Genomic DNA, 56,009 nt, shown 5'->3' with positions numbered 1-56,009 from the left:
GGGGGCCCAACGCGGGGGTGCTTGTTCACCCCCGCCCCAAATCCTTGGGCCACGACTACAACCACCCACCCCCCGGGGGGGGGGGGGCGGGGGTGGGGGGGGGGGGGCGGGGGGGCCCCCCGGCCCCCCGCCACCCTTCGCGTACACGCTGTCAGGGAGCACAGGTCAAGCCTGCCAAGCCGGAGGGCCGGCCTCGGGAGTGACCTGCGGACCGGGCGCGGCGCCCTGGATGGACCGCCCCAGCGCCGGGCCCCTGTGCGGCCAAGACCTATGGCTCCATGGACACCGTCAACTCCGCCTTCTGCGAAGGCGTGTTCGCCCAGACGCCGCCGCCCGTTTTCCGGGAAGCGGGTCATGCCCGGCGGTCCCGGACGTCATCATGATGGCTGTGATGCCTGATCCGCGCAGCGCACCGCCGCCTGTCTCGGCCGAGGACGTACCCCTCGCGGTCCGAGAAGCTTCGTCAACGGTCTTGGAACTGTACAAGCTGGCCGTCGAGATGGCCGATCGGGTCTCCGCGCGACGGGGTCTGGCCAATGCCTTCTTCCTCTCCATCCAGACGGCCTTCGTCGGTGCCATCGGTATCAGCCTGGTCAATCTCCGGGAGCAACCCCTGTGGACCGCACCGGTCATCGCCCTGGCGGGCGTGATGCTCTCGATGACCTGGTGGCTCCAACTGCGCAGCTACCGAGACCTCAACCGGGCGAAGTTCGAGGTCATCAACGCCATCGAGGCGCAACTTCCGGTCAAGGTCTTCACCGATGAGTGGGAGCATCTGACACGGAGGCCCGTGACGTCTTGGCGCACCCGCTACGCAGAACTCGGATTCAGTGAGCGGATGATCCCATGGGTCTTCGCTTTCTTGCACGGACTGTTGTGCCTGGGCAGGCTGCTCGCATGAGTTACCTGCGCGATGACGCCCGACTGATCCAGTCCCACCTGCCCCCGCAGGCCCAGCCACCGGAGGACGCCGACGCGCTGTTCCTCATCTACGCCGTCCTTATGCGAGCAAAGGGTGTGCAGGTCACGGAGGTTGATGTGCATGACGCCTGGGCGGCCTGGATGGAGGCCCGGAACCCGGAGCATCCGGCCCTGGTCCCGTTCGAGTCACTGGACGAAGCCACGCAGCGCGCGGATCTGCCGTATGTCCAGGCCATTCACGCCGCAGCGCGTGATCGTGCTTGCGCCGACCGGTCAGACTGAGGGCCGGGTCCCCTGGCTGATGTGCGTCATCACCGGGCGCAGCCGTTCCGCGAAGTACTTGTCGATTCTCCTGCGGTGGGTGCCCTTCACAGCGGATCTGTCGAAGTGGGCCAGGTGGGGCTCCCAGCCCTCCGTGAAATAGATCATCGCCTTGAAGTAGAAGGCCCTGGCCGCCTTCGGGTTCACCGGGTCCGGCAGGTCCGGCAGGATCGGGGGCTGCCAGAAGTCGCCGTACTTCCGCTTGAGTTCGAACAGCACGCCTTCGGCCTCGGCGATGGTCGAGGTCTTGAAACGCTGGTACTCCTCCCGGTCGGTGACCAGCACCACAAGCCGGGACGGGTCCCTGCGGCGCATGATCTCCACGTACTCCCACACCGTGCCGGGACCCGGCCCGGCGCCCAGGATGACGACACGGGCGTTGTCGATCAACTCCCCGACGGTGTCCTTCCAGTCGTTGAGGGGGAGATAGGTCCGCCGGGCACCGGATCCGCCGGGCAAGGGCTCCCCCGGCCGCCCGATCGCGATCAATGGGCCGAACTTGCGGAACATCCGGCCGAGCCGTTCCTCGTAAGTACGGCCGGATCGCGTGATCGTCCGGACCGGGTTGGAGAAGGCGTTGTCGTTCTCCGGGGCCGGGGCGATACCCGAGGCCGCCAGGTCCTGGGTGAAAGGGCGCAGATAGAGCACATAGGAACCCGGTATGAGACCCGCCACGGAGGTGATGACGTGTGCCGTGTGCACGCGAGCGCGTCTGCCCACGATCAGGCTGGTCACCAGGGCTGCGATGCCCACGGCCATGATGCCGGCCAGGGTGAGCATTTCGACGTACCAGGGCGGCCCGTGGTAGCCGGGCATGTTGGTGCGGGACCCCGCCGTCCGCAGTCGTTGCACGCTGACCAGGACGGTCAGACCGCCCGCCAGGCGCAGGATCCAGCCCGTGACGCGCAGGCTCCAGCCAAGTGCTTTGCGCTGCACCGGGAAAGAGGCTTTCTCCATTCGGCGGCCACCACCCCTGGTTCTTCACCGCACTCCGCCGACAGATACGGGAGTGGGTCGGCTGACCTCTGCCTTTCACTGTGGCAGACCGAATGAGGTGGTGTCAGAGCATTTGACAACTCGTTGGGTCCGCCACCACGTCTACGCTGACGCGCATGGTCGAGGCCGTGGTATTCGATGTCGGGGAAACGCTGATCCGGGACGACCGGGGCTGGCAGGCTTGGGCCGACTGGCTGGACGTGCCCCGCCACACGCTGTCAGCCCTGGTCGGTGCCGTGGTCGCCCAGGGGCGCGACAACGCGGACGCGCTCCGATTGGTGCGGCCCGATATAGACATCGCCGCCGAATACCGGGCCCGTGAGGCGGCCGGTCGCGGTGAACTCCTCGAAGAGGACGACCTGTACGCCGACGTACGCCCGGCCCTGGCTGCTCTGCGCCAGGCAGGACTGCGCGTGGTCATCGCGGGCAACCAGACCCGGCGGGCGGGCGAGTTGTTGCGAGCCCTGGATCTCCCCGTGGACGCCATCGCCACCTCGGGCGAGTGGGGAGTTGCCAAACCCGATCCGGACTTCTTTGCGAAGGTGGTCGAACTGGCCGGTTCCGCACCCGGCCGATTGGTCTACGTCGGCGACCACCCACAGAACGACATCACTCCGGCCGCGGCCGCCGGGCTGCGCACCGCGCACCTCAAGCGCGGGCCGTACGGCCACCTTTGGGGCGACAGCCCGGCTGCCCGGGCGGCCGACTGGCGCGTCGATTCGCTCCACGCGCTTGGACCGGCGCTGGTGCCATGAACCCTGCGGATGGCTGCCGTCATGTCGATCCCGGCCGTCACAGTCCCAACGAGTCCATCAGGTGGTCGTCGAGATCGGCGAAGAACGCCTCCTGACGCCAGGGCCTGAGTTCCCTGCGCACTTGGCGGAGGCGGATCGCCGGTACCCGGGCGCCGGTGGCGCCGGCGGCGCCGATGCACTCGTGCAGGAGTCCGGCGGCGCCTTGCGGATCCCCGAGCCGTACCCGGGCCAGAGCATGGTCGGCGGTGACGATCGCGCGCTGAACGGAGTCGCGGGGGTGGGACAGAGCCGAGGCCGAGCGGGCGAAGTAGTCATGGGCGGCTTCTGCGTCGCCTACATGGAGTTCGCACAGGCCCTCGAAGCCACGCAAGTGCTCCGCGCTGAAAGCACCGGGTGAAGGATCGTCGTCCGGGCGTGCGTGCTCCATGTCGTACCAGGCGAGCCGCATGGCCGACTCGGCCTGGCGCCGGTGGCCCGCCCGCCCCTCGATCTCAGCCTGAAGCGCATGGGCACGGGCCCGGGTGAGGCGGCTCTCTCCGGAGCGCGCGTCGCGCACCGCCGCGTCGACCAGCCGCCGGGCCTGCTCGCGGTCCGGGGCGGAGTACAGGGTGACCAGGGCGTGGCTCATATGGACGGTGGCGCGCCGCCATCCTTGGTTCCATAGTCCGGCAGTGCGCGTGGCCTCGGCGTACAGGGCCCTCGACGCGGTGTCGTCACGGGTCTCGAACGCCAGACGGCCCGCGAGTGTGTAGGCGGACAGCGCGGCAAGCCGCAGCGTCGGCGCCGCGTGATCCGGTACCGGACCGGACAGGAGGCGGCGGCAGGCTTCCACAGTGGGGGCGAGTAGAAGCCGTAGGCGGACGAACGACAGCGAACCCACTTGTGCGTTGACGTTGTTCACGACTTCGGTCAGGCCGTGTGCGAGTTCCTCGTCGGTTCGGGCCGGGTCCGCGAGAGCCGAAGCCAAGGCCGCGCCCATGGTGGGGGAAAGGAGGGCCAGCACGCCCGTTCCATCGTCGGTGGCGGCACGGACCACCGCGTTGCGCAGCTGGCCGAGCTGTGCCGAACCCTCACCCAAGTGCGCCAAGGCGTCAAGGAGTTCGGCGAAGTCGGAACCCGGACCGATCGTGAGGTCTCCGCTCGGGGTGCGAGCGTAGAGGTGGGCCAGTAGCAGTTGGTAGCGCTCGCTGGGCAGGACGGCCGTCTTGCCACTCTCCCAGCGGGCGATGGACCGTTGAACGCCTGACACGTCGGGAAACGCGGTGCGGGGCAAGCCGGTCCGGGGAACCTGGGCGAGCAGCGAGCGCGCCATGTGCGCGAGCGACAGCCCCCTGCGGTGCCGGAGAAGCTTGAGCGTGGCCGCTCCGGTGGCTTTGCTGCGGACCTCCATGACGGCATGGTGCCGCAACGGCGCGTCACACGGGCACGATCAGGCGCGGTTTCCCCTGCTGGGCGCAGTAGTTCAGGGTCTGCCAGGTGCCGGTGGTCTCGCCGCCGAGCGCAAGCGGAAATCCGATGGCCAGGCGGCTCCGGTCCACCATCCATCGGTTCCGCGCGTGGTACGAGCCGCTGTTCAGTTCACCGGCGCCCAGCTCCACGACCTCGTCGACCCTGTTCCGGGAGCGGGCGATGGCCTGCAGTGCTTGCGGTGGCTGACGATCGAGAACGTCGGGAACCACCACGGTGATCCCGGCCTCCGTCCGTTCCGCCAGCCACTGGAGCGCCAGGGAGTCGATGCCCACGGCGCCGCCCAGGTAGAAGCGGGCGTCCCGGCCGGCGAACGGAGCCAGGTAGGCGGCGAACAGCGCGGTGTAGTCGCCGGGGGTACGGTGCTCCGTTGCCCGGGTACCGGTGACGGTGATCGTGCGCTCCATGATCAACTCCGTGTCCTGGCTTGTCATATCCCGCTGGTGGCCCCAGGACACTGAGATCGTCTCCGTGGATACCTACACCCCAGCAGATGACGCGATGAAGCTGGTAGCCGGACAGCACTGGGACATCGTCCAAGTCGACTTCGCCCTGGCTCGCCTCGCCCTGGAGAGGCTCCGGGACAGCGGGCGCCCCAACGGCCCCTGCATCATCAACCGGGCCGCCCAATCCACTTGGTGGCTGCTGCCGATCGGCACCGGATGCCGGTTCGCCGGAACGCCCGGTGTCCGACTCCAGGAAGCCGGACGGGAGTTGACCGTGCCCCCGCCCGGCACCTACCACCCCGACTGGCTCTGGAGTTCACCGCCCGGCGGCCCCTCACAGCCCATCCGCCCCGAAGACCTCCACTGCGCGCTCACCGCCGCGCACCGGATGCGCCGTACGGACCCGTACACCACACCCGAGTGCCGCATCGGGCACCACGCACACTGTGCGGGCAACACGGACATCCGGCGCATCGGGGCACCGGCTCACGAACCTCCGGTGCAGCGGCTGCGCTGCGACTGCGGCTGCGGCCACTCGCGCTGAGGGGCCCGGAGGCGGCCCAATACAAGATCTCTCACCCCGTGACGTACGCGCCCCGATCGGGCATACTCCAAGCGCCACAGCCGCAGGTCACGGCAGTCCGAGACCCGGCACGGGACCATTGGACTGGGCAGTTATCCGAGGACGGCACCAACACCCCGGGCGGCCGTCTTCGCAGCGCCCGAACAGGGAGGAGACCGCCGACATGACCGAGCATGGCCCACAGCCGGTGGAGCGTCAGCTGCCCACCGAGGAGGCCCGCGATCTGATCACGCTGGTGCGGGAGATGGCCGCGCGGGAGATCGAGCCCAAGGCCGCCGAGGAGGAGGCCGCCGGGCACTTTCCCCGGGAACTGTTCCGTCTGCTGTCGTCCTCGGGACTGCTGGGGCTGCCGTACGGCGAGGAGTTCGGCGGCGGCGACCAGCCCTATGAGGTCTACCTCCAGGTACTGGAGGAACTGGCCGCCGCGCGGCTGACCGTGGGGCTGGGAGTGAGCGTGCACACCCTCGCCTGCCATGCGCTGGCCGGCTATGGGACCAAGGAGCAGCAGGCCGGGCACCTGCCCGCCATGCTGGGCGGCGGACTGCTGGGCGCGTACTGCCTGTCGGAGCCCTCCGCCGGGTCGGACGCGGCCGCGCTGCGCACCCGGGCGACCCGGGACGGCGACGAGTGGGTCATCGAGGGCACCAAGGCATGGATCACCCATGGCGGGATCGCGGACTTCTACACCGTGCTGGCCCGTACCGGCGGTGAGGGCGCGCATGGGATCACCGCGTTCCTGGTGCCCGGGGACGCCCCGGGGCTGACCGCCGCGCCGCCGGAGCACAAGATGGGCATGAAGGGCTCGCCCACCGCCCAGCTGCACTTCGACGGGGTGCGGGTGCCGGACGCGCGCCGGATCGGCGAGGAGGGGCAGGGCTTCTCCATCGCGCTCTCCGCGCTGGACTCCGGGCGGCTGGGGATCGCCGCCTGCGCGGTCGGCGTGGCCCAGGCGGCGCTGGACACGGCGCTGGCCTTTGTCGAGGAGCGGCGGCAGTTCGGCCGTCCGCTGGCCGACTTCCAGGGCCTGCGCTTTATGCTCGCCGATATGGCCACCCAGATCGAGGCGGGGCGTGCCCTGTACCTGGCCGCGGCCCGGCTGCGGGATCAGGGGCGGGCCTTCTCCCGGCAGGCCGCCATGGCCAAGCTGTTCTGCACGGACGCGGTGATGCAGGTGACCACCGACGCCGTGCAGCTGATGGGCGGATACGGCTACACCGCCGACTTCCCCGCCGAGCGCTATATGCGGGAGGCCAAGATGCTGCAGATCGTGGAGGGCACCAACCAGATCCAGCGGATGGTGATCGCGCGGCATCTGGCCGGGCCCGAGTCGCGCTGAGGGGTCCGCGCCAGGGCGCTCCTCCGTCCCGCGGCCTAGATCGGCCGCCGGATGCGACCGAGCGCCTTCGGGCCATAGCCTCACGGCATGACGGCAGTTGACCATGAAACCGGCAAACCTCGCAGCCCACGGCAGCGCAAGCGCGAGGCGCTGGAGAGGTTCGCCCGGGACAACGATGTATGGGTCGCCACGGCCGATGCCACCGGCGAGCCATGCCTCGTCCCGCTGGCCTTCTGGTGGGACGGCGAAGCGGTGTGGCTGGCCACCCGGGACACCAATCCCACCGGGCGCAACCTCTGTGCCTCGGGCCGGGTCCGGCTCAGCTTCGGCCACACCCGGGACGTGGTCCTGATGCACGGCACCGCGCGCATGCTGACCCGGGAGGAGCTTCCGGTCGAGGTGGGGGACGCCTTCGCGGCCAAGGACGGCTGGGACCCGCGCAAAGACCACCCCTCGTATGTCTTCTTCCGGGTCACCCCGCGGGTGGTGCAGGCGTGGGGGACGGTCCCGGAGATGGCCGGACGGACCCTGATGCGCGAGGGGGAATGGCTGGTTTAGGCCCAGGACGCCCCGCAGTTGAGATACGACCGGGGCCGGCCGCCTCCTGGAAGCGGTCAGCGGAGCGTCAGCCCGGCCAGCTCGGGGACCCGCTCCACCGCCTCGCCCGGCGCGGGGAGAGCGGCGGTGTCCTTGACGCCGGTGGCGGTGCCCACGGCGATCACCAGACCCCCGTGCTCCCGGACCCAGCGGCGGGCGGCGCTCACCGCCACCGCCGAGGAGGTCTCCAGGAACAGGCCCTGAGCGGCCAGGGTTTGACGTTCGGCCAGATACTCCTCGGCGGGCAGGGCGAGCGCGGTGCCGTCCGACCCCCATAGCGCGTTCAGCGCCTGCCAGGTGGGGGTCCGCTCGCCCAGGGAGAAGGCGGGGGAGCGGCGGTAGGGGACACTGGTGCGCTCCTGCCGGGCCCGGTCGGGGTGGGAGAGCGCGGCGGCCAGCGGAGCGGCCGCGTCCGGTTCGGCGGTGACCAGGCGGGGTACCGCCGGCAGCAGACCCGCGGCGCACAACTCGGCGAAGCCGCGGGCGACTCCGGAGAGCAGGTCGCCCCGGCTGGTGGGCACCACCACGGTGGAGATCCGGTCGCCGAAGTCCCGGGCGAGCTCATAGGCCAGGGACTTATAGCCCTCATTGGCATAGGAGTTGCCGCCCGGCGAGGGTGCGGTGTACGAGGTCAGCGGGTACCAGCCGAACCGCTCCACCGACTCCCGCAGCGCCGCCTGCCGGGTGTCGTGGTCACCGCACACCACCCGCACCCCGCCCAGCGCGTCGATCTGGGCCCGCAGCGGCCCGGGCACCGCCGGTGTGGTGAAGACCACACAGCGCAGCCCGGCCCGGCCGGCGTAAGCGGCCGCCGAGGCCGCCGCGTTCCCGGACGAGGAGACCGCCACCGTGTCCGCTCCCGAGGCCACCGCCGCCGCCATGCCCACCGCCATGGCGCGGTCCTTGTGCGAGCCGGTCGGGTTGGCGCCCTCGTACTTCACCACCAGCTCACCCTGGGACGAATCGCCCAGCGGCAGGCGGATGTTGGGAGTGGATCCCTCGCCCAGGGTCACCGGCGGGCCGGCGACCGGGAGGGCGGTGGGCCAGCCCCAGGGGCCGCCCGGGAAGGAAGCGAGCGACAGACCGGACAGATCGGCCGGCGGCGGTACGGGGTTGGCGCCGATGCCCTCCGTGCGGCAGGCGGCACAGCCGGCGAAGTCCCGGGCCGGGGTGCCACAGCGCGGGCAGTACAGCGGCGGCAGGGCCTGCGACAAGGGCTGTGGCAAGGGCTGTGGCATGTCAACTCCTCGGAGCGGCACGGCGGATGCCCCGACGGTAACAGCTGATCTACGGAAAGGCCCCCTACTGGAGGGGGCCGGTGGTCAGGACGGGCGGCGCATCGCGGGCACCCGCAGCGGGCGCGAGCCCGGGCCGCCCAGATGGGAGAACGGCTGGGTGCGCCAGTCCAGGCTCTCGGGCAGGGTGAGGAGCAGGGCGGTGTCCAACTCCTGGGCCGAGAAGGGCTCGTCGACCGGCTTGGCCTCATCCACGGAGCACCCGGAGCCCGGGCAGACGGTCAGCCCGAAGGGGTTCCAGGACGAGGGGCACAGCGCGTGCTCCGGGAGCACCTCCTCGTCGGCGAGGAGAGCGATCGGACGGGCGCAGTCCGGGCAGCTGACCCGGAACATGGCGGTGAGGTCGGCCGATTCGTCCGCCCCGTACAGACTGTCGCCATCGTGGTCGAGGCGTTCCAGGCTGGGCTGCATGTGTCTTCCCCCTTGGCTGGACTGGCCAGGCATGCGTCTCGGCTCCGGCCACAGCAAGCACTTCCCTCGCGCGCGGCCGGGTAATCGCCCGGCCCGGGGGGACGCGGGGGCACGGGTGTGGCGTTCATCACGCGACCAGTGCGCCTGTGGTGGCGCCGACTGTGCCGGGAATGCGCCGACGCAGTAGGTTGACCCTTCGTGGAGGAGTTGGACAGAGAGATCGTGGAACTGCTCGTCAAGGACGGGCGGATGAGCTACACCGACCTGGGCAAGGCCACTGGCCTGTCCACCTCGGCGGTGCATCAGCGGGTGCGCAGGCTCGAACAGCGCGGTGTCATCCGGGGCTATGCGGCCGTGGTCGACCCCGAGGCGGTGGGCCTGCCGCTGACCGCGTTTATCTCGGTCAAGCCCTTTGACCCCAGCGCCCCTGATGACATCGCCGACCGGCTGGCCGAGATCCCGGAGATCGAGGCATGCCACAGCGTGGCCGGCGACGAGAACTACATCCTCAAGGTGCGGGTGGCCACCCCGCTGGAGCTTGAGCACCTGCTGGCCCGGATCCGGTCGCTGGCCGGCGTGTCCACCCGGACCACCATCGTGCTGTCCACCCCCTATGAGGCACGGCCGCCCCGGGTGGGGTGAACCCCCTCGCACCGCCCGGGGGCCGGCATTGGCAGACTGGCCCCATGAGCGAGCCCCAGGACGACCAGCCCCGCACCGTACTGCTGCGCAATGGCGAGGTGCACAGCCCGGCGGACCCCTTCGCCACCGCCATGGTGGTCGAGCGGGGCGGCATCGCCTGGGTCGGCTCCGAGGGCGCGGCGGACTCCTTCGCGGACGGGGTGGACGAGGTCGTCGACCTGGAAGGCGCGCTGGTCACCCCGGCGTTCACCGACGCCCATGTGCACACCACGGCCACCGGGCTGGCGCTCACCGGCCTTGACCTCACTGGCGCCCGCACCCTGACCGAGGCGCTGGGCCGGGTGCGTGAGTACGCCCGCTCGCGCCCCGGCGACCGGGTGCTGATCGGGCACGGCTGGGACGCCAGCGCCTGGCCCGAGCGGCGGCCGCCGTCCCGGGCCGAGCTGGACGAGGCGGCCGGCGGGCGCCCGCTCTACCTCACCCGGGCCGATGTCCACTCGGCCGTGGTCAGCACGGCGCTGCTCGACCTGGTGCCCGGCCTGACCGGTCTGCCCGGATACGCGGCGGACGCGCCGCTGACCGGCGACGCCCACCATGCCGCGCGCGCCAGGGCGTACGACGGCGTCAGCGCCGCCCAGCGCACCGAGGCACAGCGCGCCGCCCTGGACCGCGCGGCGGCGCTGGGCATCGGGTCGGTCCATGAGTGCGCCGGACCGCAGATCTCCGGTGCCGAGGACCTCACCGGCCTGCTGCGGCTGGCCGCCGAGCGCCCCGGCCCCCGGGTCGTCGGCTACTGGGCCGAGGCGATCGAATCTCCCGGGCAGGCGGCCAAGGTGCGCGAACTGGGCGCGATCGGCGCGGCCGGCGACCTCTTTGTGGACGGCTCGCTGGGCTCGCACACCGCCTGTCTGCATCAGCCCTACGCCGATGCCCCGCACAGCACCGGCACCGCACACCTGGACGCGGCCACCGTGGCCGCCCATGTCACCGCCTGCACCGAGGCCGGCATCCAGGCCGGTTTCCACGCCATCGGCGACGCGGCCGTCAGCACCGTGATCGAAGGGGTGCGGGCGGCGGCGGAGAAGCTGGGCCTGGCCCGGGTGCGCGCGGCCCGGCACCGGGTCGAGCACGCCGAGCTGCTCACCCCCGAACACATCGCCGCCTTCGCCGAGTTGGCGCTGACCGCCTCCGTTCAGCCCGCCTTCGACGCGGCCTGGGGCGGCGAGGACGGCATGTACGCCCGGCGCCTGGGGCCCGAGCGGGCCCGCGCCCTCAACCCGTACGCGGCCATGCTGCGCGCCGGAGTGCCGCTGGCGCTGGGCTCCGACAGCCCGGTCACCCCGCTGGACCCCTGGGGCACCGTGCGGGCCGCCGCCTTCCACCGCACCCCCGCCCACCGGATCTCGGTGCGCGCCGCCTTCACCGCGCACACCAGGGGCGGCTGGCGGGCCATCGGCCGGGACGACGCGGGTGTGCTGGTGCCCGGCGCCCCGGCGGACTACGCGGTGTGGCGGGCCGGCGACCTGGTGGTGCAGGTGCCGGACACCCGGGTCGCCAACTGGTCGACCGATCCCCGCTCGGGCACTCCCGGCCTGCCCGACCTCACGCCCGGCGCCCAACTCCCGGTCTGTGTCCGCACGGTGGTGGCCGGACGCACCGTCCACCGGGCCGACTGAGTGACGGCTTTGGCGGCCGTACCGCCGAACGGCGTGCCCTCGGCCTGTCGCCCCGGGCCGCCCCCTCCGTACTGACCTGCTGATTTGAGGTAGCCACGCAGGTCACACAACTGTTGACAGGGTGTGGGCGGCGGCCGGTAGGTTCTGCCGAGTCCACCACAGGACGTCCGACCGGTAAATCTCCACGCAGTCGTCGCACGCCGCTGGGCCATGGGGCGGTACCCCGCCACTGGGAGCCAGGTCCAGCGCACGGGGGCGGGGGAGGATTCCACCGGGTCGGCAGGTGTGACCCGGGTGGGGCCCGGAAGTTCAGTAGACAACGGCATCAGGGTGACCGCAGCCAGCGGTTCCCGGGTCGGCCCGAAGGACACCGCGCCCCACCCGCAGTCCCCGCCCCCACTCCCTTGACCAGGCGTTTGCCGGCCACCCCGGCAGCGCGGTCCGCCTCTGCCGGGGTACCGTCGGCTCACCACACGACCTGCAGGAAAGGTCCCGACCGTGCCCCCTGGTACCCCCAGCGCCGCCGACGTGTCCGGCGAACCGGCCGGCTGCCAGGCCGCCGCGCCACCGGCCGCCGTCGCGCCCGGGCCTGCCGCGTCCCGCCCCGGGCGGGCCGCGCGCTTCGCCGCGCTCGCCCGCCGGGAGGCGCGGCGCACCACGGCCGCCGTGGCCGGCGGAGTGGTGCTTGTCTTCGCTTTCCCGCCCTATGACCTGTGGCCGCTGTCACTGGTCTCGGTGGCCCTGCTGTCGCTGCTCACCCGGGGCCGCACCGCCCGCCAGGGCGCCTGGACCGGCTTCGCCTTCGCGCTGCCCTTCTTCTGCGCGCTGCTGCGCTGGCTCAATGTGGTCGGCTATGACGCGGTCTTCGGCCTGTCGGTGGTGGAGGCGCTGTATGTGGCCGCGATGGGCGCCGGGCTGGCGGTCACCTCGCGGCTGCGCTGGTGGCCGCTGTGGACGGCCGGGCTGTGGGTGGCCCAGGAACTGGTCCGGGACCGCTGGCCGCTGGGGGGCTTCCCCTGGGGCCGGCTGGCGTTCGCCAACACCGGCTCGCCGTTCACCCCGCTCGCCGCGCTGGGCGGCGCCGCGCTGGTCAGCTTCGCGGTGGCGCTGTCCGGGGCGCTGCTGGCCTGTGCGGTGCTGGGCGCGGTGCGGGCGGGGCTACGCCGGGGCGTACGCCCGCTGCTGCCGCCGGCCGGGGCGCTGGGCCTGGCCGCGGTCCTGGTCCTCGCCGGGTACGCGGTGCCCGTTCCGGTCAAGGGCGATGACTCGGTGAACATCGCCGTGGTGCAGGGCAATGTGCAAAAACCCGGTATGGATTTCCTCGGCCGGCCGATGATGATCCTCAACAACCATGTCAACGCCACCCTGGCGCTGGCCAAGGACGTCAAGGCGGGCCGCGCCCCCAGGCCGGACCTGGTCATCTGGCCGGAGAACGCCTCCGACCTGGACCCGTTCAAGTTCCCCGAGGCGTATGACCGCATCAACGAGGCGGTCCGGGCGATCGGGGTGCCGGTGCTGGTCGGCGCGCTGATCGACCACCCCAGCAAGCCGGGCTATGTCTTCAACGAGGGCATCGTCTGGGACCCCAGGAGCGGTCCCGGTGCCTCCTACACCAAGCAGCACCCGGTGCCGTTTGGTGAATATGTGCCGTTCCGCGAGGAGTTGAGCAAGGTCATCTCCCGGCTTAAGCGGGTGCCGCGCAACTTCTACCCCGGCGACCACAACGGTGTGATGAAGGTGGGACCGGCCGAACTGGGCGATGTCATCTGCTTTGAGGTCGCCTACGACGGGATAGTGCGGGATACGGTCAACGCCGGTGCCCGTGCCCTGGTTGTCCAGACCAACAACGCCACCTTCGGCCGCAGCGGTCAGCCGGAGCAGCAGCTGGCCATGTCCCGGCTGCGGGCGGTGGAACACGGCCGGGCCGTGGTCACCGCGGCCACCAGCGGCATCAGCGCGGTGGTCGGCCCGGACGGCCAAGTCCGTGAGCAGGCACCGCTGTTCACCCGGCAGGTGATCAGCACCAGCATTCCACTGCGGGACGGCACCACGGTGGCCGACCGGCTCGGTGAAGCTCCCGAATGGGCGCTCGCTATGGTGGGGCTTCTGTCCTGCGCGGCCGCGGTCTGGGTCGGCCGCCGGGGACGTACGGAGAAGAAGGGGCTTAAGTGAACGACGGTGGGCAGCGGAGATTCGGTCCGCTCGGCACGACCTTGGTGATCATTCCGACCTATAACGAGGCGGAGAACATCGGGCCCATCGTCGCCCGGGTGCGCGCGGCCGTGCCCGAGGCGCACGTCCTGATCGCCGACGACAACAGCCCCGACGGCACCGGCAAGCTCGCCGATGAGCTGGCGGAGGGCGACGAGCAGATCAAGGTGCTGCACCGCAAGGGCAAGGAGGGCCTGGGCGCGGCCTATCTGGCCGGCTTCCGCTGGGGCCTGGACAACGGCTACGGCGTGCTGGTGGAGATGGACGCCGACGGCTCCCACCAGCCCGAGGAACTGCCCCGGCTGCTCACCGCGCTGAAGAGCGCCGACCTGGTGCTGGGCTCCCGCTGGGTGGCCGGCGGCCGGGTGGTGAACTGGCCCAAGTACCGCGAGTTGCTCTCCCGCGGCGGCTCCACCTACTCCCGGCTGATGCTGGACCTGCCGCTGCGCGACATCACCGGCGGTTTCCGGGCCTTCCGCCGGGAGACGCTGGAGGGCCTGGGCATGGACGAGGTGGCCTCCCAGGGCTACTGCTTCCAGGTCGACCTCGCCTGGCGGGCGCTGAAGGCCGGCTTCCATGTGGTGGAGGTCCCCATCACCTTTGTCGAGCGGGCGCTGGGCGACAGCAAGATGAGCCGCGACATCGTGGCCGAGGCGCTGTGGCGGGTCACCACCTGGGGCGTGGGCACCCGGGCCGCGAAGGTGGGCAAGGCGCTGGGGCTGTAGGGGCGCGGGGCGGGTTACCTGATGCGGCTCCGCCGCGTGGGCGCGACCGGCCACGACGGCCCGCAGTCGCATGACCTCATCGCCGGCGGAGCGCCTGGGCCCGCCCGCTCGTTCCGCCGCAGGCCAGGCACACTTGAGGCATGACCTTCGGAACGCAGCAGCAGACCGTGCCCAGTCCGCCGTCCGGCCCCGGCCGGAAGCGCAGGATCCTTCCGCTCGCCGTGGCCGCCTGGGTGCTGCTGGAACTCTGGCTGCTGATCCTGGTGGCCGACGCGGCCGGGGGCCTGACGGTGTTCCTGCTGCTGGTCGGCGGGCTGCTGCTGGGCGCGGCGGTGATCAAGCGGGCCGGCCGGCGGGCCTGGCAGCGGCTGACCTCCTCGTTGCAGGGCGGCGCCGCCGCACCCGAGGGCGGCGGCAACGCGGTGACCATGCTGGGCGGGCTGCTGCTGATGGTGCCGGGCCTGCTCTCCGATGCCGTCGGGCTGCTGTGCCTGTTCCCGCCGACCCACGCCCTGGTGCACCGGGCCGGGGAGCGCTGGCTGAACCGGTCCGGCCCGCTCGGCGAGGCATTCCAGCAGGCCCGGATGGGCCAGGGCCGGGGCGATGTGATCCAGGGCGAGGTCATCCGGGACGACCAGCCGCCCGCCGGCCCCCGCCAGGACCCGCAACTGCCGCGCTGACCAACGGCGATGGGACATACACAAGGGCCCGGGCCACTGCCGTGAAGCAGTGGCCCGGGCCCTTGACTGGTTGCCGCGGTGGCCGTCAGGCCGACTTGCGGGTGTCCCGCGGATGCACGGCGATGTTCATGGCACCGGAGCGCAGGACCGCCAGCCGCTCGGCCAGCACCTCCTCCAGCTCCTCGCGGGTGCGCCGCTCCATGAGCATGTCCCAGTGCGTACGCGCGGGCTTGCCCTTCTTCTCCTCGGGACCATCGCCGTCCACCAGGAGTGCCACGGCACCACAGGCCTTGCACTCCCACTCCGGCGGAATCTCCGCCTCCACCGAGAACGGCATCTCAAATCGATGGCCGTTCGGGCATGCGTACTCCACCGCCTGGCGCGGGGCCAGGTCGATGCCGCGGTCGGTCTCGTAGCTGGTCACCACAAGTCGCGTGCCGCGAAGAGCTCGCTCACTCATGAATTCGTGCCTCCCGGGCTTGTCGCCCACAGGACAGGTGTCGCTGTCGTCGTCATCCGGTCAACGTCCGGTCGGCGGTGAAGATTCCCGTTGAGGGACATGCGTCGCCCGTCGTGCCGCCCCTTGTTGTACCCACCGGCGCCCGGTTTGTCACATCTGACAACAGATGTCACCCTGCGTTTGCATGGCTTTAGCGCGCAGTAACGGTTCATCCAGTGGGTCAAGGGCGTACACTACCCGCTCGCGCAATTCAGTGCTGAACCGGGTCGGCCACCGGCACCGGTGCCGGCTGCTCCGGCGCGTCCGCCGCGGCCGGACCGCCGCTCCGGCGCGGCTCGAAAAGCCGCAGGAAGAACTGGGACAGCGGGCCGATGGCCACCGCGTAGAAGACGGTCCCCGCGCCCACCGAGCCGCCCAGGGCGGAGCCGGAGACCAGCACGGTCAGCTCGATGCAGGTGCGCACCAGCCGCACCGAGCGTCCGGTCCTGCGGTGCAGCCCGGTCATCAGCCCGTCCCGCGGGCCGGGGCCGAAGGCGGCCGTGATGTAGAGCCCGGTGGCCGCCCCGCACAGCACCACGGCCAAGACCAGCAAGGGCACCCGCACCCACAGTGAGCCGGGCGCCGGCGTCAGGGACAGGGTGGCGTCCATCGCCAGGCCGATCACCACCACATTGGAAAGGGTGCCCAGTCCGGGCCGCTGGCGCAGCGGGATCCACAGCAGCAGCACCAGCGCGCCAACCACGATGCAGACGGTGCCGATCGACAGCCCGGTGTGCCGGGCGATGCCCTGGTGCAGCACGTCCCAGGGGTCCAGTCCAAGACCCGCCCGCAGCTGCAGGGCGGCGCTCACCCCGTACAGGCCCAGGCCCGCATAGAGCTGGACCAGGCGGCCGAGCAGTCGTGGCCCTCCTGTTGTAAGCCTCCCTGACGCGGACAAGGATCCTCCCCGGAATGGTGTGAGTGGCCTGTTGCGTGGCAGTCTGTGGAGTGGGACAGCGCATGATCCATGGCCAATTCCAAAGGGGTGGACTGAAAAGATGAGTCAGTGGACCGCTTCTGTGGGGGCGCAGCAGCTGGCGCGGCTGCTGGACGCGCAGTACGGGCGCGGCACCCGGTCCCCGGTGACGGCCCTCAACGGCCGCCGGGTGCCCGCCTACCGCTCGCTGGCCGACCGCATCCGGCTGCTGGTGCTGGAAGGACGGGTTCCGGTGGCCGCCCGGCTGCCCGCCGAGCGCGAGCTGGCGGCCGCGCTGACCGTCAGCCGCACCACCGTGGCCGCCGCCTATGAGGCGCTGCGCACCGAGGGCTTTCTGGAGTCCCGACGGGGCGCGGGCAGTTGGACCGCGGTGCCGGCCGGCAACCCGCTGCCCACCCGGGCGCTGGACCCGCTGCCGCCGGAGGCCAGCGGCTCGGTGATCGACCTCGGCTGTGCCGCGCTGACCGCCCCCGAGCCCTGGCTCACCCGCGCCTTCCAGGGCGCCCTGGAGGAGCTGCCGCCCTACGCCCACACCCATGGCGACTACCCGGCCGGCCTGCCCGCGCTGCGACAGGCGCTGGCCGACCGCTACACCGCGCGCGGCATCCCCACCATGCCCGAGCAGATCATGATCACCACTGGTGCGATGGGCGCGGTCGCCGCCATCTGCCGGCTGATGGCCGGGCGCGGCGAGCGGGTGGCGGTGGAGTCACCCTCGTACGCCAATGTCCTTCAGCTCATGCGCGAGGCCGGGGCGCGGCTGGTCCCGGTCGCCATGGCGGACCGGCTGGCCGGCTGGGACCTGCCCGCCTGGCGCCAGGTCCTGCGGGACGCCGCTCCGCGACTGGCCTACGTCATCGCCGACTTCCACAACCCCACCGGCGCCCTCGCCCCCGAGGATCAGCGCCGGGCCCTGGTCGAGGCCACCCGGGCCGCCGGCACCGTGCTGGTCGCCGACGAGACCATGTCCGACCTGCTGCTCGAACCAGACCTCGAACTGCCGCGCCCGGTCTGCGCCTTCGACCCGGCCGGCAGCACCGTGATCACCGTCGGCTCGGCCAGCAAGTCCTTCTGGGCCGGGCTGCGCATCGGCTGGGTACGCGCCGCTCCCGAGGTGATCCGCAGCCTGGTGGCCGCCCGGGCCTACGCCGACCTCGGCACCCCGGTGGTCGAACAGCTCGCCGTCAGCTGGCTGTTGGGCACCGAAGGCTGGGACGCCGCCCTGGACATACGGCGCGCCGAGGCCCGGGAGAGCCGCGACGCCGTGGTCGCCGCTCTCCAACGGCACCTCCCCGACTGGGAGTTCACCGTGCCGAGCGGCGGGCTCACCCTGTGGGTACGCACCGGAGGGCTCTCCGGCTCCCGGATCGCCCAGGTCGGTGAACGGCTGGGGGTACGCGTGCCGTCCGGTCCGCGATTCGGGGTCGACGGTGCCTTCGAAGGCTACGTCCGGCTGCCGTTCACCGTACGCGGCCCAGTCGCCGACCAGGCCGCCGCCCGGCTGGCCGAGGCCGCCCGGCTGGTGGCCTCCGGTGCTCCCGTCGCCGTCGAGGCTCCCCAGACCTACGTCGCCTGAGGCGCCCGGAGCGGGCCGCTCCGGGTCCGGCCAGGGCGGCAGCAGGGCCAGCACCGCCTGGCGCTGGGCCTCGCCGATGCCCTCCTCGTAGGGGTCGGGAGTGGCCGGCACCTGCACCCGCAGCACCGGCCCGGTGCCCAGCCGGGCATAGCCCCGGCCGGGCGGCACCTCGGCCGCCGGGGTGGTGTGCGGCGGGGCGCCCAGGGCCCGCAGGACCTGGGCGTGGTCCAGCGCGCCCAGCGCCACCCGGGCACGGGTGTGGGTGCGCACCGTCTCGGTCAGCAGCCCCTCGCCGTCCGCCTCCTCGCCCAGCGCCAGGGTGACATTGGCCGCCCGGCCGTGCCGCAGCGGAACCTGCAGCAGCTCCTGGGGGTCGGGCCGGCCCTCGCCCGCCGCCAGTTCGCTGAGCGCGGCCGGCCGGTCCACCACGATCCACAGCGGACGGCGCACATCCTCGGGCAGCGAACGCCCCTGCCGGCGGGCCTCGTTGGCGGCCATCAGCCGGCGCTGGGTCTCATGGCTGGCCCACTCCAGGGTGCTCAGCGCCCCGGCCGGCGAAGCCTCCACCGCCAGCACCCCCTCCCTCCCGGCCAGGCAGGCGTACTGCCCGGTGCCGCTGCCGTCCACCACCACCGCGTCACCCTGGTGCAGCGCCTGCAGCGCGATGGAGCGCAGCAGGGTGGTGACGCCGGAGCCGGGCCGGCCCAGGGCCAGCAGGTGCGGCTCGGTGGAGCGCTGTCCGGTGCGCCAGATCACCGGCGGGACATCGATGGTGTACTCGCCGTCGGACACCGGCAGGGTGCGCTGGACCTCGTCCGGGTCGGTGAGACCCAGCACCGTCTCCCCGGGGGCGGTGACAAAGCGCTGCGCCCAGATGTCGGTGGGCAGCGGCGGCAGTGCGTACAGCGACAGCCGGCCCGCCTCCTCGTCCCAGTCGAACCGGTACTCCCGCCCCCGGCCCGCCTTCACCTGGAGCAGCCGCTCGATCCTGGCGCGGGCCTCGGGCTCGCCGTCGGTGAAGTACGCCGGGTAGCGCAGCCGCAGCGCGGCCAGCCGGCCGCCCTCGTCGAACAGCGGGTCCTCGAAGACGGTCTGCCAGTCGCCGCCATGGGCGTAGAGCGGGTCGGGGTCCAGCGGGGAGGAGAAGTAGGGCACCAGGGAGTCATGGAGCGCCTGCAGCCGGGCGGAGTCCGCGTCCTCGTCCCCGGCCGGCCGCGCCCGGTCACGGCCGCACCAGGCGCCCGCCGCCAGCAGCGCGGCCGCGGCCAGCGCCGGGCCGTAGGGGACCAGGGCCACGATCAGCACACAGGAGGCCGCCAGCAGCAGTGCCGAGCCACGCCGGTCCCGGGGGGTACGGTCCCAGCCGCGCCGGCCGGCCACGGCCAGCGAGCGCAGCCCCCGGCCGATGGTGATCAGCGGATACAGCACGTCCCGCAGCCCCTCGGCGATCCTGCCGGCCGGCTCGCGCGCCGGGGCCGGCCGCGGCCGGTCGGTCAGGGGACGGTGGTGTCCTCGATGGCCCACGTCGGCCTCCCGTCGTCGGGGTGGTGGGTACGGGCGGTCGCGGCGGGCCCGGTCAGAAGCGCAGGCCGCCCAGCAGCCCGGCCAGGCTGGCGCCGCCCGCCCTGATGCTGGGGGCGATGGCGGTGCCGGCCAGATAGAAGCCGAAGAGGGCGCAGACCAGGGCGTGGGAGGCCTTCAGCCCGTCCTTGCGGAAGAACAGGAACACGATGACACCCAGCAGTACGACGCCGGAGATGGAGAGGATCATGGGGGTTTCTCCTGTTGTGAGGGCGATCACCATGAGTTCCTCCAGCTTCACGGCAAGTGCCGGAGTTGGAAAACGGGAGAGGCGGCGGAAGGGTGACTAATCCTTCAAATCACCTGTTCGGCCCGCAGTGCGGAGGCTGCTGAGCGGTCCCCCGGGGTCCACCGGAGCGGGCCCGTACGTAGGGTGGGGCGGGCAGGCACCGGTTCCTGCCGCCGAACCTCAGGCATTCCTCCGCATTCCTACGCTAAGGACGCAGACCATGTCCGAGCCCACTTCCGAGCCCGCCCACGACCCCGAGGTGCTCCAGCTGGCGGCCAAGGTGTTCGACCTGGCCCGGCATGGCGACACCGCCACGCTCGCCGCCTATGTGGACGCGGGGGTGCCGGTCAACCTCACCAATGACCGGGGCGACTCGCTGCTGATGCTGGCCGCGTACCACGGGCACCCCGACGCGGTCACCGCGCTGCTGGAGCGCGGCGCCGACCCCGACCGGGCCAACGACCGGGGGCAGACCCCGCTGGCCGGGGCGGTGTTCAAGGCGGAGGACGAGGTGGTGCGGCTGCTGCTGGGCCATGGCGCCAGCCCCTCGGCGGGCACGCCCTCGGCCATGGAGACGGCGGCCATGTTCGGACGCCAGGACCTGCTGGAGCTGTTCCGGGAGGGCTGACGGGCTGTTCCGGGACCTGAGAGGTCAGGCGGCCGCCGCCCGCACCGAGGCCACGGTGTCGGCGTCGGCCGCGGTCTTGTCCTCCCGGTAGCGCAGCACCCGGGCGAACCGCAGGGCCACCCCGGCCGGGTAGCGGGCGGAGCGCTGCAGCCCGTCGAAGGCGATCTCCACCACCAACTCCGGCCGTACCCGCACCACCTGGCCGTCGTCCTCGACCGCCAGCGCCAGCAGCCGTTCGGTCTGCCAGACCAGCATGGCGTCGGTCAGGCCCTTGAAGGTCTTGCCCAGCATGGCCAGGGAGCCGTCCGGCAGCCGGGCGCCCAGATGGAGGTTGGACAGCTTTCCGGTCCGCCGGCCGTGTCCCCACTCGGCGGCCAGCACCACCAGGTCCACGGTGTGCACCGGCTTGACCTTCAGCCAGGCCGCGCCGCGCCGGCCCGCGCTGTACGGGGCGTCCAGCGCCTTGACCACCACGCCCTCATGCCCCCGTCGCAGCACCTCGGCCGCGAACTCCCGGGCCGCGGCCCGCAGTTGCCGGTCGGACGGGTCGCCGACCACCAGCCGCCGGACCCGCAGCGGCCCGGGCACCAGCCGGGCCAGCTCGGCATGGCGCCCGGCGGTGGACAGGGTGAGCAACTCCCGCCCGTCCACGGCCAGTACGTCGAAGAACACCGGGGACAGCGGCAGTGCCGCGCCGGCCGCCGCCACATTCAGCCGGGAGCCCACCCGTCCCGCGATGTCCTGGAAGGGGCGCGGGCGTCCCCGGTCGTCCAGGGCGATCACCTCGCCGTCCAGCACCGCCGAGGAGACCGGCAAGTGAGCGGCCGCCTCGGCCAGTTCGGGCAGCCGCTCGGTGATCTCGTCCAGGGTGCGGGTGAAGACGCGCACCCGGGGGCCGTCGCGGTGCACCTGCACCCGGATCCCGTCCAGCTTCTCCTCCACCGCGCACGGCCCCAGCCGGTCCAGTGCCTCGTCCAGGTCCCGGGCGCTGTGCGCCAGCATCGGCAGCACCGGGCGGCCCACCTCCAGCCGGAAGTCCGCCAGCGCCGCCGGGCCGCCGGCCAGCAGGGCCCGTCCGACCGCGCCCAGCGAGCCGCCCAGCATCACCGCCCGCCGCACCTCCTCGGCCCCGGCCCCGGCCGCGGCGGCCAGCCCCTCGGCGGCCAGCGCGGCCAGTGCGCCCTGGCGGAGCTCGCCGCCGATCAGCCGGAGCAGGAAGTCCTGTTCGGCCGCGGTGGCCCGGCCCAGCAGTTCGTCCACCCGCCGTTTGCGTTCGGCCTGGGCGCCCCGGCCGGCCACCCCGGAGATGCCGGTGAGCGCCGTGTCCACCTCCGCCACCGTCAGCGAGGGCCGGGCGACGGGCGGCGGCGGGTGACGCAGGGTGCTCCAGCCGATGCCGGTGCGGCGCTGCGGCAGCCGCCCGGCGAGGTAGGCGATGACCACCGGCGCGTCCTCGGGCCCGGCCCGCCGGAACAGCCCGGCCAGCAGCTCGGTCTTCGCCGAGCGGGCGGGGGTCGCCGCGATCTCGGCGGACGCCCGGGCGAGTTCGGCCAGCAGCATGCCCTTATGGTGCGATGCCGCCGGCCGCCGCGCAGCACGGGCTCAGCCCCGGTAGCGGTCCCAGAAGGCGCACTGGTGCTCCGCCGCCGCGTCCACCGCCCGGTCCCCCTCCGGAGCCAGGGAACGCACCCGGGGTGCCCGCTCCGTCCAGCGCGGCCAGCCGGCCGGGGCCGCGCCGTGCGCGAAGCGGGTCCAGTCCCCGGTCATCCGCCGGACCAGGTGCCGCTGCGGCGGGGTGAAGGCCACCGGCACCGGGAACAGATACGGCAGCTCAAAGCCGTGCGCCGCCCCGTAGGGCACCTCCGGCACGGCCGGCAGGCCGAAGCCGTTGGGGGCCCGCTGATCGTCGAACTCATAGCCGTAGACCGGGACTTGGCGGGCCAGGGCCCGGTCGGCGCGCAGGGTGGAGCAGCTGAACGAGACATCGGTGAGCACCGCCGCCCAGGCCAGGGCCGGGGTGGGATAGCGGGCGGCCGGATAGCGCCGCTCGATGGCGCCGGCCGCGCCGCCGAAGGACTGCCTCAGCCGGGCCCGGTAGTCGTGCCGGTCGCGCAGGGGGTGGGCGGCGAAGTCGAGGGCGACGAAGTAGCGCATCTCGTCGTGGTTGGTCCCCTGGATCACCGGCACGTGCTGGAAGCGGCCCTGCCGCAGCGCCCGGTCGGGCCGCAGCGGCACCGGCGCGGTGCCATAGGAGACGGTGGAGAAGGCCGCCATCAGGTCGGCGGTGGCCAGCCGGCCGGCGGGCAGGGCGCGCAGGCACGCCAGGGCCTGCCATCCGCCCGGGCAGCCCAGCCGGCGGGCGGCGGCCGCGCCCTCGGCCCGGGTCCGGCCCAGGGAGCGCCAGGGGCTCCAGGCGGCCGCCCCGTAGGTGGCGCCCGGCGGCATGGTGGTCAGGCACGATCCGCTCTGCAGCACGGCCCGCTGGAAGAGCCCGGCGGCGGTGGGCGAGACCAGTTGCCCGCAGACGCTCAGGGCACCGGCCGACTCGCCGAACAGGGTCACCTGCCCGGGATCACCGCCGAAGGCGCGGGCGTTGGCCCGTACCCAGCGCAGCGCCGCCTGTTGGTCGGCGAACCCGAAGTCGGAGCCGTCCAGGGCCGGGTGGCCGAAGAACCCGAAGACGCCCAGCCGGTAGTTGACGGTGACCACCATCACCTCGCCGCGTACCGCCAGCCGCTCGCCCCGGTAGTCGGCGCCCGAGCCATAGACGAAGCCGCCGCCGTGCAGCCACACCAGCACCGGCCGGCCGGGCCCGGGCGCCGGGCCGGCCGGCACCGTGACATTGAGCGTCAGGCAGTCCTCGGCCCCGTCCGGCCGTCCGGTGACCGGCGAGACCTGCGGGCACCGGGGACCGGGTGCCCCGGCGTCCCGTACGCCGGTCCAGGGCCGGGCGGGCCGGGGGTCGCGCCAGCGCAGCGGGCCGACGGGCGGGGCGGCGTAGGGGATGCCCTCATAGGTGAGGTAGCCGGCCTGGGCCCGGCCGCGGACCAGGCCGGTCCCGGTCCGGGCCAGTGGGGCGTCCTCGGGCGGCGCCGCCCAGGACGGCGGTGCGGCGCAGACCAGGACGAGCAACGGAGCGAGGAGCAGGGCGCGCAGCGCTCCGGCTGCGCGCCCGGGGAAGCGGGCCGGGGGCACGGCGGGGCTCCTTCGGCGGGGGACACCACAGCGGTTGTCCACCACGGTGCCCGCTTCCACCCGGAGGCGCTATGGGGCAGACGGCTGTTCGGACCCCGGTGGGGTGCCCTCCCGGTCCCGGCCGGCCGCGTCGCTGATTCTGATCAGCAGCGCGATCATCAGCCAGTTGGCCACCAGTGAGGAGCCGCCCTTGGCCAGGAAGGGCAGTGCCTTTCCGGTCAGTGGGATGAGCCCCATCACACCGCCGGCCACCACAAAGACCTGCAGCGCCAGCGCGGCGGCCAGGCCGACCGCCAGCAGCTTGCCGAAGGGGTCCCGGGAGCGCAGCGCCACATTGAGCCCGCGCTGCACCAGCAGTCCGTAGAGCAGCAGCACCGCCATCATCCCGGCCAGTCCCAGCTCCTCGCCCACCGTGGTGAGGATGAAGTCGCTGCGGCCGGCGAAGCCGATCAGCTCGGGGTGGCCCTGGCCCAGGCCGGTGCCGGTGATACCGCCGCTGCCGAAGCCGAACAGGGCCTGCGCGGCCTGGTCGGAGATCAGTCCGGCGGGCCGCTGGCTCGCCGGGAGATAGATGTCGAAGGGGTGCAGCCAGGCGACGATACGGCCCTTGACGTGCGGTTCCATCGAGCCGACGGCGGCCGCGCCGACCACCGCCATCAGCAGCCCGCACGCCACCCAGCTGGTGCGCTGGGTGGCCGCGTAGAGCATCACCACAAACAGGCCGAAGAAGATCAGCGAGGTGCCCAGGTCCCGTTCCAGGATCAGCACCAGCAGGCTGAGCACCCACACCGCCAGGATCGGCGCCAGCTGGCGGCCCGGCGGCAGCCGGAAGCCCAGCACCTTGCGGCCGGTGAGCGCCAGGGCGTCCCGGTGGGTGACCAGATAGCCGGCGAAGAACACCGCGATCATGGTCTTGACGAACTCGCCGGGCTGGAAGGACAGCGGCCCCAGGAAGATCCACCGCTTGGCGCCATAGGTGTCGCCGGGGAAGGCGGCGGGTGCCATCAGCAGCACCAGCGCCACCGCCATGGTCAGGTAGATATAGCGCTGCAGCCGCCGGTGGTCGCGCAGCAGCACCAGCACCCCCACGCAGACCGCCACCCCTATGACCGTCCACATCAGCTGGCCGGAGGCGGTGCCCGCGGAGTGGTAGCGGGTGCTGTAGGCGAAGTCCAGCCGGTAGAGCAGCACCAGCCCCAGGCCGGACAGCAGGGTCGACAGCGGCAGGATCAGCGGGTCGGCGTGCGGCGCCCAGCGGCGCACCACCAGATGCGGCACCAGCGCCAGACACAGCATGCTGGCGGCGAACCCGGCCAGTCCGTCCGGGATCCGGTCCTCCACCGACAGACCCGTGTAGAGGTAGCCGAAGCAGCTGATCAGTACGGCGAAGCCGAGCAGCAGCGCCTCACGGCGGCGGCGCCGCCGTGAGGTCTCGGAGGCGGCCGGGCGGCTGTCGCCCCCGTCGCCGCCCGCCACCCGTACGGTTTCCACGGTCACACTCGTCATGATGATCGGCCTCGGCCCGGGAGAACCGGGAGTTTTCCAAGGTTTCCCCGGAGCCTGGCGAAACCCGTCACTTCCTCCGCAAGCAATATGTGCACGCCCCTAGAGTCACATATCCGGCATGAAGCGGTTCCTCATAGATCTTCCCTTCGCCATGTGTCATGCTCCGCGCACTCACAGTGGTCAACGGGAAGGAGAGTGGTTTATGAGCAAGCGCCAGAAGGGCCGCCGGCACCGCAGGGTCAATCGCACCCCGCGGCCGGCCGGCGCGTCCCGCCCGTACTTCGCCCGGCCTCAGGCGCAGCCGCCGCGGCCGGTGGCGCCGGAGCTGGGCCGGCACACCGCCCGCACCTGGGACGGGCTGCGTTCCTGCGGTGCCGGGGGTGCCTCGGTGGAGGACCTGAGTGCGGCCGTGGGCTACCAGCCGCGCACCATCCTCAAGCACGTCCAGGGCCTGCTCTCGCAGGGGCTGGCGGAGCGGCGGGGGGACCGCTGGTTCGCCGCCGGGGAAGAGCTGCTGGTGGCCGGGGGCTGAACTCACGGTGGACGGCGGAGAGTTGGCCGGATGCCCGCCCTGAGTCCCGGGCGGATACCGGAAGTTGTTCATCCGCGCGAGTGAATGCCGCCGGGCTCGCCCCTTGCCGGCGCTGAACGGGTTCTACTCTCGCCCGCATGTCTGACATGGATGAGATCATCGGACGCATCCGCCGTGACATGAACTCGCAGTTGCGCAAGCGGGCCAGGCGCGCGTTCGGTGATGGAGAGGACGAGCGGGAGGGCTGGGCCGCGACCGCGGGTGCCGGCTCGGACACCGAAACTCTTACGGCCGGAACGGTTACGGCCGGACCCATTGACTCCGGGGAGGAGGCGCAGGGCGCCCTTCCCCGGTGAGGGTCCGGCCGGTCCGGTCGGTCAGCGTTGTGCCCGGCCCATGCCCAGGCCGGCCATGGCCAGGGCGAGCAGGCTGGCGACGACGCCCACGATGACATTGCTGACCTGGGCGGCGGTGCCGAAGGTGTGGCCGGCCACGGCCCAGGGGGAGATGATCGTCCAGACGCCTATGGCCACGGCGGCCCAGCTCAGTGAGTGGGTCCGCTCATAGGCGGGTCCGAAGCCGCCCACCAGGCAGGCGTAGGCGACGCCGGTGATCAGGTTGGTGACGGTCAGGGTGGTCGCGCCGTTGAAGCCCGCTATCCAGGGAGAGGCGGCCAGATAGACGCCGCTCAGAACAGCGAGGGCCTCGACGGCCTGGGCGGCGGGAGTCGCCGTCGTCTCCTCGGAATGGGCGCGGAGCGCCATGATGTCCGGGTGGTGTTCGATCCGGGGTGACGTGGGGGCGGTCACATCAGCCACCTTCTTTCCGAGTAAGGTCGGACTTACCGATATTTTAACCCGTTTGGGTAACAATTCGCCCAATTAACGGGTGAATAGTCCGATGTGATGACGTCCAAGGGGGTGGGGCGTACCGGGTGTGCGGCCGGGGAAGATTCCTTCGGGGCACGGCGCCCCGTACCGGCATCACCGGCACCTCTGGGGGAGGAAGCAGCTGATGGAAGATCCCGAGAGGCAGCAAGAGCGCCCGGGGGAGCGCACCACGGGCGGACCCGGAGCGGGCAACGGCTCCCGGGCCGGGGCGTCCCCGGCCCGCCGGGCGGCGGCCCGCGAGGAGCCCGCCGTCCAGCAGGACGAGGACGACCTGGAACCGCATATCGTCCGCGGCATGGACTGAGCGGCCCGGCAGTACACAGCACCGGGCGGGCAATGCTCATGGGACGTTTCCCGGGCGGAAAGATCCCTGTGGCCCCCGCCACGCGCACGCTCAGGACAACGTCCCCATGCGTGTCGCCATCGTCACCGAATCGTTCCCGCCCGATGTCAACGGCGTCGCCCACTGCGCCTGGCAGACCGCCCGCCACCTGGCGCGGCGCGGCCACCAGCCACTGGTCGTCACCCCGGCCCAGCGCGGCGAGCCGGCCGGACCGGACGAGCGCGGGCCCTGCCCGGTGGTCCGGGTGCCCTCGCTGCCGCTGCCCGGCTACCCCCAGGTCCGGGTGGCCCTGCCCGGCCGCCGGCTGACCGCGGTGCTGGCCGGCCACCGCCCGGACCTGATCCACCTGGCCAGCCCCTTTGTCCTGGGGGCGCGGGCCATGACCGCGGCCGCCCGGCTCCGGGTGCCCGCCGTCACCGTCTACCAGACCGATATCGCCTCCTACGCCCGCGTCTATCTGGGCATGGGCGAGGGGCTGGCCTGGCGGCGCATCCGGGCGGTGCACTGCGCCGCCGACCGCACCCTGGCACCGTCCACTGCCGCGGTCCGCGACCTGGCCCGGCACGGCGTGCCCCGGGTACGGCTCTGGCCGCGCGGCGTGGACCTGGAGCGCTTCCAGCCGGCCCGGCGCGACATGGAGCTGCGCCGGGCGCTGGCCCCCGCCGGCGAACTGATCGTCGGCTATGTGGGCCGTCTCGCCCCGGAGAAGCGGGTGGACCTGCTGGCCACGGTCTGCGCGCTGCCCGGGGTGCGCCTGGTGGTGGTCGGCGAGGGCCCCACCGCGGCGGCGCTGCGCGGTGTGCTGCCCGGCGCCCGCTTCCTGGGCTGCCGCACCGGCGACGAACTCGCCCGGATCTTCGCCTCGCTGGATGTCTTCGTACACCCCGGCACCATGGAGACCTTCTGCCAGACCGTGCAGGAGGCACAGGCCAGCGGGGTGCCGGTGATCGCCCCGGCGGCCGGCGGCCCGCTCGACCTGGTGCGCCACGCCCGGACCGGGCTGCTGGTGCCGCCAGAGGACGCCGGGGCCATCGCCGACGCGGTGCAGATGCTGAAGACCGGCCGCCGGCAGCGGGCCGAGTACGGGCGGGCCGGGCGGCAGTCGGTGCTCGGCCGGGGCTGGAGCGTCATCGGCGACCTGCTGTTGGAGCACTACCACGAGGTACTGGACCAGCGTGCCGCCTGGGGGGAGGCGGCCTGACAATGACCACATGACCGGGCGCTGGGAGTTCTGGGTCGACCGTGGCGGCACCTTCACCGATGTGGTCGGCAGGCGCCCGGACGGCCGCCTGGTCACCCGCAAGCTGCTCTCCCACGACCCCGGGCGGTACCGGGACGCGGCCGTGGCCGGCATCCGGCTCGCCCTCGCCGAGGAGACCGGCCGGGACCCGTCCGGCCCGCTGCCCGCCGACCGGATCGCCGTGGTCAAGATGGGCACCACCGTCGCCACCAACGCCCTGCTGGAACGCACCGGCGAACCCACCGTCCTGGTCACCACCAAGGGTTTCCGGGACGCCCTGCGCATCGCCTACCAGAACCGCCCCCGGCTCTTCGACCGGCACATTGTGCTGCCCGAGGCGCTCTACTCCCGGGTGATCGAGGTCGATGAACGCCTGGACGCCCATGGCGAGGTGCTGCGGCCGCCGGATCCGGCGGCCGCGTACCGGGCACTGGCCGCCGCCCACCGCGACGGCCTGCGCAGCGCCGCCATCGTCCTGCTGCACGGCTACCGCAACCCCGCGCATGAACTGGCCCTCGCCGAGACGGCCCGCCGGGCCGGCTTCGCCCAGGTCAGCTGCTCCCACGAGGTCAGCCCGCTGATGCGGCTGGTCCCCCGGGGCGACACCACGGTGGTGGACGCCTACCTCTCCCCGATCCTGCGCCGCTATGTGGCGGAGGTGGCGAGCGAACTGCGCGGGGTGCGGCTGCTGTTTATGCAGTCCAATGGCGGGCTGCGGGAAGCGGCGCACTTCAGGGGGAAGGACGCGGTGCTCTCCGGCCCGGCCGGCGGGGTGGTCGGCATGGCCCGCTCCGCCGCCCAGACCGGCCACCGGCGCCTGATCGGCTTCGACATGGGCGGCACCTCCACCGATGTCTCGCACTACGCCGGGGAGTTCGAGCGGGTCTTCGGCACCGAGGTGGCCGGGGTGCGGATGCGCTCGCCCATGATGGACATCCACACGGTGGCGGCCGGCGGCGGCTCGGTGCTGCACTTCGACGGACGGCGCTACCGGGTCGGCCCCGACTCGGCCGGAGCGGCGCCCGGCCCGGCCTGCTACCGGCGCGGCGGCCCGCTGACCGTGACCGACGCCAATGTGATGCTCGGCCGGGTGCAACCCGCCCACTTCCCCGCGGTGTTCGGCCCCGGCGGCGACCGGCCGCTGGACGCGGACACCGTCCGGGAGCGGTTCGCGCGGCTGGCCGAACGGACCGCCGAGGCCGCCGGGGACCACCGCTCGCCCGAGGAAGTGGCGGCCGGATTCCTGGACATCGCGGTGCTCAATATGGCCAACGCGGTCCGGAAGATCTCCGTGCAGCGTGGCCGGGACATCACCCGCTACGCCCTGACCAGCTTTGGCGGCGCGGGCGGTCAGCACGCCTGCGCGGTCGCCGACGCCCTGGGCATCTCCACCGTGATCGTCCCCCCGCTGGCCGGGGTGCTCTCCGCCTACGGCATCGGCACCGCCGATGCCACCGCGATGCGCGAACAGGCCGTGGAGACCGGGCTGGACGGGCCGGCGCCGGACCGGCTGCGCGCCGAGTGCGCCCGGCTGGCCGAGCGCACCCGCCAGGACCTCCGCGCCGACGGGGTGCCCGATGAGGCCGTCACCACCACCGCCCGGGTACAGTTGCGCTACGCGGGCACCGACACCGCCCTCCCGGTACCGCTGGGCGAAGTCGCCGCCATGGCCGGGGAGTTCGAGCGCCTGCACCGCGCCCGCTATGGCTTCACCATGGACAAGCCGCTGGTCGCCGAGGCGGTCTCGGTGGAGGCCCGCGCACCGGCCGGCGAATCATTGCCGGCAGCCCTGGCCCGCCCGCCGGACCGGGGCACCCCTCAACCGGCCGACACCGTGCGGATGTTCACCGAGGGCCGGTGGCGGCACATCCCGCTGCACCGCCGGGACGAGCTGTACCCGGGCGACACCGTCACCGGCCCCGCCATCGTCGCCGAGGCCGACGCGACCACCGTGGTGGATCCCGGCTGGCGGCTGACCGTGGCCGAGCGCGGGCATCTCCTGCTGGCCCGGGTCCGGCCCCGTCCCGCCCCCTCGGCCCTGGACACCCGGCCCGACCCGGTGCTGCTGGAGGTCTTCAACAGCCTCTTTATGGCCATCGCCGAACAGATGGGGGTGCGGCTGGCCAACACCGCCCACTCGGTCAACATCAAGGAACGGCTGGACTTCTCCTGCGCCCTCTTCGACGAACGCGGCGAACTGGTCGCCAACGCCCCGCACATCCCGGTGCACCTGGGGTCCATGGGCGAGGCCATCAAGGAGGTGCTGCGCCGCAACCGGGACACCATGCGGCCGGGCGATGTCTACGCCGTCAACGACCCCTACCACGGCGGCACCCACCTGCCCGACATCACCGTGATCACCCCCGTGTTCGATGAACGGGGCGCGGAGCTGCTGTTCCTGGTGGCCGCCCGTGGCCATCACGCCGAGATCGGCGGCATCACCCCCGGCTCCATGGCCGCCCTCAGCCGCACCGTGCGGGAGGAGGGCGTGCTCTTCGACAACTGGCTGCTGGTGCGCGACGGAAGGCTGCGCGAACCGGAGACCCGCCGGCTGCTGACCGGCGGCCCGTACCCCTCCCGCGCCCCCGAGGCCAACCTGGCCGATCTGCGGGCCCAGATCGCCGCCAATGAGAAGGGCGCCCTCGAACTGCGCGGCATGATCGAGACCTTTGGCCTGGACGTGGTACGGGCCTATATGCGGCACGTGCAGGACAACGCCGAGGAATCGGTGCGGCGCATCGTCACCGGGCTGCGGGACGGGGCGTACCGCTATGAGACGGACAGCGGCGCGGTCATCCGGGCCGAGGTCCGGGTGGACCGCGCGGCACGCGGCGTGGTGATCGACTTCGCCGGTACCTCACCGCAGCAGCCGGGCAACGCCAACGCGCCGCGGGCGGTGGTCACCGCGGCGGTGCTGTATGTCTTCCGCACCCTGGTCACCGAGGACATCCCGCTCAACAGCGGCTCGCTGAAGTGCCTGGACATCCGCATCCCCGACGGCTGCATGCTGGCACCGGTCCACCCGGCGGCCACGGTGGCGGGCAATGTGGAGACCTCGCAGGCCGTGGTGGGCGCGCTCTACGCGGCCCTGGGCGTGCAGGCCGAGGGATCCGGGACCATGAACAACCTCGCCTTCGGCAACGACCGGGTGCAGTACTACGAGACGGTGGCCAGCGGCTCCGGCGCGGGGGAGGGCTTCCATGGCACGGACGCGGTGCAGACGCATATGACCAACTCCCGGCTGACCGACCCGGAGGTACTGGAGTGGCGCTACCCGGTCCGGGTGGAGGAGTTCGCCGTCCGCCCCGGCAGCGGGGGCGCGGGGCGCTGGCACGGGGGGTGCGGGGTGGTACGGCGACTGCGGTTCCTGGAGCCGGTGACCGTTGCCTTGCTCACGGGGCACCGCCGGGTGGCGCCCTATGGGATGGCGGGGGGCGGGCCCGGTGCGCTCGGAGTCAACTGCGTGGAGCGGGCGGATGGTTCGGTGGAGTCGCTGGGGGGCGTGGCGGTGGTGGAGATGGGTGCGGGGGACGCGCTGGTGATGCGGACACCGGGCGGTGGGGGTTACGGGGCGCCCCGTCAGGGGCGCGGGGCGGTTGCATCATGCGGCTCCGCCGCGCGGGCGCGACCAGCCACAGCGGACCCGCACCGGACAACGAAAAACTACCCCCGCAACACAAATCGCACCGGCGTCCCCGGCCGCGCCTGGGCCACCGGGTCCAGGTACCGCGCGGGCACCACGCCGATGACCGGATAGCCCCCCGTCGTCGGGTGATCGGCGAGGAACAGCACCGGCCGCCCATCCGCCGGCACCTGCACCGACCCCAACACCACGCCCTCACTGGGCAGTTCGCCCTCCCGGGCGCGCTCCAGCGCGGGCCCCTCGGTGCGCAGCCCGATCCGGTTGCCCGCCGCCGAGACCCGGAAGCCGCCCGCCGCCAGCACCCGCAGCGCCCCGGCCGTGAACCAGTCATCCCGAGGCCCCGGCACCAGCGGCAGCACCAGCTCCCGTACGGGGCCCGGGTGCGGAACGGCGTCCGGGGCGGGCGGCGGCGCCGAGGAGGGCGTACCCAGCGGCAGTTCGGCGCCCTCGGCCAGCGGCGCCGGTCCGGTCCCGGAGAGCACATCCGTTGACCGGCTGCCCAGCACCGGCGGCACCGCTATGCCCCCGCGGAACGCCAGATAGCTGCGCACCCCGTGCACGGCGGCGCCCAGTTCCAGCACCGCCCCGGCCGGCAGGCGCACCGGGGCGCCCCAGGCGGCGGGCCGGCCGTCGACCGTCACCGGACAGGGCGCACCGGTCACCGCGGCCACCACCGCACGCCCGGTGCGCACCGCGCAGCCGGACAGCGTGGTCTCCAGGGTCGCGGCACAGGGCGGGTTGCCCACCAGGCGGTTGGCCAGCCGGTGGGCCCGCTGGTCGAGCGCTCCGGCGCGCGGGACGCCGAGATGGGCGTACCCGGTACGGCCCAGGTCCTGCACGGTGGTCAGCGCCCCGGCGCGCAGCACGGTCAGCACCCGGCCTCCCTGAAACGGACCAGGGTGCCGGGGGTGAACAGGGCGGCCGGGCTGCGGCCGGGGTCCCACAGCACCGCGTCCGTGCTGCCGATCAGCTGCCAGCCGCCGGGGGTGGGCCGTGGGTAGACCCCGGTGTACGGCCCGGCCAGGGCGACCGATCCGGCCGGGACCCGGGTGCGCGGGGTGTCCCGGCGCGGCACCTGGCAGCGGTCCGGCAGTCCGCGCAGATAGCCGAAGCCCGGGGCGAATCCGCAGAAGGCGACCCGGAATTCGGTGCCGGTGTGGATACGGACGGCCTCGCGCGGGGTGACGTCCCACAGCCGGGCGACCTCGGCGAGGTCGGGGCCGTCATAGCGGACCGGGATCTCCACGGTCCGCCGCCGCCCGCCGTCCGGCGGCGGTATCTCCCAGCCGGCCAGTTCGGCGGCGAAGGAGGCCGGATCGTCCAGCCCGTCCAGCAGCACGGTGCGGTCGGCCGGCACGATCTCCGCGACCGGCGGCAGTTCATCACGGGCGGCCCGGCGCAGCAGCTCGGCGTGCAGCGCCTCGGCACGCTCACCGCTGCCGCACTCGACCAGCAGCGCCCGCTCGCCCACCGGAAGGGCTCGCATCCCGCTCATACGAAGGCCGCCAACCGCACTCCGGACGCCTCCAGTTCGGCCCGTACCCGCCGGGCCAGCGCGGCCGCCCCGGGGGTGTCCCCGTGCAGGCACAGTGAGCGGGTGCGCATGCCGACGCGTTCGCCGCCGATGGCGGTGATGCTGTGGTCATGGGCCAGCTGGAGGCAGCGCCGCACCACGGCATCGGGGTCGGTGAGCACGGCGCCCGGCTCCCGCCGGGGCACCAGGGTCCCGGCGGCGGTGTAGGCGCGGTCGGCGAAGGACTCGGCCACCACCGGCAGTCCGGCCCGCCGGGCCGCCTGGTGGAGGCGGGAGCCGGGCAGCCCCAGCACCGGCAGCGCGCCGCCCGCCCGGCGCACCCCCTCGGCCACCGCGGCGGCCTGCTCCTCGTCGTGCACACAGCGGTTGTAGAGCGCGCCATGCGGCTTGACATAGGACACCCGGGCCCCGGCCGCCCGGGCGAACGCCTGCAAAGCGCCTATCTGGTAGGTGACTTCATCGGCCAGCTCGCCCGGCGGTACCTCCATGGACCGGCGGCCGAAGCCGGCCAGGTCGCGGTAGGAGACCTGGGCGCCGATGGCGATGGAGCGCTCGGCGGCCAGCTCGCAGACCCGCCGCATGGTCGAGGGGTCGCCGCCATGGAAGCCGCAGGCGACATTGGCGCTGGTGACGCACTCCAGCAGGGCCTCGTCATCGGTGAGCGTCCAGCGTCCGAAGCCCTCGCCCAGATCGGCGTTGAGATCGAGTACGGGTGTGTCCGTCATCGGTGAACCTCCCGCATGGTGCCGGTGATCAGCCGGCAGGCGTCGTCCAGGTAGCGGGCCAGTTCGGCCTCGGCCCGGGCGGACTCGCCCCGGGCCAGCAGCCGTTCCAGGGCCCGGTTGCGGACCAGGAAGGGCTGGTGGAAGCGGCGCGGCGAGGGCATCGGGTGGAAGGCCAGGCGCAGTTCGGCCAGCAGCCGGTCCATCGCGGTGTCGATGCGCGCACTGTCGGCCAGCGCGGCCAGCGCGCGGTGGAAGCGCAGGTCAGCCGAGGCGACCTCGGACCAGTCGCCTTCGTCGGCGGCCCACTCCGCCTCGGCCACCGCGGCGCTGACCGCCTCCCGCAGCTTGGGCGCCGCCTGTGGTGCGGCACGTACCCCCGCCGACTCCAGGGCGGCCCGCATCCGGTAGATATCGGTGACATCGTCCGGATCCAGCACTCTGACGAACACCCCGCGGTTGAGCCGGTGTTCGACCAGATTGTCATGGAGCAGCAGGCGGAATGCCTCGCGCAGGGTGTTGCGGGAGACCTCCAGCTCGCGGCCGAGGGCCTCCTCGGACAGCCGGGTGCCGGGCGGCAGCACGCCGCGCTCGATGCGGTCGCGCAGCCCGTCGGCGATCCGCTGGGCGGTGGATCGGGCCATGGCGGTCAACTTCCGTCAGAGTGCCGTCTATTGAGGATTGTTGAACAATAGCTTAGCCTCCTCGCCAGTCAACTCCTGGAGCGCGAAGGGGGATACATGCTCGTACTGCTGGGTGTCCTGGTGGTAGTGGCGGGATTCGCCACCCGCCGTCACCCCCTGCTGGTGGTCGGCGCGGCCGGCATCACCACCGGGCTGCTGGGCGGCCTTTCGCCCCGTGAGGTGCTGGCCGCCTTCGGCACCGGCTTCGCCGGCAGCCGGGCGGTGACCGTCTTCGCGGTCACCCTGCCGGTCATCGGTCTGCTGGAGCGGTACGGGCTGCAGGAACAGGCCCGCCGGCTGATCAGCCGCTTCGCCGGGCTCACCGCCGGCCGCTTCCTCGCCCTGTATCTGCTGCTGCGCCAGCTCACCGCCGCCCTCGGCCTGGGTGGGGTGCTGGGGCACGCGCAGACGGTACGGCCGCTGGCCGCGCCGATGGCCGAGGGCGCGGCCGAACGGGCCCATGGGCCGCTGCCGGACCGAGTGCGCGAGCGCATACGGTCCTTCGCCGCCAGCGCCGACAATGTGGGCTTCTTCTTCGGCGAGGACATCTTTCTGGCGGTCGGCTCGATCCTGCTGATCACCGGCTTCGCCAACACCACCTACCACACCCGGCTGGAACCGCTGAGCCTGGCGCTGTGGGCGATCCCGACCGCCGTGTGCGCCCTGCTGGTGCACGGCTGGCGGCTGCTGCGGCTGGACGGGCGGCTGGAGGGTTCGCGGTGATCCGGTCCGAGTGGTTCTTCTGGCTGGTGGGTGCGCTGTTCCTGGCGATGGCCGGGCAGATGCTCACCGACCGCTCCAACCCCCGCCGCCTGGGCAGCGCGGCCTTCTGGGGGCTGCTGGGCCTGGGCTTCTGCTACAGCACCTTTGTCACCGGGAAACGGGCGCCGGCCGAACCGCTGGGGGCGGCGGTGCTGCTGATGATCTGCCTGGCCGGGTTCGGACGGACCGGGCGCGGCACGGTCCGTACCACCACACCCGCCCAACGGGCGGACAGCGCCCGGCGGTTGGGCGGGCGGCTGTTCCTGCCCGCGCTGGCCGTCCCGGCGGTGGCCCTGGTCTGCGCGGTGGGACTGAAGAAGGTACGCCTGGACGGCCGCCCGCTGCTGGAGAAGGGCAGCGAGACCATCCTGGGCCTGGGTCTGGGCGCCCTGCTGGGGCTCGCCCTGGCCATGGTGCTGCTGCGTGAGCGGCGGCCGGCGGTCGCGCTGCACGCGGGGCGTTCGATGCTGGAGTCGATGGGCTGGGCGCTGCTGCTGCCCCAGCTGCTGGCCACCCTGGGCGCGATCTTCGCCAGGGCGGGCGTCGGGGAGCAGGTGCGCCGGATCACCACCGCCGTGCTGCCCCCGGGCTCGGTGTTCGCGGCGGTGGTGGTGTACTGCGCCGGCATGTTCCTGCTCACCGTGGTGATGGGCAATGGCTTCGCCGCCTTCCCGGTGATGACGGCGGCGGTCGGCTGGCCGGTGCTGGTGCAACAGGCGCACGGGGACGCCCCGGCCGTACTGGCGGTGGGGATGCTCGCCGGCTTCTGCGGCACCCTGGTGACCCCGATGGCCGCCAACTACAACCTGGTTCCGGCGGCGTTGCTGGAGCTCACCGACCGCTATGGCCCGATCAGGGCCCAACTGCCAACGGCTTTCATCCTGCTTGGGGCAAATATAGGAATCATGTACCTTTTTGCGGTCTGAGCCGGCCGGCCGGAGCGCCCTACGCCCGTGCCGTTTCGTCCGTTGTCCGGGTGACCGCCTACTCTGTGCGACGTGACTTCTCCCGCCCCGACGGCCGCTTCGCCCCAGCTCAATGGGGATGCGCGTCCAGCCCCGGGCCCCGCGGCCGACGAGGGCCTGGCGCGCCGGCTGCGCGCGCTCGCCTGCACCGCGCCGCTGCACGACCTGGACACCCGCAAGGCCAACCTGGCCGGCGAGTACGGGGTGTACGCGATGGCCGAGGTGGCCCTGGCCGCCATCGACCTGGTCACCCTGAACATGGACTTCGACACCGGCGCCGACCATGAGCAGATAGTCACCAGACTGCTGCCCCGGGTCGCCGCCCAGGCACCGGAGCGCCCGGCGGCGGAGCATGAGCGGGTCGCCCGCTGGGTGCTGGAGAACCTCATCAACGTCGGCAGCGTCGACCGGGGCTTCCGCGCCGTCTACGGCACCTTCGGCCCGGACGGCGCCTATGTCCGCCGCGACTACGACTTCAAGCTGATCGAGGAGGTCCCGGGCCCCGGCGGCACGGTGTTCCTGCGCACCACCGACGAGGCGGTCAACGTCCTGGTGGGCGCGCTGGACACGGACGTCACCAGCGCCCAGATCGCCGCCGAGGTCAAGCTGGAGGTGCTGATCAGCCGGGGCCGGCTGGCCGACGCCCAGCTCGCCGCCGAGCAGGCCCGCTACCGCACCGTCCAGTACGCCGAGACACTCCGCAAGACCCTGGACGCCACCCGGCGCAACGTCCGCGCGGTGGACTGGCTGCGCACCGTGCCCGACATGATCGCCGAGGCGCTGGAGCATGTCGCCGAGCGCTACCGGCACGAGAACGCCATCCTCACCAACATCCGCAAGGTGCGGGACGAGGCCGAGGCCGGGGTTGATTCAAGGACGGCCGAGCACAAGCGCCGCGCCGCCGAGCTGGTGGACATCGTCAAGGACTGCATCCGCCGCCACACCCAGCTGCAGTCCAGGCTGCTCCAGGCCGGCCCGCTGTTCCGCGCCGAACAGGACCGGCAGGCCTTCGCCACACCCGCCGCCGGGGCCGGACTGGACCTGTACGGGCAACTGGTCGCGCCGGTGCTGACGCTGCCGGTGGAACGGGCGACCCGGGTGACGGATGCCTTCTTCGCCCGGGGCACGGGCCTGCGTACGCCCGCCTCGGTGCGGCTGGGCGACCTGGTCGAGCTGCTGCTCACACCGCCGGCGGAGCGGGAGCACCTGGGTGCGGAGATGCCGGAGCCGGATCTGGTGGAGACACCGGATGACAGCCGCTTCAGTGAGGAACAGCTGGCCTCCGCGCTGGAGTTGCTGGACCTCCCGGCGGACGCGCCGCGGCGGTTGTCGGGGCTGCTGGCGGATGCGCGGCGGAGGGATCCCGAACTGCCGTACCTCGTCGCGCTGTTGGCGGTGCATGCGGCCAGTCCGGCGGTGGGGACGGCCTATCGGCAGGGTGAGCAGGAGTTGCTGTTCGCCGTGGACGACGGCGTCGCGCTCAGCGATCCCGAGTTCGGCGGGGCCGACCTGATCGTGGGGAAGGCGCTGCTGGACGCGGCGGGGATGGCGGCGGAACGCGGGCCCCGCTAGGGGCGCGGGGAACTGCGCGACCAGCCACCCACGGCGCAGTCGGGGGCATGGGGGCGGAGCCCCCGAAGAGAAACGGTGCAAGGGCGGGTCTGGGGCAACACCTCAGTCCGCGACCACAGGAGCGAGCAGCGTGACCGACTACGAGACGATCGAAGACCCGGCGCAGCCGGAGGAGCCGGAACCCAGGTCCTCCGCGGTGACCCCCGCGGACGCCGCCGACGCCGCCCGCCTGATCGCCTTCGGGCTGCAGCCCAAGCTCGTCCCGGCCCGCGACGCCGAATACGCGGAGCTGCTGCGCCGCCACCGCGAGGACCCCGCCTTCGCCCGGCTCGCCGACGCCGTCGCCGCCGGCCTCGGCCTGGTCGTGCTGGAGGTCTCCACCCGGGCCGGCATGGCGGTGACCGCCGCCGAGGACTCCGTGTTCGCCGTCCGCATGGGCGACTACGCCCGCCGTGCCACCGTCGACTCCGGCGACCGCTTCCTGCACGGACTGGCCCACCTCGCGGTCGCCGCGCTCGCCTTCCCGCGCCCCGAGGACCTGGCCGACGACGGCTATATCGGCCGGGTCACCGTCAACGGCGTGGACGCCTTCGTCCGGCAGGCCTGCCGCCGGCTGGAGGAGCGGGCCGCCGAGCAGGGCGAGAACACCGACCCCACCACCGACGCCCCCGGCCTGGAGGCCGCCTGGCGGGTCTACGCCCGGCGCAGCGCCACCGGCGCCACCAAGGACGCCCGCCGGCTGGCCGGTTCCACCACCGGCATCATCGCCAAGGCGGTCGCCTTCCTGATGGACTCCGGCTTCCTGCAGCGCACCGGCGACGAGGCCGGCGGCACCTACCGCACCACCCCCCGCTACCAGCTCCAGGTGCGCGACATGGCGGGCAACGCCGCCATGACCGAGCTGCTGGAACTGGGCGTGGTCCCGGTCGGCGACGGCTCCGCCAGCCTGCTGCCGCCGGAGGAGACCGACGACCTCGACCTGGTCGCCGACGCCGGTCTGCCCTTCCACTCCTGAGCCTCCCGAGTCTCCTGCCCGTCAACCCACCAGCGATCAACGAGAGTCCGCCGCCATGTACGAGCTGTCCCGGGTCCGCCTCTACTCCATCGGGCCCGCCGGTGCGCGCTACGCCGACACCGTGCTGGACCTGCGCGGGGTCGGAGCCCCGGTGCCGTCTCCCGCGCCCACCCAGGCGGAGTTCTTCGAGGAGGAGCCGGTCGGCCCGCCGCGCCGCCCGGCGCCCGCGGGCGTGCTCTTCCTGGAGAACGGCGGCGGCAAGTCCGTCCTGCTCAAGCTGATCTTCTCGGTGATGCTGCCCGGCCACCGCAACACCCTGGGCGGCGCCAGCTCCGGCGTACTGCGCAAGTTCCTGCTGGCCGACGACTGCGGGCATGTGGCCCTGGAGTGGCAGCACGTCCTCACCGGCGAGAGCGTGGTGGTCGGCAAGGTCAGCGAGTGGCGCGGCCGCCAGGTCTCCAACGACCCGCGCAAGTTCGCCGAGGCCTGGTACTCCTTCCGGCCCGGACCCGGCCTCAGCCTGGACTCGCTGCCGGTCTCCGAGTCCACCGCCATGCGTAACCCGGCGGACGGCAGCTCCGGCGCCCGGGGGCGCCGCCGCACCATGAAGGGCTTCCGGGACGCGCTCACCGAGGCCGGCAAGACCTACCCGCACCTGGATGTGGTGTGGGAGGAGATCCACGAGCGCTGGAACGAACACCTCGGCGAGCTGGGCCTGGACCCCGAACTCTTCCGCTACCAGCGGGAGATGAACGCCGACGAGGGCGAGGCGGCCGGCCTGTTCGCGGTGAAGAACGACTCCGACTTCACCGACCTGCTGCTGCGCGCCGTCACCGACACCCGGGACACCGACGGCCTGGCCGACCTGGTGCACGGCTTCGCCCACAAGCTGGGCCGCCGGGCCGAGCTGACCGCCGAACGCGACTTCACCGCCGGCTCGCTGGACCTGCTCTCCCGGATCGCCGAGGCCGGCGCCCGGCGCGAGCAGGCCCGGGGCGTGCACACCGCCGCCGAGCGCCGCACCCGTCTGCTGGCGCGCCGGCTGTCCGCGCGCGGCGCCGAGGAGCGCGGCCGCGCCGCCGAGCTGGCCGAGCAGGTGGCGGCCGCCGCCCACCGGGTCACCGACGCCGACGCCGAGCGGGGCCGTGCCTCGCTGATCTCCGCCGAACTCGCCTACCGGCACGCCTCCTTGGCGCTGACCGCCGCGGAGAAGGCGGCCACCGCCCAGCGCCGCGAGCTCAATGACGCCCGTACCCTGCACTCCGCCTGGCAGGCCGCCGAGACCGTGCTGCGCCACCGGGCCGCCGCCGACCGCTCGGCCCGGGTGGCCGCCGCCATCCACGAGGCCGAGCGGGACGCCGCCCCGGCCCTGGCCGCCCGGACCCGGGCCGCCGCCGACCTGGTACGGGCCCTGAACACCGCCGCCGAGCAGGGCGAGCGGCTGGCCGACGAACATGAGGCCCGCTCCGCCGGGCTCCAGGAGGCCGGCGAGACCGCGCACCGGGACGCCACCGCCGCCGCCACCGAGGCACAGCGCGCCCGCAGCGAGGCCGGCCATCTGCGCCAGCGGCTGGCCGAGGTGGAACAGGAAACCGCCGAGGCGGTGCGGGCCGGCTGGCTGGACGACAGTGCGCCGGACGCCGACCCCGCCAGGGCCGCGCTGGCCGCCAGCGACGCGGAGAAGCCCGCCCTGGCAGCCTACGAGGCCGCCCGCGAGGCGGCCCGGGAGGCCGCCGACCGCTCCCGGGAGGCCGCGGCCGCGGAGAGCCGCGCCGAGCTGGCGGCCGCCCGGGCCGCCGACGGGGCCCAGGCCGCCCAGGCGGCCTACGAGGCCGAGCGGCGCGCCGCCGAGGCCCTTGGCGCGGAGCCGCGGCTGGCCGGACTGCTGGGCCTGGCACCGGCGTCGGCCGGCGGCCAGGTGCCGGGCCAGCGCACGGCCCCGGACGAGGACGGCCCGGCCGGCCGGCCCGCCGCCGAAGGCCCGCTGACCGCCGAGGAGCTGGACCGCAGCGCCGACGCGCTGCGCGAGCTGCTGGACGAGAACGTGGCCGCCGCCGAGCGGCAGCTGTTCGACCTGCGCACCGCGGCCGCCGACGACTCCCGCATCCTGGGCGCGCTGGGCGACGGCGGGCTGCTGCCGCCCAGCCCCGATGTGCTGGCCGCCGTGGAGTACCTGGGCGAGCACGGCATCCCGGCGCTGCCCGGCTGGCGCTATCTGGCCCAGGCCGTGGACCCCGCCGACCACGCCCGGGTGCTGGCCGCCCGCCCCGAGCTGGTGGACGGTGTGGTCGTCACCGACCCGGACGCGCACACCCGGGCCCGAGAGGTCCTGGGCGCCGCTTCGCTGCTGCCGCGCTCCGCGGTCGCGGTGGGCACCGCCGCCGCACTGCTGGCCCCGCCCGGCCCCAGGGCCGAGGACGGCTCGGTGTTCCTGGTGCCGCCGAACCCCGCCATGCACGACGAGAGCGCCGCCGACCAGGAGCGGGCCGCCCTGCGCGAGCGGGCCGGCGCCCGGGACGAGGAGATCCGTGCCGTCGCCGCCCGGCTGGCCGGGGACCGCACCCTGGCCGCCCGGCTGGCCTCCTGGCGGGCCGGCTGCCCGGCCGGCCGGCTCGCCGAACTGGCCGCCGAGGCCGAACGGTCCCGGACCGCCGCCGAGATCGCCGGGCAGGAGCTGGCCGAGGCCCGTACCGTCCGGGCCGAGGCCGAGGAACTCGCCGCCGAGACGGCCCGGGTGCGCGAGGAGCGGCAGGAGACCGCCCAGCGGGCCCGCCGGGTCGCCGACGCGCTGGCCGGGCTGGCCCACCGGCTGCGCGAGCGTGCCAACTGGCAGCTGCGGCTGCGCGAACTGGCCGAGGAATCCGCCGAGTTCGAGGAGCGTGCGGCCGTCTGTGTGGACCGGGCGCGCGCCGCCGACGAGGACCGGCGGGCCGCCCAGCGCGCCGCCGACGACGCCCACCGCACCGCCCGCGCGCTGCGCGCCGAACGCGCCGAGATCGCCGGCGCCCCCGAGGACCTCGGCGAGGCCGATGAGGCGTCCACCACCGCACTGCCCGCGCTGCGCGAGGCATACCGGGCCGCCTCCCAGGTGTACGAGAAGGTCGGCGTCGGCGCCGACCTGCGCGCCGAACAGGCCCGCGCGGAGAGCGACGAAAGCGCGGCCCGCGCCGAACTCGACCGGCTGACCAACAAGGTGCGCACCCGCGCCGAGCAGCTGCTGCAGAGCCCGGACGGTGCCGACGGCCCCTCCCGGCAGGCGGCCGCGGCCCGCGCCGAGGCACTGGTGCAGATGCTGGAGTCCCGGGCCTCGGCCGCCAGTGAGCAACTGGGCCGGCTGCGCGGCGAGACCGAGCGGCTGGCCCCCGCGGACGGCGAGGCGCACACCGAGCTGCCCGCGGACCTGGTGCCCGCCGACGCCGAGCGGGCCAAGGAGCTGCTGCGCGGCGCCACGGCCGAACTGGCCGCCCGCAGCGACGCGTTGGAAGCCGCCCGCACCGCCCACGCCGACCTGCTGCGCGCCCACCGCGCCGCCGAGGACGCGGCCGGCGGCTTCGACGACACCGCCGCCCTGCTGCGCGACCTGCTGCGGGACCACTCCGCCGAGGAGGACGACCAGCCCGAGCCCTACGGCGGCGGACTGGAGGAGGCCCGGCAGGCCGCGGCCGAGGCCCGGCGTTCGCTGCGCGGCTGCGCCGGCGAGCTGTCGGCCGCCGAGTCCGCCGTCCGCGAGGCCAGTGACGTCCTGGTGCGGCACGCCAACTCCACCCGCTACGAGCAGGTGCGCACCCCCGCCCGTCAGCAGATCCGCGAACTGCCCGCCGCCGCGCTGCCGGAGTACGCCGCCGCCTGGGCGGAGGCCTTCGCGCCCCGGCTGCGGGTGCTCACCGACGAGCTGGCACAGCTGGAGCGCAACCGGGACAGCATCGTCGACCGGCTGCGCGGCCTGGTGGAGTCCTCGCTCACCACCCTGCGTTCCGCCCAGCGGCTGTCCCGGCTGCCCGAGGGGCTGGGGGAGTGGTCGGGCCAGGAGTTCCTGCGCATCCGCTTCGAGGAGCCGGACCAGTCCACCCTCACCGAGCGGCTGGGCGAGGTCATCGACGAGGCCACCCGGGCGGCCGTGAAGAAGAACTCCGACCTGCGCCGGGACGGTATGTCCCTGCTGCTGCGCGGGGTACGGGCGGCGCTGCAGCCGCGCGGGGTGGCGGTGGAGATCCTCAAGCCGGACGCGGTGCTGCGCGCCGAGCGGGTGCCGGTCGGGCAGATGGGCGATGTGTTCTCCGGCGGCCAGCTGCTGACCGCGGCCATCGCGCTGTACTGCACCATGGCCGCGCTGCGCAGCAACGACCGGGGCCGGGACAAACAGCGGCACGCTGGCACGCTGTTCCTGGACAACCCCATCGGCCGGGCCAACGCCACCTATCTGCTGGAGCTCCAGCGGGCGGTGGCCGACGCCCTGGGCGTCCAGCTGCTCTACACCACCGGCCTGTTCGACACCACCGCGCTGGCCGAGTTCCCCCTGGTCATCCGGTTGCGCAATGACGCGGACCTGCGGGCGGGCCTGAAGTACATCAGCGTGGAGGAACACCTGCGCCCCGGCCTGCCGCAGCGCGACACGGGGGCGGAGGCGGTGCACGGCGAGATCACCGCGACCCGGATGTACCGCCGCCCGGCCGAGGAGGAGGCCGTGGCGGCACCCGGCCGGTGAACCACCGGGCCGGCCGCCTCAGGGCAGTGGCGACCGGCCCGGGCCGGTCGCGGCCGGCCGGTGCGTCACCGAACCGTCAGGGGCAGCACGGTCGGGGACAGCATCGTCAGGGATAGCGCGGCCGCCGGACCCGCGGCGCCCGCGCCGAACTACTGGGCACCGAGATCACCCCGTTCCGCTGCCGCCACACCTGACGGGTGACCCACACATCCAGCACCGCCCAGGTCGCCGCCACCGTCAACGCCACCGTGCACAGCACCGCGGGGAACGCCCACCAGGACGCGGCCATGGTGAACAGCAGCGCGACCATGGCCTGAACCAGGGTCAGCGCGACAATGACCACGGCCCGTACCGCGGCGGTACGCACCGGATCGGGCATCCGCGGACGGTGCACCGGCTCCTCCGCCCACAGCGGTCTGCGGGCGCGCACAGGGCGGGCGCTTGGATGATCCATGGCGGCTCACCTCCCCCAGTGGCTGCCTGATGTCCGGGCCATTCCCGAATCGACTCCCAAAATAACCCGGCCGGGAAAAACGGGCTTCAGTGGGGCACAGCGGATCAGCCACCCGGAAATATCCGGCAAATTCTAGGTAAATAGCGGTAGTTGGTCTGGTCCAGGCCTGGACTTCTCGTCCGTACAGGCCTTCGAGCGTCTACCTCGCAGTAGTAGGCTCACGCAGCATTACTGTCGAACACCACCTCTCGTGCCGCCGGGAGGACGTGGGGGAGGCCATGCCCTTTCGCGGAAAGTCCATCCGCCGGAAGATCGTGGCGCTGCTGCTGGTGCCGTTGGTGTCCCTGACCGCTCTGTGGGCCTTCGCCACCGTGATCACCGGAAGGGAGGCCGCCCGGCTGTTCTCGGCCGGCGAGGTGGTGCGCAAGATCTGCAAGCCCGTTGACAGCAGCATCCAGGCGCTGCGCGAGGAACGCCGCCAGTCCCTGGTGTACCTGGCCGGCCCCCGCTCCGGCCCGGCGGCGGACCTCGGTTCGCGGCAGCATGAGACCGACCGTGCGGTGGCCCGCTTCCGCTCCGCCGTCAATGGCGATCTGCGCGGCGAACTGTCCGCCGGCACCGCCGCCCGGCTGCGCACCGCGGAAGCGGCCCTGGACGGCCTGGACAGCCTGCGCCGCAAGGTCGGCGAACGCACCGTCGACCGGTACGACGCCTACCGCGCCTACAACGAACTCATCGACCCCTACTACGAGTTGCTGGGCAGCCTCAGCGGCGTCCAGGACGCCGACCTGGCCAAGCAGGGGCGCGCCCTGCTCGGGCTGGGCCGCGCCGACGAGGCGGTCTCCCGGGAAGACGCCCTGCTCACCGCCGCGTTCACGGCCGGCACCATGAACGCCCGGGAACTGCGCGGCTTCGCGGACCGGGTGGCCGAACGCCGGGTCCTCTACAACACCAACCTCAGCGCCCTCCCGGTGGCCGACCAGAAGCTCTTCGAGGACTACTGGCGCGGCGGCAACGCCCATGCGCTGACCGCCGCCGAGGAAGCCGTGATCACCGCCGGCCCCGGCCGCCCCGCCGTCCACGCCGTCGCCCAGCGGCGCTGGCAGGCCGCCGTGGGCTCGGTGCTGGAGGACCTGTCCCGGATGGACAGCGAGGCCATGGCCCGCTACCGGGACCGGCTGGAGCCCGTGGCCGACGCCGTGATGGTCAAGGCCGCCGTCGCCGGACTGCTCGGACTGGCCGCCCTGGCCTGCTCGCTGGTGGTCTCCTGGCGGATCGGCCGCGCCCTGATCCGCGAACTGCACCGGCTGCGGCGGGAAGCCCATGAGGTGTCCGGGGTGCGGCTGCCCGGACTGCTGCGCAGACTGGCCGCCGGCGAAAGGGTCGACGTGGAAACCGAGGCACCCCTGCTGGACTACCCGCCCAATGAACTGGGCCAGGTCGGCCGGGCGCTCAACACCCTGCAGCGCGCCGCCGTGGAGGCGGCCGTCAAACAGGCCGAGACCCGGCGCAAGGTCTCCGAGGTGTTCGTCAACCTCGCCCGCCGCAACCAGGTGCTGCTCCACCGCCAGCTGGCCCTGCTGGAGGACATGGAACGCCGCACCGAGGACCCCGTGGAACTCGCCGACCTGTTCCGGCTGGACCACCTCACCACCCGGATGCGCCGGCACGCCGAGGGCCTGGTGATCCTCTCCGGCACCACCGGCTCCCGCCAGTGGTGCCGGCCGGAACCGCTGATGGACGTGGTCCGCTCGGCCGTCGCCGAAGTCGAGGCATACCAGCGCATCGAACTGCGCCGGCTGCCCGGCCTGGCGGTGCTCGGCGCCGCCGTCTCCGACCTCACCCACCTGCTGGCCGAACTCCTGGAGAACGCCGCCGTCTTCTCACCGCCGCACACCGCGGTGCAGGTGGTCGGCGGCCGGGTCGCCAATGGCTTCACCGTGGAGATCCACGACCGGGGCCCCGGACTGGCCCCCGAGGCGCTCGCCGAGGCCAACCTCGCCCTGGCCCAGGCGCCCGAGTTCGAACTCTCCCGCACCGACCGGCTGGGCCTGTTCGTGGTCAGCAGGCTGGCCAGGAACCATGGCATCAGGGTCTCGCTCCAGCCCTCGCCGTACGGCGGCACCACCGCCGTGGTGCTCATCCCCTCGGCACTGCTCACCGACGCCCCGGCCGGGCCGGAGCCGGAGCCGGCCGGCGGGGGACGCCTGGCCCAGCGGGCACCGGTCGAACTGGAGCCGCCATTCTCGCCGTTCGAGCCCCGCCCGGCCGCCGCACCGGCCGACGGACCGGCCGGGGAGCAGCGGCCGCTGCTGCGCCACCTCGCCACCCCGCACTTATCGGAGGAGCACCCGGCGCAGCGCTTACCGGGCGAGCCCTTGTCCGAGCCCTTGTCCGGCGAGCCGTTACCGGGCGAGCCATCGGCGGGGGACGCCTCAGCCGGCCCGCGCCCGCCCGCCGGACGCCCGCGCCCAAGGCCCGGGGAGGCCGTCGGCCCACCGCGTCGCCGCACCCCGGTGCTGGTCTCCGATCATGGACGTACCCTCATTGACGCACTGCCGGAGGCGGAACCGACCCCGCCGGGCGGCCTGCCCAGGCGCCCTCGCCGGCCGCAGCCGCCCAGACCACCGGAGACCGAGCCGCCGCCACGGAACGCCGAGGAGGTACGGGCCCGGATGACGGCTCTTCAGCGAGGCTGGCGGCGCGGCCGGGAACACGGCCGCACCACCCCGCCTTCACCACCCAGAACCACCGCACCAGGAACAACAACTGAGAGGGACGGTCGATGACCGCCATAAGCAACGCTTCGCCAGAGACCACTCCGGGCCACAGTGCCGGCACGGGCAAACTCAACTGGCTGCTGGACGATCTGGTCGAGCGGGTCGGCACCATCCGCCAGGCCCTGGTGCTTTCCGGCGACGGCCTGTCCATCGGCACCTCCAAGGACCTCACCCGCGAGGACGCCGAGCACCTCGCCGCCATCTCCTCCGGCTTCCACAGCCTGGCCAAGGGCGTGGGCCAGCGCTTCGACGCCGGCCAGGTGCGGCAGACCGTGGTCGAGCTGGACAAGGCCTTCCTGTTCGTCACCGCCGCCGGGCAGGGCAGCGCGCTGGCCGTGCTGGCCGACGCGGACTCCGACATCGGCCTGGTGGCCTATGAGATGACGCTGCTGGTCCAGCGGGTAGGCGCCCACCTGGCCAGCGAGCCGCGCAGCTCGGCCGGCTGAGGACCGGCCCGGCGCCGCCCCGGCCCGCACGGTCAGGGCGCCCGCGGCGGAAGCACGGCCGTCACCGCCGGACGGGCCCAGCGGCCCCTCCGGCGGGGCGGGGCCGGGCCGCTGCCCCTGGCCCGGAGCTCCTCAGCCCCGCAGCCGCACCGGATAGGCCACCTCCTCCGCCCCCTCCTGCTCCACCCGCACCGCCTGCTCCCGCCACCGCGCGGTGAACCGCACCACCACCCCGTCCTCCCCGATCAGCACTCCGCCACCGGTACGCCCGGGGGCCGGCGCCCACACCTCCAGCGCCACCGTGCCGTCCGGGCCGGCGACCGGCAGCACCGAACCCGCCCGCACCAGCACCGGAATCCGGGACAGCGGAGCGTCCAGCAGCATCTGCCCCGGCCCCTCATAGGCCCGCTCCGTCGCGGTGTCGTACCACCGCCCGCGCGGCAGCCGCACCGCCCGCCGGTCCGCGCCCTGCTCCAGCACCGGGGCCACCAGCAGTGCGTCGCCCAGCAGGAAAGCGTCCTCGCAGTCCCGAAGCGCCCGGTCCTCCGGAGCCCGCCACCACACCGGACGCACATAGGGAGCACCGGTGCGCAGCGCCAGCTGGGCCAGGGTCATCCAGTACGGCAGCAGCCGCTGCCGCTCGCGCAGCGCCGCCCCCACATGCTCCAGCACCTCGGGCCCGAACTCCCAAGGCTCCCGCCGGCCCGCCGAGATGGCCGAATGGGTACGGAACAGCGGCAGATACGAGCCCAGTTGGAACCAGCGCAGATACAACTCCGGCGAAGGCGAACCGGTGAAGCCGCCGACATCCGGCCCGGAATAGGGCACCCCGCACAGCCCCAGCCCCAGCACCAGCGCCAGCGAGGCCCGCAGCCCCGGCCAGCCGGTGGCCACATCCCCCGACCAGGTACCGCCATAGCGCTGCATCCCGGCCCACCCGGAGCGGGAGAAGACAAACGGCCGCTCCCGTGGCCGCAGCGCCCGCAACCCCTCGTACCCCGCGCGGGTCATCAGCAGACCGTAGACATTGTGTGCCTCGCGGTGGTCACCACCCCGGCCCTCCAGCGCGTGCCGGGCGGAACGTGGCAGCGACTGGTCACCGAAGGCCGAGAAGGACACCGGCTCGTTCATGTCGTGCCAGAAGCCGGCGAAGCCCTGCGCCAGCCGCTCCGCGTACAGCCCGCCCCACCACTCGCGCACCCGCGGATCCGTGAAGTCCGGATACACCGACTCCCCCGACCACACCTCACCGCGCACCGGCTCGCCCCGCGGATCACGGACAAAGGCATCCACCGCCAGCCCGCCGTCATACGCCGCCAGCCCGGGCTCCACCTTGACCGCCGGATCCACGATGGACACCAGGCGCACCCCCGACTCCCGCAACTCCCCGGCCAGGCCCGGCAGATCGGCGAAGCGCTCCCGGTCCACGGTGAACACCCGGTGGCCCCGGTAGTGGTCGATGTCCAGATGCACCGCGGACAGCGGCAGGCCGCGCTCCCGGTAGCCGGCCACCACCCGCCGCACCTCCTCGGCACTGCCGAAACCCCAGCGGGCGTGGTGGTGGCCCAGCGCCCAGGCCGGCGGCAGCGCCGCCCCGCCGGTCAGCCCCGCCCAGGTGCGCAGCACCCGCGCGGGCGTGCCCACCAGCACCCAGTAGCGCAGCGGACCCCCCTCCATCCGGATCTCGGCCCGGCCCGGCCGGTCGTGCCCGGAGCCCTCGCCCTCCTCGCCCTCCCACAAGGACACCCGGCCGTCGAAGGAGTTGTCGTGGAACACCAGGTGCGTCCCCGCGTCCGCCACCACCAGCTGCACCGGCATGGTCACATACAGCGGATCGTCGCCCGGCAGGAAGGAGCCCCCCGGATCGGAGTTCCACAGCCGGTAGACACCGTCCCGCAGCCGCGGGCCCGCGGAGCGGCCGCCCAGACCGAAGTACCGCGCGTCCGGCGGCACTTCGGCACGCTGCACCCAGCGCGGCCCGCCCTCCGCGGCATCGGACGGATCCACAGGCTCCCACCAGCGCGGCGGCTGCTCACGCCGCAGCACCACCCCGCCCGGCGTCCGCACCTCCACCGCCCCGTACCGGGAGACCGCCACCAGCAGCCGCTCCGAGACCACCCGCCAGCCGCCATCGGTGTCCGGCTCCAGCAGCACCCGCTCGTCCGCCTCCGGAACCGCCCCCGCCAGCGCGTACGACGGCTGCGGCCCGGCCCCGTCCCAGCCGCAGAACACCGCACCGCCCGCCGCCACCCGCACCAGCAGCTCGGACCGGGCGAAGCGGATCACCCCGCCGCCGGGCAGCGGCCGGGCACCCACCGCCACTCCCGGCACCCGGGCCCGCTCCGCCCCCGGCCGGGGCAGCCCCGCCGCGTCCAGCCGCCGGTTCCGCCAGGCCGACCGCACCGACCGCAGCACCCGCGCCGCCCCCACCGTCCTGAACGAAGTCACCCACTTGACCGACCGTCCCAGGTCACGCGCATCCATGACGTTCACCCTGCCATCGACTCCGGCCGGGCCGCGGTGCGTTCAGCATCCGTTCACCCCTGGAAAAGCCCCTAGTGGCCATCCCGCAGTGAGATGCGGCGCAGACCCTGGTGCGCGACTCGATCACATGGCATCGTCCTGGTCAGCCGCGTGCACCCACCCTGATGAACGCGGTCACGCCGACCACGCGTACTCCCGGGAGCAGCCAGATGACCACCGCACCGCAGCCCGCCGAAGCGCCACAGCCCCTGTGGCACCCCTCAGCGGACCGCATCTCCCGGGCACAGGTCACCCGCTTCCACGTCTGGGCCGCCGAACACCATGGCGCCCCCGCGCCCGTCCCCGGCGACCCGGCCGCGAGCTACGCCGCCCTGCACCGCTGGTCGGTGGAAGAGCTGGAACGCTTCTGGCAGGCGGTCACCGAATGGTGCCGGGTCCGCTTCACCACCCCGTACCAGCGGGTACTCGCCGACCGCGGCATGCCCGGCGCCGCCTGGTTCCCCGGCGCCACCCTCAACTACGCCCAGCACGCCCTGCGCACCGCCGAGGACAGCGCCCGCGCCGCCGAACCCGCCCTGCTGTATGTCGACGAGACCCATGAGCCCCAGCCGGTCTCCTGGGCCGAACTCCGCCGCCAGGTCGGCTCGCTGGCCGCCGAACTGCGCCGGTTGGGCGTGCGCCCCGGCGACCGGGTCAGCGGCTATCTGCCCAACATCCCGCAGGCCGTGGTCGCCCTGCTGGCCACCGCCGCCGTCGGCGGCGTATGGACCTCCTGCGCCCCCGACTTCGGCGCCCGCAGCGTGCTGGACCGCTTCCAACAGGTCGAGCCGGTGGTGCTGTTCGCCGTCGACGGCTACCACTACGGCGGCAAGCGGCACCAACGGACCGACGTGGTCGCCGAACTGCGCGCCCAACTGCCCACGCTGCGCGCCGTGGTGCACATCCCGCTGCTCGGCACCGAGGCACCCGAGGGCGCGCTGGAGTGGTCCGCGCTCACCTCGGCCGATGTGGAACCCGTCTTCGAGCAGGTCCCCTTCGACCACCCGCTGTGGGTGCTCTACTCCTCGGGCACCACCGGCCTGCCCAAGGCCATCGTCCAGTCCCAGGGCGGCATCCTCGTCGAGCACCTCAAACAGCTCACCCTGCACTGCGACCTGGGGCCCGGGGACCGCTTCTTCTGGTACACCTCCACCGGCTGGATGATGTGGAACTTCCTGGTCTCCGGCCTGCTGGTGGGCGCCACCACGGTGCTGTACGACGGCAGCCCCGGCTACCCCGACACCGCCGCCCAGTGGCGGGTCGCCGAGCGCACCGGCACCACCCTCTTCGGCACCTCCGCCGCCTATGTGATGGCCTGCCGCAAGGCGGACATCCACCCCGGCCGGGACCTCGACCTGTCCCGTATCGGCTGTGTGGCCACCACCGGATCGCCGCTCCCGCCGGACGGCTTCCGCTGGATCCACGACGAGATCTCCGCGGACATGTGGATCGCCTCGGTCAGCGGCGGCACCGATGTGTGCAGCTGCTTCGCGGGAGCCGTACCCACCCTGCCGGTCCATATCGGCGAACTCCAGGCACCCTGCCTGGGCACCGACCTCCAGGCCTGGGACGCCCAGGGCAAGCCGGTCACCGACGAGGTGGGCGAGCTGGTGGTCGCCGCGCCGATGCCCTCCATGCCGGTCCGGTTCTGGAACGACCCCGACGGCAGCCGCTACCGGGAGAGCTACTTCGAGATGTACCCCGGCGTCTGGCGGCACGGGGACTGGATCACCCTCACCTCACGCGGCAGCGTCATCATCCACGGCCGCTCCGACTCCACCCTCAACCGCCAGGGCGTACGCATGGGTTCAGCGGACATCTACGAGGCCGTCGAACGCCTCCCGGAAATCCGCGAGTCACTGGTGATCGGCGTGGAACTGCCCGACGGCGGCTACTGGATGCCGCTGTTCGTCCACCTCGCCCCCGGCGCCGCCCTGGACGACGCCCTGCTGGAGAAGATCAAGCGAACCATCCGGGAACAGCTCTCGCCGCGCCATGTGCCCGACGAGGTGATCCAGGTCGAGGCCGTCCCGCACACCCTGACCGGCAAGCGCATCGAAGTGCCGGTCAAGCGGCTGCTCCAGGGCACCCCGCTGGCCAAGGCGGTCAACCCGGGCTCGGTGGACAACCCCGCGCTGCTCTCCTTCTACGAGGAGCTGGGGCGCCGCCGCACCGAGGCCTGACCGCCGCCCAAGGGCGTTGTCAGTGGCCCCGGTTACGGTGAGTGAGCACTGGATCACAGTGCCGCACCGCGACAGGGGGAGTGGAACATGCACACCGACAACGCCCGCACCCGGACCGGACCGGGACGCCCACCGCACGACGAAGTGGCCAGCACCGTCGCCGTGCTGGCCGACGAGGCGGACTTCGCCGTCATGCGGCGCTACCCGAGCTTCGCCTTCGAGGACCACGCCGCCTATCTGCGGCACATGGACCGGCTGTTGCGCTCGCTGGCCGCCCGGGGCGGCCACACCAGCGTCGCCCGCTTCGACCCCGCCGGCTACGAGATGTACTGCGCCCACCGCCGCCTCGACCCCGACACCCCGGCCAGCCGCACCCGGTACACCGCCGAAGTCGCCGCCGCCGGAGCCACCTTGGAGTACGGCGGCCAGCCCCTCACCCGGCTGCTGCCCCGCCTGGTCGAGGAGAGCGAGCAGCGGGCCACCTGGGAGCGCGCCGGTGCGCTGCTGACCCGCGACGACTGCGACGCCTGCGGCCGGGACATCGGGCGGGCGGCCTTCGCCCGGGCCTCACTGGCGGTGCGCCGGCTGGTCGAGTCGCTGGGCCGGGGCACCCACCACCTGGTGTGCAGCGTCCCCGCCGAGCGGAACGCGCCCCTGGCCGCGCCCATGGTCGCGGTGCTGAGCGTGGAGGCCACCACGGACGGACGGCTGCTGGTGTCCGAGCCGGAGGCGATGCTGCTGTGCACGGTGCTGGCCGCTGGGATCGCCACCGGCCGGCCGGGCGGGCTGGTGGCGCGCACCCGGCTGCCGGGCCGGGCCGAGTCGGTGCGCGGCTGGAGCCTGCGGGACGGCTGGCTCCGGCCGCTGACCGAGGCCGAGGTCTTCGCCGCCTACTGCACTGACGCCGCCACCGGCGAACCGCTGCCCCCCGAGCCGGATGTCGAATACCGGGCGGCGGCCGAGCTGGACGATGGCGAGCTTGACGATGGCGAGCCGGACGATGGCGAGGAGGCTGATGGCGAGGAGGCCGATTGACCTGGCGGACCGGTCACCCCGGGGCCGGAAACCGACGAGGGGTGCCCCACCAGCAGGTGGAGCACCCCTCGGAAAACGCCGCCCGGCATGTCACACGCCGGTCAGCCGGTCCATCACCAGCCGGTCACTCGCCGGACAGCACCGCCTGCGCGGCGATCCGGGCCTCCTCGGCCGAGTCCGTGGCACGGGCCGCGGCGGCCGCGCGCTCGCACTGCGCCAGGGTGTGCTTGGCCAGCGTGGCCCGCACATAGGGGATCGACGCCGCGCCCATGGACAGGCTGGTCACTCCCAGACCGGTCAGCACACAGGCCAGCAGCGGGTCGGCCGCGGCCTCACCGCACACGCCGCAGCTCTTGCCCTCGGCCTTGGCGGCCTCGGCGGAGGCCGCGATCAGGTCGAGCAGCGCGGGCTGCCACGGGTCCTGCAGCCGGGCCACCGCACCGACCTGGCGGTCGGCCGCGAAGGTGTACTGGGCGAGGTCATTGGTGCCCAGCGAAAGGAACTCGACCTCCTGCAGGATCGAACGGGCCCGCAGCGCGGCGGACGGAATCTCCACCATGGCACCGAACTTGGCCCGCAGCCCCGCCGCACGGCAGGCGTCGGCGAAGGCCCTGGCATCCGTGCGGTCGGCCACCATCGGGGCCATGACCTCGAGGTAGACCGGCAGTCCCTCGGCGGCCTTGGCCAGCGCGGTGAGCTGGGTGCGCAGCACCTCCGGGTGGTCCAGCAGGGTACGCAGACCGCGTACGCCCAGCGCGGGGTTGGGCTCGTCCGCCGGCGTCAGGAAGTCCAGCGGCTTGTCGGCGCCCGCGTCCAGCACGCGCACCACGACCCGCCCCTCGGGGAACGCCTCCAGCACCTTGCGATAGGACTCGACCTGCTTGGCCTCGGAGGGCGCCCGCTTGCTGTCGTCCAGGAAGAGGAACTCGGTACGGAACAGGCCCACGCCCTCCGCGCCGGCCTCCACCGCCGCCGGGACATCGGCCGGACCGCCCACATTGGCCAGCAGCGGCACCTTGTGACCGTCGGAGGTGGCACCCGGCCCGGAGGAGGCGGCCAGCGCGGCCTTGCGCTCCTCCAGCGCCTTGGCCAGCTCGGCCCGCTTGTCGGCGCTCGGGTCCACAAAGACTTCACCGGTGCTGCCGTCGACCGCCACCACGGTGCCCTCGGCCAGCTCACCGGCGCCCGGCAAGGCGACCACGGCCGGCACACCCAGGGCGCGGGCCAGGATGGCGCTGTGGCTGGTCGGCCCGCCCTCCTCGGTGACAAAGCCGAGCACCAGGCTCGGGTCCAGCAGCGCGGTGTCCGCGGGCGCCAGGTCCCGGGCGATCAGCACATAGGGCTCGTCGCTGTCCGGCACGCCCGGCATCGGCACGCCCAGCAGCCGGGCGACGATGCGGTTGCGCACATCGTCGAGGTCGGCCACCCGGCCGGCCATGTACTCACCGGCGCCGGCCAGCAGTTCCCGGTAGTGCGAGAAGGCGTCGTACACGGCGCGCTCGGCGGTGCTGCCCACCGCGATGCGCCGGTCGACATCGGCGGCCAGCTCGGGGTCCTGAGCGATCATGGCCTGGGCCTCCAGCACGGCCTGGGCCTCGCCGCCGGCCAGCTGACCACGCGCCATGAGGTCGGCGGCGACAGCCTCCACGGCCTGACGCGCGCGTCCCTGTTCACGCGGCGCCTCGTCCGTCGGAATCTGCTTGGCCGGGGGCTCCAGGACCGCCGTGCCCATGTGCCGCACTTCGCCGATCGCCACACCGTGGCTCACGCCGACGCCTCGCAGCGTTGTTTCCATCATCAACCGTCTCCGTTGGTGCGGCGGTGGGGACCGCCGCGGTGGGGTGTCGTACGTGCCGGCCGTCCTCAGGACGGCGATGGCTCACTGCCAGCTGAAGAGCTGGTCGCCGGCCTTGATGTCGCCGTCCTCGCGGACCTCGCCGAGCGAGTCGGCGCTCGCTTCGAGGGCGATGACCGGGGAGATCGGGGACTTGCCCGCCTCCTCGACAGCGGCCGGATTCCAACGCACGACCGCCTGGCCCCGCGTGACGGTGTCGCCCTTGTTGACGAGCAGTTCGAAACCCTCGCCATTGAGCTGCACGGTGTCGATGCCCAGGTGCGTCAGCACGCCGTGGCCTTCGGAGTCGACGACGACGAACGCGTGCGGGTGCAGCGAAACGATGACGCCGTCAACGGGTGCGACGGCCTCGGCGGGCTCGCGCACCGGGTCGACCGCGGTACCGGGACCCACCATTGCGCCGGAGAACACCGGGTCGGGCACGGCCGAGAGTCCGATGGCACGTCCGGCGATAGGGGACGTCACGGTGGTCATGGGAAGCCTCCCAGGGGTGGAGATTCATCACGCACCGTCACTACCTGTCCCGGACGGCGCACTGATCAGAGCCTAAGTCATAGGAACTGGGGCTTCCGCACGAGTGCGCGGCCCCCTCGACGAGTGCGCTGCGTAATCGATTTGCCAGCCCCGGAGGGTCCCTGTACTGTCAGATCCCTGCCCACGACCGAGGCCAGCCCGAGTGCTGGTGAAGCGGGGGCGGCCTCCATCGGAATTGATCCTCCCGGATCTGCCATGTCTTTTTGCGTGACCGTCCCATTGTGGATGTGAATGCGGAAGGAATGCGGCGGTAAGGGAGCGGGAAAACTCCTGATAGAGTGGTGGAACACCGAAGGGAAGCGCCCGGAGGAAAGCCCGAGAGGGTGAGTACGAAGGAAGCGTCCGTTCCTTGAGAACTCAACAGCGTGCCAAAAGTCAAC

Annotated in this window: 47 protein-coding genes and 1 pseudogene; 27 read left to right on the top strand and 21 right to left on the bottom strand. The window is 73.2% G+C overall.

Annotated features, from left to right (window positions below; genetic code table 11):
* The first annotated feature begins 391 nt into the window (after positions 1 to 391).
* Positions 392 to 901, top strand: coding sequence for a hypothetical protein (locus tag ACIHFE_RS33550; protein WP_400112708.1), 510 nt, complete (start codon positions 392 to 394; stop codon positions 899 to 901).
* On the top strand, positions 898 to 1,203 hold the full coding sequence (locus ACIHFE_RS33545) for a hypothetical protein (RefSeq protein ID WP_400112706.1): 306 nt from the start codon (positions 898 to 900) through the stop codon (positions 1,201 to 1,203). The genes ACIHFE_RS33550 and ACIHFE_RS33545 overlap by 4 nt, the downstream gene beginning before the upstream one ends.
* Here the strand turns inward: ACIHFE_RS33545 and ACIHFE_RS33540 are convergent.
* Positions 1,195 to 2,199, bottom strand: a complete 1,005-nt coding sequence (locus ACIHFE_RS33540) for a hypothetical protein (RefSeq protein WP_400112705.1) — start codon at positions 2,197 to 2,199, stop codon at positions 1,195 to 1,197. The genes ACIHFE_RS33545 and ACIHFE_RS33540 overlap by 9 nt on opposite strands.
* A gap of 155 nt (positions 2,200 to 2,354) precedes the next feature.
* Between ACIHFE_RS33540 and ACIHFE_RS33535 the strand changes: the two genes are divergently transcribed.
* On the top strand, positions 2,355 to 2,993 hold the full coding sequence (locus ACIHFE_RS33535; protein ID WP_400112704.1) for an HAD family hydrolase: 639 nt from the start codon (positions 2,355 to 2,357) through the stop codon (positions 2,991 to 2,993).
* Between the two features lie 37 nt (positions 2,994 to 3,030).
* On the opposite strand, the gene ACIHFE_RS33530 is transcribed toward ACIHFE_RS33535, so the two are convergent.
* Entirely contained in the window at positions 3,031 to 4,383 is a 1,353-nt protein-coding gene (locus ACIHFE_RS33530; RefSeq protein WP_400112702.1) for a hypothetical protein, read from the bottom strand.
* A 25-nt stretch (positions 4,384 to 4,408) separates the two neighbouring features.
* Positions 4,409 to 4,867 carry a hypothetical protein gene (locus ACIHFE_RS33525; RefSeq protein ID WP_400112700.1) on the bottom strand — a complete coding sequence of 153 codons (459 nt, stop codon included), beginning with the start codon at positions 4,865 to 4,867 and terminating at the stop codon, positions 4,409 to 4,411.
* Here ACIHFE_RS33525 and ACIHFE_RS33520 point away from each other — a divergent pair.
* The 3 genes from ACIHFE_RS33520 (at position 4,866) to ACIHFE_RS33510 (ending at position 7,383) form a co-directional block, all read left to right on the top strand.
* The gene (locus ACIHFE_RS33520) at positions 4,866 to 5,450 is read left to right on the top strand and encodes a hypothetical protein (RefSeq protein ID WP_400112699.1); all 585 of its coding nucleotides are present in this window, start codon (positions 4,866 to 4,868) and stop codon (positions 5,448 to 5,450) included. The genes ACIHFE_RS33525 and ACIHFE_RS33520 overlap by 2 nt on opposite strands.
* A 202-nt stretch (positions 5,451 to 5,652) precedes the next feature.
* Positions 5,653 to 6,825, top strand: coding sequence for an acyl-CoA dehydrogenase family protein (locus tag ACIHFE_RS33515; RefSeq protein ID WP_400112697.1), 1,173 nt, complete (start codon positions 5,653 to 5,655; stop codon positions 6,823 to 6,825).
* Between the two features lie 87 nt (positions 6,826 to 6,912).
* Positions 6,913 to 7,383, top strand: a complete 471-nt coding sequence (locus ACIHFE_RS33510; RefSeq protein ID WP_400112695.1) for a pyridoxamine 5'-phosphate oxidase family protein — start codon at positions 6,913 to 6,915, stop codon at positions 7,381 to 7,383.
* A gap of 56 nt (positions 7,384 to 7,439) precedes the next feature.
* Here ACIHFE_RS33510 and ACIHFE_RS33505 read toward each other — a convergent pair whose 3' ends face one another.
* Positions 7,440 to 8,660, bottom strand: coding sequence for a pyridoxal-phosphate dependent enzyme (locus ACIHFE_RS33505; protein WP_400112694.1), 1,221 nt, complete (start codon positions 8,658 to 8,660; stop codon positions 7,440 to 7,442).
* 84 nt (positions 8,661 to 8,744) lie between these two features.
* Positions 8,745 to 9,128 (bottom strand): hypothetical protein, encoded by a 384-nt coding sequence (locus ACIHFE_RS33500; protein WP_400112692.1) that lies wholly within the window; start codon positions 9,126 to 9,128, stop codon positions 8,745 to 8,747.
* Positions 9,129 to 9,326: 198 nt separating this feature from the next.
* On the opposite strand from ACIHFE_RS33500, the gene ACIHFE_RS33495 reads away from it, so the two are divergent.
* From ACIHFE_RS33495 to fxsA, 5 genes are all read left to right on the top strand, one after another.
* Positions 9,327 to 9,770, top strand: a complete 444-nt coding sequence (locus ACIHFE_RS33495; RefSeq protein ID WP_030365423.1) for an Lrp/AsnC family transcriptional regulator — start codon at positions 9,327 to 9,329, stop codon at positions 9,768 to 9,770.
* A gap of 44 nt (positions 9,771 to 9,814) precedes the next feature.
* Positions 9,815 to 11,446 (top strand): amidohydrolase, encoded by a 1,632-nt coding sequence (locus ACIHFE_RS33490; RefSeq protein ID WP_400112690.1) that lies wholly within the window; start codon positions 9,815 to 9,817, stop codon positions 11,444 to 11,446.
* 498 nt (positions 11,447 to 11,944) lie between these two features.
* Entirely contained in the window at positions 11,945 to 13,618 is a 1,674-nt protein-coding gene (lnt, locus tag ACIHFE_RS33485; protein ID WP_400112688.1) for an apolipoprotein N-acyltransferase, read from the top strand.
* Positions 13,615 to 14,382 carry a polyprenol monophosphomannose synthase gene (locus ACIHFE_RS33480; protein WP_400112686.1) on the top strand — a complete coding sequence of 256 codons (768 nt, stop codon included), beginning with the start codon at positions 13,615 to 13,617 and terminating at the stop codon, positions 14,380 to 14,382. The genes lnt and ACIHFE_RS33480 overlap by 4 nt, the downstream gene beginning before the upstream one ends.
* Before the next feature lie 140 nt (positions 14,383 to 14,522).
* The gene (fxsA, locus tag ACIHFE_RS33475; protein ID WP_400112685.1) at positions 14,523 to 15,062 is read left to right on the top strand and encodes an FxsA family membrane protein; all 540 of its coding nucleotides are present in this window, start codon (positions 14,523 to 14,525) and stop codon (positions 15,060 to 15,062) included.
* Positions 15,063 to 15,147: 85 nt separating this feature from the next.
* Here fxsA and ACIHFE_RS33470 read toward each other — a convergent pair whose 3' ends face one another.
* Together ACIHFE_RS33470 and ACIHFE_RS33465 are read right to left on the bottom strand one after the other, a co-directional pair.
* Entirely contained in the window at positions 15,148 to 15,522 is a 375-nt protein-coding gene (locus ACIHFE_RS33470) for an RNA polymerase-binding protein RbpA (RefSeq protein ID WP_004948858.1), read from the bottom strand.
* A gap of 250 nt (positions 15,523 to 15,772) precedes the next feature.
* Positions 15,773 to 16,459 carry a YitT family protein gene (locus ACIHFE_RS33465; protein WP_400112683.1) on the bottom strand — a complete coding sequence of 229 codons (687 nt, stop codon included), beginning with the start codon at positions 16,457 to 16,459 and terminating at the stop codon, positions 15,773 to 15,775.
* Between the two features lie 100 nt (positions 16,460 to 16,559).
* Here ACIHFE_RS33465 and ACIHFE_RS33460 point away from each other — a divergent pair, with 100 nt between their 5' ends.
* Positions 16,560 to 18,074 (top strand): PLP-dependent aminotransferase family protein, encoded by a 1,515-nt coding sequence (locus tag ACIHFE_RS33460; protein WP_400112681.1) that lies wholly within the window; start codon positions 16,560 to 16,562, stop codon positions 18,072 to 18,074.
* 6 nt (positions 18,075 to 18,080) lie between these two features.
* Here ACIHFE_RS33460 and ACIHFE_RS33455 read toward each other — a convergent pair.
* A pseudogene (locus ACIHFE_RS33455) lies at positions 18,081 to 19,598 on the bottom strand (hypothetical protein); the annotation flags it as partial.
* A 52-nt stretch (positions 19,599 to 19,650) separates the two neighbouring features.
* Entirely contained in the window at positions 19,651 to 19,845 is a 195-nt protein-coding gene (locus ACIHFE_RS33450; protein WP_400112714.1) for a hypothetical protein, read from the bottom strand.
* A gap of 259 nt (positions 19,846 to 20,104) precedes the next feature.
* On the opposite strand from ACIHFE_RS33450, the gene ACIHFE_RS33445 reads away from it, so the two are divergent.
* Complete coding sequence (locus ACIHFE_RS33445) at positions 20,105 to 20,512, top strand: ankyrin repeat domain-containing protein (RefSeq protein ID WP_400112679.1); 408 nt, start codon at positions 20,105 to 20,107, stop codon at positions 20,510 to 20,512.
* Between the two features lie 24 nt (positions 20,513 to 20,536).
* Here ACIHFE_RS33445 and ACIHFE_RS33440 read toward each other — a convergent pair whose 3' ends face one another.
* The 3 genes from ACIHFE_RS33440 to ACIHFE_RS33430 form a co-directional block, all read right to left on the bottom strand.
* Positions 20,537 to 22,072 (bottom strand): ATP-dependent DNA ligase, encoded by a 1,536-nt coding sequence (locus tag ACIHFE_RS33440; RefSeq protein ID WP_400112677.1) that lies wholly within the window; start codon positions 22,070 to 22,072, stop codon positions 20,537 to 20,539.
* Positions 22,073 to 22,114: 42 nt separating this feature from the next.
* Positions 22,115 to 23,707 carry a carboxylesterase/lipase family protein gene (locus tag ACIHFE_RS33435; RefSeq protein WP_400112675.1) on the bottom strand — a complete coding sequence of 531 codons (1,593 nt, stop codon included), beginning with the start codon at positions 23,705 to 23,707 and terminating at the stop codon, positions 22,115 to 22,117.
* Between the two features lie 69 nt (positions 23,708 to 23,776).
* Entirely contained in the window at positions 23,777 to 25,183 is a 1,407-nt protein-coding gene (locus ACIHFE_RS33430) for an FtsW/RodA/SpoVE family cell cycle protein (protein WP_400112713.1), read from the bottom strand.
* A gap of 232 nt (positions 25,184 to 25,415) precedes the next feature.
* On the opposite strand from ACIHFE_RS33430, the gene ACIHFE_RS33425 reads away from it, so the two are divergent.
* Both ACIHFE_RS33425 and ACIHFE_RS33420 read left to right on the top strand, forming a co-directional pair.
* Positions 25,416 to 25,745 (top strand): hypothetical protein, encoded by a 330-nt coding sequence (locus tag ACIHFE_RS33425; protein WP_400112674.1) that lies wholly within the window; start codon positions 25,416 to 25,418, stop codon positions 25,743 to 25,745.
* A gap of 137 nt (positions 25,746 to 25,882) precedes the next feature.
* Positions 25,883 to 26,101 carry a hypothetical protein gene (locus ACIHFE_RS33420; RefSeq protein ID WP_400112673.1) on the top strand — a complete coding sequence of 73 codons (219 nt, stop codon included), beginning with the start codon at positions 25,883 to 25,885 and terminating at the stop codon, positions 26,099 to 26,101.
* A 21-nt stretch (positions 26,102 to 26,122) separates the two neighbouring features.
* On the opposite strand, the gene ACIHFE_RS33415 is transcribed toward ACIHFE_RS33420, so the two are convergent.
* Positions 26,123 to 26,554 (bottom strand): SPW repeat protein, encoded by a 432-nt coding sequence (locus ACIHFE_RS33415; RefSeq protein ID WP_400112671.1) that lies wholly within the window; start codon positions 26,552 to 26,554, stop codon positions 26,123 to 26,125.
* 205 nt (positions 26,555 to 26,759) lie between these two features.
* On the opposite strand from ACIHFE_RS33415, the gene ACIHFE_RS33410 reads away from it, so the two are divergent.
* The 3 genes from ACIHFE_RS33410 (at position 26,760) to ACIHFE_RS33400 (ending at position 31,975) form a co-directional block, all read left to right on the top strand.
* Positions 26,760 to 26,939, top strand: a complete 180-nt coding sequence (locus ACIHFE_RS33410) for a hypothetical protein (RefSeq protein ID WP_400112669.1) — start codon at positions 26,760 to 26,762, stop codon at positions 26,937 to 26,939.
* A 106-nt stretch (positions 26,940 to 27,045) separates the two neighbouring features.
* Entirely contained in the window at positions 27,046 to 28,179 is a 1,134-nt protein-coding gene (locus tag ACIHFE_RS33405) for a glycosyltransferase family 4 protein (protein ID WP_400112667.1), read from the top strand.
* 10 nt (positions 28,180 to 28,189) lie between these two features.
* Positions 28,190 to 31,975 carry a hydantoinase B/oxoprolinase family protein gene (locus ACIHFE_RS33400; RefSeq protein WP_400112665.1) on the top strand — a complete coding sequence of 1,262 codons (3,786 nt, stop codon included), beginning with the start codon at positions 28,190 to 28,192 and terminating at the stop codon, positions 31,973 to 31,975.
* On the opposite strand, the gene ACIHFE_RS33395 is transcribed toward ACIHFE_RS33400, so the two are convergent.
* Genes ACIHFE_RS33395 through ACIHFE_RS33380 form a run of 4 tightly spaced genes read right to left on the bottom strand, consistent with a single transcriptional unit; the run spans position 31,882 to position 34,761 of the window.
* Positions 31,882 to 32,736 (bottom strand): biotin-dependent carboxyltransferase family protein, encoded by an 855-nt coding sequence (locus tag ACIHFE_RS33395; RefSeq protein ID WP_400112663.1) that lies wholly within the window; start codon positions 32,734 to 32,736, stop codon positions 31,882 to 31,884. The genes ACIHFE_RS33400 and ACIHFE_RS33395 overlap by 94 nt on opposite strands.
* Entirely contained in the window at positions 32,730 to 33,347 is a 618-nt protein-coding gene (locus tag ACIHFE_RS33390) for an allophanate hydrolase subunit 1 (RefSeq protein WP_400112662.1), read from the bottom strand. Before ACIHFE_RS33390 ends, ACIHFE_RS33395 begins: the two co-directional genes overlap by 7 nt.
* A 5-nt stretch (positions 33,348 to 33,352) precedes the next feature.
* Positions 33,353 to 34,120, bottom strand: coding sequence for a LamB/YcsF family protein (locus ACIHFE_RS33385; protein WP_400112660.1), 768 nt, complete (start codon positions 34,118 to 34,120; stop codon positions 33,353 to 33,355).
* Entirely contained in the window at positions 34,117 to 34,761 is a 645-nt protein-coding gene (locus tag ACIHFE_RS33380; RefSeq protein WP_400112659.1) for a GntR family transcriptional regulator, read from the bottom strand. The genes ACIHFE_RS33385 and ACIHFE_RS33380 overlap by 4 nt, the downstream gene beginning before the upstream one ends.
* A 96-nt stretch (positions 34,762 to 34,857) precedes the next feature.
* Here ACIHFE_RS33380 and ACIHFE_RS33375 point away from each other — a divergent pair, with 96 nt between their 5' ends.
* From ACIHFE_RS33375 to ACIHFE_RS33355, 5 genes are all read left to right on the top strand, one after another.
* Positions 34,858 to 35,523 carry a DUF969 domain-containing protein gene (locus tag ACIHFE_RS33375; RefSeq protein ID WP_400112658.1) on the top strand — a complete coding sequence of 222 codons (666 nt, stop codon included), beginning with the start codon at positions 34,858 to 34,860 and terminating at the stop codon, positions 35,521 to 35,523.
* Positions 35,520 to 36,488 (top strand): 5-oxoproline transporter, DUF979 family subunit, encoded by a 969-nt coding sequence (locus tag ACIHFE_RS33370; protein WP_400112657.1) that lies wholly within the window; start codon positions 35,520 to 35,522, stop codon positions 36,486 to 36,488. Before ACIHFE_RS33375 ends, ACIHFE_RS33370 begins: the two co-directional genes overlap by 4 nt.
* Positions 36,489 to 36,560: 72 nt before the next feature.
* The gene (locus ACIHFE_RS33365) at positions 36,561 to 38,099 is read left to right on the top strand and encodes a hypothetical protein (RefSeq protein WP_400112655.1); all 1,539 of its coding nucleotides are present in this window, start codon (positions 36,561 to 36,563) and stop codon (positions 38,097 to 38,099) included.
* A 148-nt stretch (positions 38,100 to 38,247) separates the two neighbouring features.
* Entirely contained in the window at positions 38,248 to 39,114 is an 867-nt protein-coding gene (locus tag ACIHFE_RS33360; protein ID WP_400112711.1) for a hypothetical protein, read from the top strand.
* Between the two features lie 55 nt (positions 39,115 to 39,169).
* Entirely contained in the window at positions 39,170 to 43,819 is a 4,650-nt protein-coding gene (locus ACIHFE_RS33355; protein WP_400112653.1) for a hypothetical protein, read from the top strand.
* Positions 43,820 to 43,925: 106 nt separating this feature from the next.
* Here ACIHFE_RS33355 and ACIHFE_RS33350 read toward each other — a convergent pair whose 3' ends face one another.
* Positions 43,926 to 44,273 (bottom strand): hypothetical protein, encoded by a 348-nt coding sequence (locus tag ACIHFE_RS33350; protein WP_400112651.1) that lies wholly within the window; start codon positions 44,271 to 44,273, stop codon positions 43,926 to 43,928.
* A gap of 278 nt (positions 44,274 to 44,551) precedes the next feature.
* On the opposite strand from ACIHFE_RS33350, the gene ACIHFE_RS33345 reads away from it, so the two are divergent.
* Entirely contained in the window at positions 44,552 to 47,062 is a 2,511-nt protein-coding gene (locus tag ACIHFE_RS33345) for a nitrate- and nitrite sensing domain-containing protein (RefSeq protein WP_400112649.1), read from the top strand.
* A complete protein-coding gene (locus ACIHFE_RS33340) occupies positions 47,059 to 47,499 on the top strand; it encodes a roadblock/LC7 domain-containing protein (protein ID WP_400112647.1) in 441 nt (146 codons plus the stop codon). Before ACIHFE_RS33345 ends, ACIHFE_RS33340 begins: the two co-directional genes overlap by 4 nt.
* A gap of 132 nt (positions 47,500 to 47,631) precedes the next feature.
* Here the strand turns inward: ACIHFE_RS33340 and ACIHFE_RS33335 are convergent, their stop codons facing one another.
* Entirely contained in the window at positions 47,632 to 49,983 is a 2,352-nt protein-coding gene (locus ACIHFE_RS33335; protein ID WP_400112645.1) for a glycoside hydrolase family 31 protein, read from the bottom strand.
* Positions 49,984 to 50,192: 209 nt separating this feature from the next.
* On the opposite strand from ACIHFE_RS33335, the gene ACIHFE_RS33330 reads away from it, so the two are divergent.
* Together ACIHFE_RS33330 and ACIHFE_RS33325 are read left to right on the top strand one after the other, a co-directional pair.
* The gene (locus ACIHFE_RS33330) at positions 50,193 to 52,205 is read left to right on the top strand and encodes an acetoacetate--CoA ligase (RefSeq protein WP_400112643.1); all 2,013 of its coding nucleotides are present in this window, start codon (positions 50,193 to 50,195) and stop codon (positions 52,203 to 52,205) included.
* 87 nt (positions 52,206 to 52,292) lie between these two features.
* Positions 52,293 to 53,240, top strand: a complete 948-nt coding sequence (locus tag ACIHFE_RS33325) for a hypothetical protein (RefSeq protein WP_400112642.1) — start codon at positions 52,293 to 52,295, stop codon at positions 53,238 to 53,240.
* 124 nt (positions 53,241 to 53,364) lie between these two features.
* Here the strand turns inward: ACIHFE_RS33325 and ptsP are convergent, their stop codons facing one another.
* The gene (gene ptsP, locus ACIHFE_RS33320; protein ID WP_400112710.1) at positions 53,365 to 55,035 is read right to left on the bottom strand and encodes a phosphoenolpyruvate--protein phosphotransferase; all 1,671 of its coding nucleotides are present in this window, start codon (positions 55,033 to 55,035) and stop codon (positions 53,365 to 53,367) included.
* A gap of 84 nt (positions 55,036 to 55,119) precedes the next feature.
* Complete coding sequence (locus tag ACIHFE_RS33315) at positions 55,120 to 55,569, bottom strand: PTS glucose transporter subunit IIA (protein ID WP_400112640.1); 450 nt, start codon at positions 55,567 to 55,569, stop codon at positions 55,120 to 55,122.
* Positions 55,570 to 56,009: the final 440 nt, after the last annotated feature.

Source organism: Streptomyces sp. NPDC052396, assembly GCF_044593195.1.
GTDB lineage: Bacteria > Actinomycetota > Actinomycetes > Streptomycetales > Streptomycetaceae > Streptomyces.
Note: the sequence above shows the minus strand (reverse complement) of the source record. Positions and strands in the feature narration are given on the sequence as shown.

Excerpts from the sequence above, each read along its gene's own strand:
- ACIHFE_RS33410 (WP_400112669.1), top strand. The coding sequence starts at position 26,760 with ATGGAAGATCCCGAGAGGCAGCAAGAGCGCCCGGGGGAGCGCACCACG.
- ACIHFE_RS33400 (WP_400112665.1), top strand. The coding sequence starts at position 28,190 with ATGACCGGGCGCTGGGAGTTCTGGGTCGACCGTGGCGGCACCTTCACC.
- ACIHFE_RS33425 (WP_400112674.1), top strand. The coding sequence starts at position 25,416 with ATGAGCAAGCGCCAGAAGGGCCGCCGGCACCGCAGGGTCAATCGCACC.
- ACIHFE_RS33375 (WP_400112658.1), top strand. The coding sequence starts at position 34,858 with ATGCTCGTACTGCTGGGTGTCCTGGTGGTAGTGGCGGGATTCGCCACC.
- ACIHFE_RS33335 (WP_400112645.1), bottom strand. The coding sequence starts at position 49,983 with ATGGATGCGCGTGACCTGGGACGGTCGGTCAAGTGGGTGACTTCGTTC.
- ACIHFE_RS33505 (WP_400112694.1), bottom strand. The coding sequence starts at position 8,660 with ATGCCACAGCCCTTGCCACAGCCCTTGTCGCAGGCCCTGCCGCCGCTG.
- ACIHFE_RS33340 (WP_400112647.1), top strand. The coding sequence starts at position 47,059 with ATGACCGCCATAAGCAACGCTTCGCCAGAGACCACTCCGGGCCACAGT.
- ACIHFE_RS33535 (WP_400112704.1), top strand. The coding sequence starts at position 2,355 with ATGGTCGAGGCCGTGGTATTCGATGTCGGGGAAACGCTGATCCGGGAC.
- ACIHFE_RS33500 (WP_400112692.1), bottom strand. The coding sequence starts at position 9,128 with ATGCAGCCCAGCCTGGAACGCCTCGACCACGATGGCGACAGTCTGTAC.
- ACIHFE_RS33510 (WP_400112695.1), top strand. The coding sequence starts at position 6,913 with ATGACGGCAGTTGACCATGAAACCGGCAAACCTCGCAGCCCACGGCAG.
- ACIHFE_RS33390 (WP_400112662.1), bottom strand. The coding sequence starts at position 33,347 with ATGCGAGCCCTTCCGGTGGGCGAGCGGGCGCTGCTGGTCGAGTGCGGC.
- ACIHFE_RS33445 (WP_400112679.1), top strand. The coding sequence starts at position 20,105 with ATGTCCGAGCCCACTTCCGAGCCCGCCCACGACCCCGAGGTGCTCCAG.
- ACIHFE_RS33350 (WP_400112651.1), bottom strand. The coding sequence starts at position 44,273 with ATGGATCATCCAAGCGCCCGCCCTGTGCGCGCCCGCAGACCGCTGTGG.
- ACIHFE_RS33315 (WP_400112640.1), bottom strand. The coding sequence starts at position 55,569 with ATGACCACCGTGACGTCCCCTATCGCCGGACGTGCCATCGGACTCTCG.
- ACIHFE_RS33525 (WP_400112700.1), bottom strand. The coding sequence starts at position 4,867 with ATGGAGCGCACGATCACCGTCACCGGTACCCGGGCAACGGAGCACCGT.
- ACIHFE_RS33540 (WP_400112705.1), bottom strand. The coding sequence starts at position 2,199 with ATGGAGAAAGCCTCTTTCCCGGTGCAGCGCAAAGCACTTGGCTGGAGC.
- ACIHFE_RS33490 (WP_400112690.1), top strand. The coding sequence starts at position 9,815 with ATGAGCGAGCCCCAGGACGACCAGCCCCGCACCGTACTGCTGCGCAAT.
- ACIHFE_RS33440 (WP_400112677.1), bottom strand. The coding sequence starts at position 22,072 with ATGCTGCTGGCCGAACTCGCCCGGGCGTCCGCCGAGATCGCGGCGACC.
- ACIHFE_RS33325 (WP_400112642.1), top strand. The coding sequence starts at position 52,293 with ATGCACACCGACAACGCCCGCACCCGGACCGGACCGGGACGCCCACCG.
- ACIHFE_RS33530 (WP_400112702.1), bottom strand. The coding sequence starts at position 4,383 with ATGGAGGTCCGCAGCAAAGCCACCGGAGCGGCCACGCTCAAGCTTCTC.
- ACIHFE_RS33460 (WP_400112681.1), top strand. The coding sequence starts at position 16,560 with ATGAGTCAGTGGACCGCTTCTGTGGGGGCGCAGCAGCTGGCGCGGCTG.
- ACIHFE_RS33355 (WP_400112653.1), top strand. The coding sequence starts at position 39,170 with ATGTACGAGCTGTCCCGGGTCCGCCTCTACTCCATCGGGCCCGCCGGT.
- ACIHFE_RS33405 (WP_400112667.1), top strand. The coding sequence starts at position 27,046 with ATGCGTGTCGCCATCGTCACCGAATCGTTCCCGCCCGATGTCAACGGC.
- ptsP (WP_400112710.1), bottom strand. The coding sequence starts at position 55,035 with ATGGAAACAACGCTGCGAGGCGTCGGCGTGAGCCACGGTGTGGCGATC.
- ACIHFE_RS33470 (WP_004948858.1), bottom strand. The coding sequence starts at position 15,522 with ATGAGTGAGCGAGCTCTTCGCGGCACGCGACTTGTGGTGACCAGCTAC.
- ACIHFE_RS33420 (WP_400112673.1), top strand. The coding sequence starts at position 25,883 with ATGTCTGACATGGATGAGATCATCGGACGCATCCGCCGTGACATGAAC.
- ACIHFE_RS33550 (WP_400112708.1), top strand. The coding sequence starts at position 392 with ATGCCTGATCCGCGCAGCGCACCGCCGCCTGTCTCGGCCGAGGACGTA.
- fxsA (WP_400112685.1), top strand. The coding sequence starts at position 14,523 with ATGACCTTCGGAACGCAGCAGCAGACCGTGCCCAGTCCGCCGTCCGGC.
- ACIHFE_RS33450 (WP_400112714.1), bottom strand. The coding sequence starts at position 19,845 with ATGATCCTCTCCATCTCCGGCGTCGTACTGCTGGGTGTCATCGTGTTC.
- ACIHFE_RS33545 (WP_400112706.1), top strand. The coding sequence starts at position 898 with ATGAGTTACCTGCGCGATGACGCCCGACTGATCCAGTCCCACCTGCCC.
- ACIHFE_RS33515 (WP_400112697.1), top strand. The coding sequence starts at position 5,653 with ATGACCGAGCATGGCCCACAGCCGGTGGAGCGTCAGCTGCCCACCGAG.
- ACIHFE_RS33385 (WP_400112660.1), bottom strand. The coding sequence starts at position 34,120 with ATGACGGACACACCCGTACTCGATCTCAACGCCGATCTGGGCGAGGGC.
- ACIHFE_RS33520 (WP_400112699.1), top strand. The coding sequence starts at position 4,866 with ATGATCAACTCCGTGTCCTGGCTTGTCATATCCCGCTGGTGGCCCCAG.
- ACIHFE_RS33380 (WP_400112659.1), bottom strand. The coding sequence starts at position 34,761 with ATGGCCCGATCCACCGCCCAGCGGATCGCCGACGGGCTGCGCGACCGC.
- ACIHFE_RS33345 (WP_400112649.1), top strand. The coding sequence starts at position 44,552 with ATGCCCTTTCGCGGAAAGTCCATCCGCCGGAAGATCGTGGCGCTGCTG.
- ACIHFE_RS33330 (WP_400112643.1), top strand. The coding sequence starts at position 50,193 with ATGACCACCGCACCGCAGCCCGCCGAAGCGCCACAGCCCCTGTGGCAC.